General features: G+C 71.0%; 54 protein-coding genes, 1 pseudogene and 2 riboswitches. Of the genes and pseudogenes, 36 read left to right on the top strand and 19 right to left on the bottom strand.

What is annotated here, in order from left to right:
- Positions 1-144 precede the first annotated feature (144 nt).
- The 6 genes from ACGFYN_RS33430 to ACGFYN_RS33405 all read left to right on the top strand — a co-directional run bounded on the left by ACGFYN_RS33430 (position 145) and on the right by ACGFYN_RS33405 (position 7229).
- A complete protein-coding gene (locus ACGFYN_RS33430; protein ID WP_384266476.1) occupies positions 145-765 on the top strand; it encodes a heme-copper oxidase subunit III in 621 nt (206 codons plus the stop codon).
- A gap of 77 nt (positions 766-842) precedes the next feature.
- Positions 843-1652: a c-type cytochrome gene (locus tag ACGFYN_RS33425; RefSeq protein WP_393869664.1), complete on the top strand. Its 810-nt coding sequence runs from the start codon at positions 843-845 to the stop codon at positions 1650-1652.
- Positions 1649-2704, top strand: coding sequence for a Rieske 2Fe-2S domain-containing protein (locus ACGFYN_RS33420; protein WP_393869663.1), 1056 nt, complete (start codon positions 1649-1651; stop codon positions 2702-2704). Before ACGFYN_RS33425 ends, ACGFYN_RS33420 begins: the two co-directional genes overlap by 4 nt.
- Positions 2701-4335 carry a cytochrome bc complex cytochrome b subunit gene (locus ACGFYN_RS33415; protein WP_393869662.1) on the top strand — a complete coding sequence of 545 codons (1635 nt, stop codon included), beginning with the start codon at positions 2701-2703 and terminating at the stop codon, positions 4333-4335. The genes ACGFYN_RS33420 and ACGFYN_RS33415 overlap by 4 nt, the downstream gene beginning before the upstream one ends.
- A 122-nt stretch (positions 4336-4457) precedes the next feature.
- Complete coding sequence (trpD, locus tag ACGFYN_RS33410; RefSeq protein WP_393869661.1) at positions 4458-5522, top strand: anthranilate phosphoribosyltransferase; 1065 nt, start codon at positions 4458-4460, stop codon at positions 5520-5522.
- Positions 5523-5591: 69 nt separating this feature from the next.
- A riboswitch (SAM riboswitch) is annotated at positions 5592-5708 on the top strand.
- A gap of 159 nt (positions 5709-5867) precedes the next feature.
- Entirely contained in the window at positions 5868-7229 is a 1362-nt protein-coding gene (locus tag ACGFYN_RS33405) for an aminotransferase class V-fold PLP-dependent enzyme (RefSeq protein ID WP_393869660.1), read from the top strand.
- A 108-nt stretch (positions 7230-7337) separates the two neighbouring features.
- Here the strand turns inward: ACGFYN_RS33405 and ACGFYN_RS33400 are convergent, their stop codons facing one another.
- Together ACGFYN_RS33400 and ACGFYN_RS33395 are read right to left on the bottom strand one after the other, a co-directional pair.
- Positions 7338-7619 carry an Lrp/AsnC family transcriptional regulator gene (locus ACGFYN_RS33400; protein ID WP_393869659.1) on the bottom strand — a complete coding sequence of 94 codons (282 nt, stop codon included), beginning with the start codon at positions 7617-7619 and terminating at the stop codon, positions 7338-7340.
- Positions 7616-8398 carry a rhomboid family intramembrane serine protease gene (locus ACGFYN_RS33395; RefSeq protein WP_393869658.1) on the bottom strand — a complete coding sequence of 261 codons (783 nt, stop codon included), beginning with the start codon at positions 8396-8398 and terminating at the stop codon, positions 7616-7618. The genes ACGFYN_RS33400 and ACGFYN_RS33395 overlap by 4 nt, the downstream gene beginning before the upstream one ends.
- A gap of 166 nt (positions 8399-8564) precedes the next feature.
- On the opposite strand from ACGFYN_RS33395, the gene ACGFYN_RS33390 reads away from it, so the two are divergent.
- The 5 genes from ACGFYN_RS33390 to ACGFYN_RS33370 all read left to right on the top strand — a co-directional run bounded on the left by ACGFYN_RS33390 (position 8565) and on the right by ACGFYN_RS33370 (position 13918).
- Entirely contained in the window at positions 8565-8804 is a 240-nt protein-coding gene (locus ACGFYN_RS33390) for a hypothetical protein (protein ID WP_393869657.1), read from the top strand.
- Between the two features lie 34 nt (positions 8805-8838).
- Entirely contained in the window at positions 8839-10182 is a 1344-nt protein-coding gene (locus ACGFYN_RS33385; RefSeq protein ID WP_393869656.1) for an NYN domain-containing protein, read from the top strand.
- Positions 10183-10405: 223 nt separating this feature from the next.
- On the top strand, positions 10406-11440 hold the full coding sequence (locus tag ACGFYN_RS33380) for an NlpC/P60 family protein (protein ID WP_393869677.1): 1035 nt from the start codon (positions 10406-10408) through the stop codon (positions 11438-11440).
- A gap of 237 nt (positions 11441-11677) precedes the next feature.
- The gene (locus ACGFYN_RS33375) at positions 11678-12694 is read left to right on the top strand and encodes an NlpC/P60 family protein (RefSeq protein WP_393869655.1); all 1017 of its coding nucleotides are present in this window, start codon (positions 11678-11680) and stop codon (positions 12692-12694) included.
- A 33-nt stretch (positions 12695-12727) separates the two neighbouring features.
- On the top strand, positions 12728-13918 hold the full coding sequence (locus tag ACGFYN_RS33370; protein WP_393869654.1) for a hypothetical protein: 1191 nt from the start codon (positions 12728-12730) through the stop codon (positions 13916-13918).
- Between the two features lie 18 nt (positions 13919-13936).
- Here the strand turns inward: ACGFYN_RS33370 and ACGFYN_RS33365 are convergent, their stop codons facing one another.
- Positions 13937-15166 (bottom strand): glycosyltransferase 87 family protein, encoded by a 1230-nt coding sequence (locus ACGFYN_RS33365; RefSeq protein WP_393869653.1) that lies wholly within the window; start codon positions 15164-15166, stop codon positions 13937-13939.
- 139 nt (positions 15167-15305) lie between these two features.
- On the opposite strand from ACGFYN_RS33365, the gene ACGFYN_RS33360 reads away from it, so the two are divergent.
- Both ACGFYN_RS33360 and ACGFYN_RS33355 read left to right on the top strand, forming a co-directional pair.
- Positions 15306-16448, top strand: a complete 1143-nt coding sequence (locus tag ACGFYN_RS33360) for a glycosyltransferase family 4 protein (RefSeq protein ID WP_393869652.1) — start codon at positions 15306-15308, stop codon at positions 16446-16448.
- A gap of 83 nt (positions 16449-16531) precedes the next feature.
- Entirely contained in the window at positions 16532-18121 is a 1590-nt protein-coding gene (locus tag ACGFYN_RS33355; RefSeq protein ID WP_393869651.1) for a GMC oxidoreductase, read from the top strand.
- Between the two features lie 19 nt (positions 18122-18140).
- Here the strand turns inward: ACGFYN_RS33355 and ACGFYN_RS33350 are convergent, their stop codons facing one another.
- Positions 18141-19937, bottom strand: coding sequence for an AMP-dependent synthetase/ligase (locus tag ACGFYN_RS33350; RefSeq protein ID WP_393869650.1), 1797 nt, complete (start codon positions 19935-19937; stop codon positions 18141-18143).
- A 294-nt stretch (positions 19938-20231) separates the two neighbouring features.
- Between ACGFYN_RS33350 and ACGFYN_RS33345 the strand changes: the two genes are divergently transcribed.
- The 6 genes from ACGFYN_RS33345 to ACGFYN_RS33320 all read left to right on the top strand — a co-directional run bounded on the left by ACGFYN_RS33345 (position 20232) and on the right by ACGFYN_RS33320 (position 25297).
- Positions 20232-21029, top strand: coding sequence for a metallophosphoesterase (locus tag ACGFYN_RS33345; protein ID WP_393869649.1), 798 nt, complete (start codon positions 20232-20234; stop codon positions 21027-21029).
- Positions 21030-21152: 123 nt separating this feature from the next.
- The gene (locus ACGFYN_RS33340) at positions 21153-21596 is read left to right on the top strand and encodes an SRPBCC family protein (RefSeq protein ID WP_393869648.1); all 444 of its coding nucleotides are present in this window, start codon (positions 21153-21155) and stop codon (positions 21594-21596) included.
- 71 nt (positions 21597-21667) lie between these two features.
- Positions 21668-22837, top strand: a complete 1170-nt coding sequence (locus tag ACGFYN_RS33335) for an ArsA family ATPase (RefSeq protein WP_393869647.1) — start codon at positions 21668-21670, stop codon at positions 22835-22837.
- Positions 22838-22894: 57 nt separating this feature from the next.
- The gene (locus ACGFYN_RS33330) at positions 22895-23392 is read left to right on the top strand and encodes a DUF5304 domain-containing protein (RefSeq protein WP_393869646.1); all 498 of its coding nucleotides are present in this window, start codon (positions 22895-22897) and stop codon (positions 23390-23392) included.
- A 119-nt stretch (positions 23393-23511) separates the two neighbouring features.
- Complete coding sequence (locus tag ACGFYN_RS33325) at positions 23512-24465, top strand: ROK family glucokinase (RefSeq protein WP_393869645.1); 954 nt, start codon at positions 23512-23514, stop codon at positions 24463-24465.
- Between the two features lie 76 nt (positions 24466-24541).
- On the top strand, positions 24542-25297 hold the full coding sequence (locus tag ACGFYN_RS33320) for an endonuclease/exonuclease/phosphatase family protein (RefSeq protein WP_393869644.1): 756 nt from the start codon (positions 24542-24544) through the stop codon (positions 25295-25297).
- Positions 25298-25316: 19 nt separating this feature from the next.
- On the opposite strand, the gene ACGFYN_RS33315 is transcribed toward ACGFYN_RS33320, so the two are convergent.
- Positions 25317-25883 (bottom strand): hypothetical protein, encoded by a 567-nt coding sequence (locus ACGFYN_RS33315; protein ID WP_393869643.1) that lies wholly within the window; start codon positions 25881-25883, stop codon positions 25317-25319.
- Positions 25876-26655: an alpha/beta hydrolase gene (locus ACGFYN_RS33310; protein ID WP_393869676.1), complete on the bottom strand. Its 780-nt coding sequence runs from the start codon at positions 26653-26655 to the stop codon at positions 25876-25878. The genes ACGFYN_RS33315 and ACGFYN_RS33310 overlap by 8 nt, the downstream gene beginning before the upstream one ends.
- A 157-nt stretch (positions 26656-26812) precedes the next feature.
- Between ACGFYN_RS33310 and ACGFYN_RS33305 the strand changes: the two genes are divergently transcribed.
- The 5 genes from ACGFYN_RS33305 (at position 26813) to ACGFYN_RS33285 (ending at position 31730) form a co-directional block, all read left to right on the top strand.
- Entirely contained in the window at positions 26813-27604 is a 792-nt protein-coding gene (locus ACGFYN_RS33305; protein ID WP_393869675.1) for a lysophospholipid acyltransferase family protein, read from the top strand.
- 61 nt (positions 27605-27665) lie between these two features.
- Entirely contained in the window at positions 27666-28859 is a 1194-nt protein-coding gene (gene macS / locus ACGFYN_RS33300) for a MacS family sensor histidine kinase (protein WP_393869674.1), read from the top strand.
- A complete protein-coding gene (locus ACGFYN_RS33295; RefSeq protein WP_393869642.1) occupies positions 28856-29533 on the top strand; it encodes a response regulator in 678 nt (225 codons plus the stop codon). The genes macS and ACGFYN_RS33295 overlap by 4 nt, the downstream gene beginning before the upstream one ends.
- A gap of 109 nt (positions 29534-29642) precedes the next feature.
- Positions 29643-30671, top strand: coding sequence for a 6-phosphofructokinase (locus ACGFYN_RS33290; protein WP_393869641.1), 1029 nt, complete (start codon positions 29643-29645; stop codon positions 30669-30671).
- Between the two features lie 63 nt (positions 30672-30734).
- The gene (locus tag ACGFYN_RS33285) at positions 30735-31730 is read left to right on the top strand and encodes a 2-hydroxyacid dehydrogenase (RefSeq protein WP_393869640.1); all 996 of its coding nucleotides are present in this window, start codon (positions 30735-30737) and stop codon (positions 31728-31730) included.
- Here ACGFYN_RS33285 and ACGFYN_RS33280 read toward each other — a convergent pair.
- On the bottom strand, positions 31682-33562 hold the full coding sequence (locus tag ACGFYN_RS33280) for an anthranilate synthase family protein (RefSeq protein WP_393869639.1): 1881 nt from the start codon (positions 33560-33562) through the stop codon (positions 31682-31684). The genes ACGFYN_RS33285 and ACGFYN_RS33280 overlap by 49 nt on opposite strands.
- Positions 33563-33676: 114 nt before the next feature.
- Entirely contained in the window at positions 33677-33733 is a 57-nt protein-coding gene (locus tag ACGFYN_RS33275) for a trp operon leader peptide (RefSeq protein WP_071528813.1), read from the bottom strand.
- Positions 33734-33829: 96 nt separating this feature from the next.
- Here ACGFYN_RS33275 and ACGFYN_RS33270 point away from each other — a divergent pair, with 96 nt between their 5' ends.
- A complete protein-coding gene (locus ACGFYN_RS33270; protein WP_393869638.1) occupies positions 33830-35182 on the top strand; it encodes a class II 3-deoxy-7-phosphoheptulonate synthase in 1353 nt (450 codons plus the stop codon).
- Between the two features lie 145 nt (positions 35183-35327).
- Positions 35328-35591: a bacterioferritin-associated ferredoxin gene (locus ACGFYN_RS33265; RefSeq protein WP_393869637.1), complete on the top strand. Its 264-nt coding sequence runs from the start codon at positions 35328-35330 to the stop codon at positions 35589-35591.
- On the opposite strand, the gene bfr is transcribed toward ACGFYN_RS33265, so the two are convergent.
- Positions 35588-36067, bottom strand: coding sequence for a bacterioferritin (bfr, locus tag ACGFYN_RS33260; protein ID WP_393869636.1), 480 nt, complete (start codon positions 36065-36067; stop codon positions 35588-35590). The genes ACGFYN_RS33265 and bfr overlap by 4 nt on opposite strands.
- 174 nt (positions 36068-36241) lie before the next feature.
- On the opposite strand from bfr, the gene ACGFYN_RS33255 reads away from it, so the two are divergent.
- Positions 36242-36889 carry a sulfite oxidase-like oxidoreductase gene (locus ACGFYN_RS33255; RefSeq protein WP_393869635.1) on the top strand — a complete coding sequence of 216 codons (648 nt, stop codon included), beginning with the start codon at positions 36242-36244 and terminating at the stop codon, positions 36887-36889.
- 16 nt (positions 36890-36905) lie between these two features.
- Here ACGFYN_RS33255 and ACGFYN_RS33250 read toward each other — a convergent pair whose 3' ends face one another.
- The 6 genes and pseudogenes from ACGFYN_RS33250 to thiO form a co-directional block, all read right to left on the bottom strand.
- Positions 36906-37400 (bottom strand): DUF4396 domain-containing protein, encoded by a 495-nt coding sequence (locus tag ACGFYN_RS33250; protein ID WP_393869634.1) that lies wholly within the window; start codon positions 37398-37400, stop codon positions 36906-36908.
- Between the two features lie 19 nt (positions 37401-37419).
- A pseudogene (locus ACGFYN_RS33245) lies at positions 37420-38345 on the bottom strand (deoxyribonuclease IV).
- Positions 38346-38379: 34 nt separating this feature from the next.
- Positions 38380-40299: a Stk1 family PASTA domain-containing Ser/Thr kinase gene (pknB, locus tag ACGFYN_RS33240; protein WP_393869633.1), complete on the bottom strand. Its 1920-nt coding sequence runs from the start codon at positions 40297-40299 to the stop codon at positions 38380-38382.
- Between the two features lie 118 nt (positions 40300-40417).
- Positions 40418-41212: a thiazole synthase gene (locus ACGFYN_RS33235; protein ID WP_393869632.1), complete on the bottom strand. Its 795-nt coding sequence runs from the start codon at positions 41210-41212 to the stop codon at positions 40418-40420.
- A 3-nt stretch (positions 41213-41215) separates the two neighbouring features.
- A complete protein-coding gene (gene thiS, locus ACGFYN_RS33230) occupies positions 41216-41416 on the bottom strand; it encodes a sulfur carrier protein ThiS (protein ID WP_393869631.1) in 201 nt (66 codons plus the stop codon).
- Complete coding sequence (gene thiO / locus ACGFYN_RS33225) at positions 41413-42567, bottom strand: glycine oxidase ThiO (protein ID WP_393869630.1); 1155 nt, start codon at positions 42565-42567, stop codon at positions 41413-41415. Before thiO ends, thiS begins: the two co-directional genes overlap by 4 nt.
- Positions 42565-42676, bottom strand: a riboswitch (TPP riboswitch). It overlaps the preceding gene by 3 nt.
- 53 nt (positions 42677-42729) lie before the next feature.
- On the opposite strand from thiO, the gene ACGFYN_RS33220 reads away from it, so the two are divergent.
- The 6 genes from ACGFYN_RS33220 (at position 42730) to ACGFYN_RS33195 (ending at position 47606) form a co-directional block, all read left to right on the top strand.
- Positions 42730-43071 carry a hypothetical protein gene (locus ACGFYN_RS33220; protein WP_393869629.1) on the top strand — a complete coding sequence of 114 codons (342 nt, stop codon included), beginning with the start codon at positions 42730-42732 and terminating at the stop codon, positions 43069-43071.
- A gap of 45 nt (positions 43072-43116) precedes the next feature.
- Positions 43117-44358, top strand: a complete 1242-nt coding sequence (locus ACGFYN_RS33215) for an NAD(P)/FAD-dependent oxidoreductase (protein WP_393869628.1) — start codon at positions 43117-43119, stop codon at positions 44356-44358.
- 65 nt (positions 44359-44423) lie between these two features.
- Positions 44424-44789: an Rv2175c family DNA-binding protein gene (locus ACGFYN_RS33210; RefSeq protein WP_393869627.1), complete on the top strand. Its 366-nt coding sequence runs from the start codon at positions 44424-44426 to the stop codon at positions 44787-44789.
- Between the two features lie 140 nt (positions 44790-44929).
- Complete coding sequence (thiE, locus tag ACGFYN_RS33205) at positions 44930-45586, top strand: thiamine phosphate synthase (RefSeq protein ID WP_393869626.1); 657 nt, start codon at positions 44930-44932, stop codon at positions 45584-45586.
- Between the two features lie 98 nt (positions 45587-45684).
- Positions 45685-46608, top strand: a complete 924-nt coding sequence (gene metF / locus ACGFYN_RS33200; protein WP_393869625.1) for a methylenetetrahydrofolate reductase [NAD(P)H] — start codon at positions 45685-45687, stop codon at positions 46606-46608.
- Between the two features lie 56 nt (positions 46609-46664).
- On the top strand, positions 46665-47606 hold the full coding sequence (locus ACGFYN_RS33195) for a hypothetical protein (protein WP_393869624.1): 942 nt from the start codon (positions 46665-46667) through the stop codon (positions 47604-47606).
- Positions 47607-47642: 36 nt separating this feature from the next.
- On the opposite strand, the gene ACGFYN_RS33190 is transcribed toward ACGFYN_RS33195, so the two are convergent.
- The 4 genes from ACGFYN_RS33190 to ACGFYN_RS33175 form a co-directional block, all read right to left on the bottom strand.
- On the bottom strand, positions 47643-49124 hold the full coding sequence (locus tag ACGFYN_RS33190; protein WP_393869623.1) for a phytoene desaturase family protein: 1482 nt from the start codon (positions 49122-49124) through the stop codon (positions 47643-47645).
- Between the two features lie 494 nt (positions 49125-49618).
- Positions 49619-50254, bottom strand: a complete 636-nt coding sequence (locus ACGFYN_RS33185; RefSeq protein ID WP_393869622.1) for a TetR/AcrR family transcriptional regulator — start codon at positions 50252-50254, stop codon at positions 49619-49621.
- Positions 50255-50301: 47 nt separating this feature from the next.
- Positions 50302-52386 carry a YhgE/Pip family protein gene (locus ACGFYN_RS33180; protein ID WP_393869621.1) on the bottom strand — a complete coding sequence of 695 codons (2085 nt, stop codon included), beginning with the start codon at positions 52384-52386 and terminating at the stop codon, positions 50302-50304.
- A complete protein-coding gene (locus ACGFYN_RS33175) occupies positions 52358-53080 on the bottom strand; it encodes an ATP-binding cassette domain-containing protein (RefSeq protein ID WP_393869620.1) in 723 nt (240 codons plus the stop codon). The genes ACGFYN_RS33180 and ACGFYN_RS33175 overlap by 29 nt, the downstream gene beginning before the upstream one ends.
- Positions 53081-53241: 161 nt before the next feature.
- On the opposite strand from ACGFYN_RS33175, the gene ACGFYN_RS33170 reads away from it, so the two are divergent.
- The 3 genes from ACGFYN_RS33170 (at position 53242) to ACGFYN_RS33160 (ending at position 55421) form a co-directional block, all read left to right on the top strand.
- Positions 53242-53808: an SAV_6107 family HEPN domain-containing protein gene (locus ACGFYN_RS33170; protein WP_393869619.1), complete on the top strand. Its 567-nt coding sequence runs from the start codon at positions 53242-53244 to the stop codon at positions 53806-53808.
- A 172-nt stretch (positions 53809-53980) separates the two neighbouring features.
- Positions 53981-54751 carry a methyltransferase gene (locus ACGFYN_RS33165; protein ID WP_393869618.1) on the top strand — a complete coding sequence of 257 codons (771 nt, stop codon included), beginning with the start codon at positions 53981-53983 and terminating at the stop codon, positions 54749-54751.
- Positions 54752-55028: 277 nt separating this feature from the next.
- On the top strand, positions 55029-55421 hold the full coding sequence (locus ACGFYN_RS33160; RefSeq protein WP_232648209.1) for a DUF3040 domain-containing protein: 393 nt from the start codon (positions 55029-55031) through the stop codon (positions 55419-55421).
- The last annotated feature ends 152 nt before the right edge of the window (positions 55422-55573 follow it).

Genomic DNA, 55573 nt, shown 5'->3' with positions numbered 1-55573 from the left:
GTTCCTCCGAGACGTCAGCGTCGTACGGAAAGGCCCGTTGCGGCGGATGTTACTCCGTTCAACACCACGTCAACACCGGTATGGACGGCAGCAACACTCCGAACGGCACCCCCCGGAGTGAGGGCGGGATAAGCGACCGACATAATGTCGGACGTGGCGACAGCAACGACAGTAGATACCGGGCACGCGCACCCGTCGGTCAACCGGCCGAACCTCACCAGCGTCGGAACCATCATCTGGCTGAGTTCCGAGCTGATGTTCTTCGCGGCCCTCTTCGCGATGTACTTCACCCTGCGATCGGTGACCGGTCCGGATCACTGGAAGGAGATGGCGAGCCATCTCAACCTTCCGTTCTCCGCGACCAACACCACGATCCTGGTGCTCTCCTCCCTCACCTGCCAGCTCGGCGTCTTCGCCGCCGAGCGCGGGGACGTGAAGAAGCTCCGGGGCTGGTTCATCGTCACCTTCGTGATGGGTGCGATCTTCATCGGCGGTCAGATCTTCGAGTACACGGAGCTGGTGAAGAAGGACGGGCTCTCCCTGTCCTCCGACCCGTACGGCTCGGTGTTCTACCTGACCACCGGGTTCCACGGCATGCACGTGACGGGCGGCCTCATCGCCTTCCTGTTCGTCCTCGGCCGTACCTATGCGGCCAAGAGGTTCACCCACGAACAGGCGACCGCGGCCATCGTCGTGTCCTACTACTGGCACTTCGTCGATGTCGTGTGGATCGGCCTCTTCGCCACGATCTACCTGATCAAGTAGCCGGGCCCGTCCCGCGGCGCCGTAGGGCGCACACCACACAAGCATCGACGCAGAAGATCCTGACACCGGGGTAATCCGTGAAAAAGCTCTCCGCACGACGACGCCATCCGATGGCGGCGCTCGTCGTCCTACTCCTCGCGCTGGCATGCACCGGGGGGCTGTACGCCGCGTTCGCGCCCGCGAGCAAGGCGCAGGCCGACGAAACTGCCCAGTCTCTCGCCATCGACGAGGGCAAGAAGCTCTTCTCCGTCGGCTGCGCTTCCTGCCACGGAACCGGCGGTCAGGGCACCTCCGACGGTCCGAGCCTCGTGGGCGTCGGCAGCGCGGCCGTCGACTTCCAGGTCGGCACCGGCCGTATGCCGGCCCAGCAGCCGGGCGCGCAGGTCCCGAAGAAGAAGGTCGTCTACACGCAGGCCGAGATCGACCAGCTCGCGGCGTACATCGCCTCGCTGGGCGCCGGCCCGACCGTGCCGACCAAGGACCAGTACGGCCCCGAGGGTGCCGACATCGCCAAGGGCGGTGAACTGTTCCGCACCAACTGCGCGCAGTGCCACAACTTCACCGGCAAGGGCGGTGCGCTGACCCACGGCAAGTTCGCACCGGACCTCGAGGGTGTCGACCCGAAGCACATCTACGAGGCCATGCAGACCGGCCCGCAGAACATGCCTTCGTTCCCCGACACCACGCTGACGGAGCAGAACAAGAAGGACATCATCGCGTACCTGAACGCGGTCAACGGTGACGACACCGAGAGCCCCGGCGGCCTTGAGCTGGGCGGACTCGGCCCGGTCTCCGAGGGCCTGTTCGCCTGGATCTTCGGACTCGGCGCGCTGATCGCGGTCGCCGTCTGGGTCGCCGCTCGGACCGCAAAGGCCAAGAAGTCATGAGTAGCCAAGACATTCCAGAAGAGAACCTGCCCGCTGAGCAGGACGAACACGGCGCGGTCAGCGTCGCGGACGAGAAGAACCCGTTCGCCGACCCCGGCCTGCCGCCGCACGAGCACCGTGTCCAGGACATCGACGAGCGGGCCGCCAAGCGGTCCGAGCGCGTGGTGGCCATGCTGTTCACGGTGTCCATGCTCGCCACGGTCGGCTTCATCGCCTCGTACGTGGCGATCCCGCACGACAAGGCGATCTACGTCTTCCCGATCGGCCACATCAACGCGCTGAACTTCGCGCTGGGTCTGACCCTGGGCCTCGCGCTGTTCGCGATCGGCGCGGGCGCGGTCCACTGGGCCCGCACCCTGATGTCCGACGAGGAGATCGCCGACGAGCGGCATCCGATCGAGGCCTCGCCCGAAGTCAGGGCCAAGGTCATGGACGACTTCCGGCAGGGTGCCAAGGAGTCCGCGCTCGGCCGCCGGAAGCTGATCCGCAACACGATGTTCGGCGCGATGGCGCTGTTCCCGCTCTCCGGCGTCATGCTGCTGCGTGACCTCGGCCCGCTGCCCGGGACCAAGCTCCGTCACACGCTGTGGTCCAAGGGCAAGCTGCTCGTCAACATGAACACGAACGAGCCGCTGCGTCCCTCGGACGTCGCCGTCGGCTCGCTCACCTTCGCCAAGCCCGAGGGCCTGGAGGAGAAGGACGAGAACTTCCAGACCGAGATCGCCAAGGCCGCCCTGATGATCGTCCGGATCCAGCCGGACAACATCAAGGACAAGCGCGAGCTCGAGTGGTCGCACGAGGGCATCGTCGCGTACTCGAAGATCTGCACCCACGTCGGTTGCCCGATCTCGCTGTACGAGCAGCAGACGCACCACGTGCTGTGCCCCTGCCACCAGTCCACCTTCGACCTCTCCGACGGTGCCCGAGTGATCTTCGGCCCCGCCGGCCACGCCCTGCCGCAGCTGCGCATCGGCGTGAACGACGAGGGCTACCTCGAGGCGCTCGGCGACTTCGAAGAGCCCGTCGGTCCTGCATTCTGGGAGCGCGGATGAGCACCAACGACACCACCGCGGCACGCCGCGGAAAGGCGCCTGCCGGCGAGCGCGTCGCCGACTGGGCGGACGGCCGCCTCGGGATCTACTCCCTGGCCAAGTCCAACATGCGCAAGATCTTCCCCGACCACTGGTCGTTCATGTTGGGTGAGGTCTGCCTCTACAGCTTCATCATCATCATCCTCACGGGTGTGTACCTGACCCTGTTCTTCCACCCGTCGATGAACGAGGTGGAGTACCACGGCAGCTACATCCCGCTGCAGGGCCAGATGATGTCCGAGGCCTTCAACTCGACCGTGCACATCTCGTTCGACGTGCGTGGTGGTCTGCTGATCCGGCAGATCCACCACTGGGCCGCGCTGATCTTCCTCGCGGGCATGTTCGTGCACATGATGCGCGTGTTCTTCACGGGCGCGTTCCGCAAGCCGCGTGAGGTCAACTGGCTGTTCGGCTTCCTGCTGCTCGTCCTGGGCATGTTCACCGGCTTCACCGGTTACTCGCTCCCGGACGACCTGCTCTCCGGCACCGGTGTCCGCTTCATGGAGGGCGCGATCCTGTCCGTGCCGATCGTCGGCACGTACCTGTCGATGTTCCTCTTCGGCGGCCAGTTCCCGGGCGGCGACTTCGTGGCCCGCTTCTACTCGATCCACATCCTGCTGCTGCCGGGCATCATGCTCGGTCTGCTGGTCGGCCACCTGATCCTGGTCTTCTACCACAAGCACACGCAGTTCGCGGGCTCCGGACGTACGAACAACAACGTCGTGGGCATGCCGCTGCTGCCGGTGTACATGGCCAAGGCCGGAGGCTTCTTCTTCCTGGTCTTCGGTGTCATCGCGGCCATCGCGGCGATCGCCTCGATCAACCCGATCTGGGCCATCGGCCCCTACCGGCCGGACCAGGTGTCGACCGGCGCCCAGCCCGACTGGTACATGGGCTTCTCCGAGGGCCTGATCCGCGTCATGCCGGGCTGGGAGATCAACGCGTGGGGCCACACGCTCGTGCTGGGCGTGTTCATCCCGCTGGTGATCTTCCCGCTGGTCCTGGTCGCGATCGCGGTCTACCCGTTCGTCGAGGCCTGGGTCACCGGCGACCGGCGCGAGCACCACATCCTGGACCGTCCGCGCAACGCCCCGACGCGTACCGCGTTCGGTGCCGCGTGGGTCTCCTGGTACTTCGTGCTGATGATCGGTGGCGGCAACGACCTGTGGGCCACGCACTTCCACCTGTCGATCAACGCGATCACCTGGTTCGTGCGTGTCGGCTTCTTCGTGGTGCCGGTCCTCGTGTTCATCGCCACCAAGCGGGTCTGCCTGGGTCTGCAGCGCCGCGACAAGGACAAGGTGCTGCACGGCCGCGAGTCGGGCATCATCAAGCGCCTGCCGCACGGTGAGTTCATCGAGGTCCACGAGCCGCTCAGCCAGGACGCGCTGCACACGCTCACGGCGCACGAGCAGTACAAGCCGGCCGAGATCGGCGCGACGACCGACGAGAACGGCGTCGAGCGCAAGGTGAAGGGCTCCGAGAAGCTGCGCGCCAAGCTCAGCGAGGCGTACTTCGGTGACGAGTCCCAGATCCCGAAGCCGACCGTCGAGGAGTACAAGGAGATCACGAGCGGCCACGGCCACCACTGATCGCTGAGGCGTCGCCACGCCCCACAAAGGGCCCTGTCCGGTGTTCGGACGGGGCCCTTTGCCATGCCTTCCGGCTGGATAGGGTGGGGTCACACTCTTCTACGACACCCAGGAGCGGCCTTATGAGCGCTGTGACCCCCGCTGGAGGCGACACCGCGGCGGGCCGTTCCTGGCCCGAGGTGCTGAACGCCCTGCTGTACGGCCGCGACCAGAGCGCCGACGCGACGGCCTGGGCGATGGACCGGATCATGCGCGGCGAGGCGACGGACGCGCAGATCGCGGGCTTCGTGGTGGCCCTGCGCGCCAAGGGCGAGACCGTCGAGGAGATCACCGGTCTCGTCCGCGCGATGTACGAGCACGCCAACGTGATCGAGGTGCCCGGGCGGACGGTGGACGTCGTCGGCACCGGCGGTGACGGCGCCAAGACCGTCAACATCTCCACCATGTCGGCGATCGTCGTCGCCGGCGCGGGCGCCACGGTCGTCAAGCACGGCAACCGCGCCGCGTCCTCGGCGTCCGGTGCCTCGGACGTCCTGGAGAAGCTCGGCGTCAATCTGGAGCTGACCCCGCAGCGGGTGGCCGAGGTGGCGCAGGAAGCGGGGATCACCTTCTGCTTCGCCGTCAAGTTCCACCCGGCGCTGCGCCATGCCGGTGCCGCGCGCGGCCAGTTGGCCATCCGCACGGTGTTCAACATCCTCGGTCCGCTGACCAACCCCGCCCGGGTGCGCGCCCAGGCGGTCGGCGTCGCCGACCCGCGGATGGCCCCGGTCGTCGCGGGCGTCTTCGCCGAACGCGGCAACTCCTCCCTGGTCTTCCGCGGCGACGACGGACTGGACGAGCTGACCACCACGGCCACCTCCCGGGTGTGGATCGTCCGGGACGGCAAGGTCGCCGAGGAGACCTTCGACCCCCGTGAGGTCGGCATCGAGCTGGTGCCGGTCGAGGCGCTGCGCGGCGGCGACCCGTCGTACAACGCCGAGGTGGCCCGCAGGCTCCTCGACGGCGAGCAGGGGCCCGTACGGGACGCCGTACTGCTGAACTCGGCGGCCGCGCTCGTCGCCCTCGACCCGGGTCCGGCTTCCCTCGCCGAGCAGATCCGCGCCGGGATGGCCAGGGCGGCGGAATCGATCGACTCCGGCGCGGCCAAGCGCGCACTGGAGCGCTGGGTGGCGGCCAGCAACGCCTAGGGCGATCGCGGTCCCGGCATCCGGACACGAGTTGCGGGACCGCGATCACTTCACGTACGTTCCTTGTCAGGTCATGAGTGACAGTCATGAGGCCCCGGCCGACTGTCCGGCAACCCTCCGTCCGTGGCGGGGTGCCCCGGGTGAGGACCAGGCCGTAGGCAGCGAGGTCTACGGCAAGCGCGGACCCCTCCTGCGCCAGGGGTCCTGGTCGTCGAGGAGCCTTCTGTGAGCAAGCGAATGCGATAGGGCGTCGAGCCCCGCCTCCGCGTACCCCTTTCACCTTCTCCCGTGCTCGAGCCGTACCGCTCGCACGGTGAATCCGCATACCCCTCACAGGAGTTCGCCATGTCCGTCTCCACCGCTGCCCCCGCCCAGTCCGTTTGTGCCCCGCTGCCCGTTCTGGGGCGGGATGTCACCGTTCCGCTGGTCACCGGCGGCGAGGTCAGCTACGCGGCGCTCGACTACGCGGCCAGCGCACCGGCCCTGCAGCGCGTCTGGGACGACGTGGCGGCCTACGCCCCCTACTACGGCAGCGTCCACCGGGGCGCCGGGTACCTGTCCCAGCTGTCGACCGACCTGTTCGAGAACGCCCGCCGCACGGTCGCCGAGTTCCTGGACTGCCGGCCCGACGACCAGCTGGTCTTCACCCGCTCGACCACGGACTCGCTGAACCTGCTCGCCCGGGCGCTTCCCGCCGGCTGCCAGGTCTTCGTCTTCGAGACCGAGCACCACGCCGGCCTGCTGCCCTGGCAGGACGCCAAGGTCACCTACCTCGACGCGCCGCGCACCCCGCGGCAGGCCGTGGCGACCCTGGAGCGCGCCCTCGCCGACCGCGACCCGTACGGCCCGGCACTGGTCTGCGTCACCGGCGCCTCCAACGTCACCGGCGAGCTGTGGCCGGTGCGCGAGCTGGCCGCCGCGGCGCACGCCCACGGCGCGCGGATCGTGCTGGACGCCGCGCAGCTGGCTCCGCACCACCCGGTGTCCGTGCGGGACCTCGACGTCGACTGGGTCGCGTTCTCCGGGCACAAGCTGTACGCGCCGTTCGGCTCCGGCGTGCTGGCCGGCCGCGCCGACTGGCTGCGGGAGGCGGAGCCGTACCTGGCGGGCGGCGGCGCCAGCCGCAAGGTCACGCGGCGCCAGGACGGGGGAGTGGACGTGGAGTGGCACGACAGCGCCGCCCGCCACGAGGCCGGCTCACCGAACGTGATCGGCGCCTACTCCATCGCCTCCGCCTGCAAGGCCCTGACCGAGGCGGGCTTCGAGACCCTGGTCGCGCGCGAGGAGCACCTGATCACGAAGGTCCGCGAGGGCCTGGCCGAGGTGCCGCAGGTCAAGATCCTGTCCCTCTTCGGCGACGACGCCCCCAGGGTCGGCGTGATCTCCTTCGTCGTCGAGGGCTGGAACAGCTCCCACTTCGCCGCCGCCCTCTCCGCCGAGTACGGCATCGGCGTCCGCGACGGCCTCTTCTGCGCCCACCCCCTGGTGCGCACCCTGCTGGGCAGCGCCCCCCAGACCCAGGGCGAATGCGGCGCCCCCGAGGCCGCCCCCGGCGAGAAGTCCCTCAACGCCATCCGGGTCAGCTTCGGCGCCGGCACCCCCGACGAGCACGTGGACCGCTTCGTCACGGCCGTGCGGGAACTGGTCCGCCAGGGCGCGAAGTGGCAGTACCGCACGGAGGACGGCCGCTGCGTGCCGGCGGTCTGAGCGCCGCCGGGGTGTGAGCGAGGCGTTGGCGCCGGGGTGAGCCTTGGCGCCGCGCTCGTACCAGGCCGCCGACCGCACGACGAACACCCAGCCGCCGGACGGCAGGTGTCAGGAGTCCAGGCCGATCGCGAACGCCGCCTCCAGGTCGTGCTGGGAGTAGGTGCGGAACGCCACGTGCGTGTCCGTGGCCTCCACGCCGGGGATCTTGCTGATGCTGCCCGGGATGACGTCGGCCAGGTCCTCGTGCTGCGTGACCCGGACCATGGCGATCAGGTCGTACGTGCCGGTGACCGAGAAGACCTCGCTCACGGACTCCAGCGCAGCGATCGACTCCGCGATCTCGGGGATCCGGTCCACGCTGGTCTTGATGAGGACGATCGCGGTGATCACGGCTGGTTCTCTCCCTCGGGGGCCGGAGCTGGGGCGGACTTCACTTTAGCCGCCCGCCCGTCGCCCACCACCGCCCTTCCAAGGCCGCCCTTCGGGCCCTTCTTCCCGAACCGCGCCCAGGCGTAGCAGAAGCCCAGCCCGAAGCCCACCAGATGGGCCAGGTACGCCACCCCCGGCCCCTGGTCCGCGCGGCCCGCCGCCAGCCACTGCAGGGACGCCCAGAACGGCAGGACGACCCACGCGGGGAAGCGCACGGGGAGGAAGAAGAGAAACGGGAGCAGGCTTGTGACCCTGGCCGTGGGGAACAGGTAGAGAAACGCGCCGAGGACGGCGGAGATCGCCCCGGACGCTCCCACCAGCGACTGCTCGGAGGCGGAATTGGCGGCCGCGTACCCCAGCAGGGCCAGGTAGCCGCAGCCGAGGTAGAAGAGGGCGAACTCCGTGCGGCCCATCCGCTCCTCGGTCATCACGCCGAAGACGTAGAGGAAGAGCATGTTGCCGAGCAGGTGCACCCAGTTGCCGTGGACGAACAGGGCCGTGGCAGGGGTCAGGACCGCCCTGAGGGAGCCCTGGAACAGCTCGGCCGGAATCACACCCCACCGGTGGAAGTACGCGCGCTGGGCGGCGAGCAGCGCCTCCCCGGAGCCGTAGGCCTGATTCAGACCCGAGGCCGGGCCGATCACGAAGACCAGGCAGCACAGGATGAGCAGCGTGTATGTGACGGGCGCCGAGGGATACCGGCTCGTTCTGCTGACGGTCGGGCTCCGGTGGCTGATCATGGACACAGAGCATGACGTAAGGGGGCGCACTCGCACAGAACGCCTCGCCGCCGTGGACGGGCGGGCGGCGGGTTGCCGCCAGGCCGTAGGGTTACGGCCACACGCTCCAGGGAAGCTGGCGCGTCGCGGACAACAGACGGCCCAGAAGGAAAAGGTACAAGTCACGATGACGGTTCCCCTGCCGACCGCCTCGACACGGTGGCGCTGCACGCTCTGCGGCAACCTCACGCGGTTCGACGTGACCCGCTCGTCGAAGGTCGTCGAGTACATCCATCTCGATCTGGCCGGTGAGCCGAAGGTCGAGGAGCGCGAGGTGGTCAGTGAGACCATCGAGTCGGTGCGCTGCCGCTGGTGCAACGCGCTGGATCAGGTGGAACTCGTGGACAGGCCGGGCGCCGACTCCTGAGCGGAGCGGCCCCACAGGTAATGGGGTGTGACGGATGGTGGAGACCGCAGGCGGGGGGCCGGGCGACGGCACCGCCGAGGTGCTTGACCGTCCGCTGCCCGACGGAGTGCGCCGCAAGGTCGTCCAGATCGTCTCGGACGGGTTCGGCGGGCTGACCGTCGTCGAACTGCCCGCACAGCTCAGGCAGTACGCCCGCTTCACCCCCAGCCGCCGGGCCAAGTTCGCCGGCAACGCGATGGCGGCGGCGCTGGAGACCGATCCGCTGTTCCGGCAGCGGATCGGGGAGAAGCTCAGAGAGGCCCAGCCGGAGCTCACCGGCGCTCTCGACTCCGGCTCGCCGCCCCCGGCCGCGGACCCGCTCGACGTGGCGGCCGCGGCCTATGTTCTGCGGCCCACCGGCTGGGTCAAGCTCGTGACGGCGGCCGGCGAGGAGGCCCAGCGGGCCGACGCCGAGCGCGCCGACGAGGAGAGCCGGGCCGAGCTGGAGCGGCTGCGCGAGGAGCTCGAGCAGGCCCGTGAGCAGACCCGGCTCGACACCGAGCGGCTGCGCACCGATCTGGACGCCGTCCGCAAGGAGGCCGACTCGGCGCACCGCAAGCTGCGTGCGGCCCTCAGCGACGTCAAGCGGGGCGAGGCGGCCCTGCGCAAGGTCCAGGGCGAGATGGACGCCGCACGCGCCGAGGCGCAGACGCAGGTGTCCGCCGCGGAGAGCGAGTCCCGGCGCCTGAAGGCGCGGCTCGGCGAGGCGGAGGCCGCCCTGGAGGCCACGCGCAGAGCGGCGCGCGAGGGGCGCAGTGTCGAGGACATGCGCGTGCGGCTGCTTCTGGACACCCTGCTGGACGCGACCCAGGGGCTGCGCCGGGAACTGGCGCTGCCACCCGTCTCCGTACGGCCGGCGGAGACGGTCGACGCGGTCGAACCGGGACGAATGACGCCGAAGGACATCGCCGCGCGGGCGCTGTCCGAGAACGACCCGGCGATCCTGGACCAGTTGCTCGCCCTGCCGCAGGCCCATCTGCTCGTCGACGGCTACAACGTCACCAAGACAGGCTATCCCCAAATGCCCCTGGAGAAGCAGCGGTTGAGGCTGCTGGGCCAGCTCTCGCAGCTCGCCGCGCAGACCGGCGCCGAGGTCACCTGTGTCTTCGACGGGGCCGAACTGGTCGCGCCGGTGCTGCTGGCGCCCCCGCGCGGCGTGCGGGTGCTGTTCTCCAAACCGGGCGTGACGGCCGACGAGTTGATCCGCCAGCTGGTGCGCGCCGAGCCGCCGGGGCGGCCCGTCATCGTCGCCTCCACCGACCGTGAGGTGGCCGACGGGGTGGCCAAGGCGGGTGCCCGGCCGGTCGCCTCCGCCATGCTCCTGAAACGGCTTTCCTGAGGCGCTGTCCCGAAGGTCGAACTTCTAGGTTTAATGCCCGAATTGGCGGGATCGTCACGCAACGTAGTGTCAACCGCACATCACCGCACGTGAGTTGCGTGTAAAGAATGCATGCTGTGACGAGATTTTGCTCCTGAGGATTTGATCTGATCACGATGAGGTCACTAGGGTCTGGCTCCGAACCTCCGAGCGGGTGATCACTCAGAAGAAGGAGTTCACCTTCGTGGCGACCCACCGTCGACCCAAGCAGCCGAGCCGTGCGCGCGTGACCGTGCTCACCACCGCGGCTGCTGCAGCCGTAGCCATCAGCGCCCAGGCCGCCAATGCCGCGCCCAGTGAGAAGCCCTCCAAGGACGAGGTCAAGGCGAAGGTCGACAAGCTGTACGAGGAGGCCGAGCAGGCCACCGAGAAGTACAACGGCGCCAAGGAGAAGCAGGAGAAGCTCCAGAAGGAGATCTCCACCATCCAGGACAACGTCGCCCGCGGCCAGGAGGAGCTCAACGAGCTCCGTGACTCCATAGGCATGGCGGCGGCCGCGCAGTACCGCTCCGGCTCCATCGACTCCTCCCTCCAGCTCTTCCTGTCGTCGAACCCGGACGACTACCTGGACAAGGCGTCCACCGCGGACCAGCTCAGCTCCCAGCAGGTCGAGGCGCTGAAGAAGATCCAGGAGAAGCAGCGCGAACTCGCCCAGGAGCGCTCCGAGGCGTCCGACAAGCTCAAGGACCTCGCCTCCACCCGCACCGAACTGGGCAAGAAGAAGAAGCAGGTCCAGAGCAAGCTCGCCGAGGCGCAGAAGCTGCTCAACACCCTGACGGCCGCCGAGAAGGCGGCGCTCGCCGCCGCGGACCAGCGCGCCAGCCGCTCCTCCGCGGATCGCGTCGACCTCGGCGACACCGGCTCCGCCTCCGGCCGGGCGGCAGCGGCCTTCTCCGCCGCCCAGACCCGGATAGGTTCGCCCTACGTCTACGGCGCCACCGGCCCGTCCTCCTTCGACTGCTCGGGTCTGACCTCCTGGGCCTACGCCCAGGCCGGCGTCTCCATACCGCGCACCTCCCAGGCCCAGGCCAACGCCGGTACGCGCATCTACAGCGAGAGCCAGCTCAAGGTCGGCGACCTCGTGCTCTTCTACGGCGACCTCCACCACATCGGCCTCTACGCCGGCAACGGGCAGGTGCTGCACGCCCCGCACACCGGTGCCAGCGTGCGCTACGAGTCGATCGCCAACATGCCGTTCCAGTTCGGCGTCCGGATCTGACTCCGGGCACCTCGAGTCCGCATCAAGATCAGCGCAACGTGCCGCCCGAACGGGCGAATTGCGTGAACCCGCACTGACCCCGCGCCCCGCCGATGACCTGCGTCAGAGGCGGGGCGTCACGTTGTGTGGCCCACGACGTCTTTGGCCGCCGCCCCGCCGCGGGGCTACTGTCTGCCGCGTTTCCCTGCTCCGGTGGGGAGGCAGTCCATGTCGCCAGCGGAAGGAGCGCGGCTTCCCGTGGGGTCCCATCGCCGCCTTGCACCGACGTCCGGGTTCAACCGGGGCGCCGGCGCCGCCCTGTGTGTACTCTCCGCCGCGGCCTCGGCCCTCGGCGCGCTGCCGGCCGCCGCCGCTCCGCACGACAACACCAAGGCCGAGGTGGACCGCCTCTACACGGAGGCCGAGAAGGCGACCGAGGCCTACAACAAGGCCGACGAGAACGCCGGCACGCTGCGCCGGCAGGTGAGCGACGCGCAGGACCGCATCGCGCGGCAGCAGGAGCGCATCAACACCATGCGGGAGTCGCTCGGTTCGCTGGCCGGCGCCCAGTACCGCTCCGGCGGCATCGACCCCACCCTGGCCCTGCTGTTCTCCGACGACCCGGCCGACTACCTCGACAAGGCAGCCGCCCTGGACCGCATCGGCGCCCACCAGGCCGGCGAACTCAAAGATCTGCAGTCCGCGATGCGCGAGCTCTCCCAGGAGCGCGCCGAGGCGGTCCTGAAGCTGGCCGACCTGGACAAGAGCCGCAAGGCGGTCGCCGCCCACAAGAAGACCGTTGAGAAGAAGCTCGCCAAGGCCCGCACCCTGCTCAACTCCCTTCCGTACGCGGCCCGTGCCGCCTACGACCGCGCCTCCCGGGGCGACCGCGGCGTCATCCCCGACTTCGGCAGCGCCCTGCCCGCCTCGGCCCGCGCGGCCGCCGCGATCGCCGCCGCCCGCTCGGTGCTCGGCATGCCGTACATCTGGGGCGCGTCCGGCCCCTCCGGCTTCGACTGCTCGGGCCTGATGCAGTGGTCGTACGCGCAGGCCGGCATCCAGCTGCCGCGCACCTCGCAGGAGCAGCGGTACGCCGGCCGGCGGATCCCGCTCTCCGAGGCGCGCCCCGGCGACCTGATCGTCTACCGGTCCGACGCCAGCCATGTCGCGATGTACATGGGCAACGGCGAGGTGATCCACGCGCCCCACCCCGGCGCGGCCGTGCGCTACGACCCGGTGAACATGCTTCCCGTGTCCTCGGTCACCAGGGTCTGACCAACCGCCTTGATCGGCCTTACGATCTGAAAGGTGGCTGGTCGTAGGCGGGTGTCGGGATGCGCGGTGGTGGCGCTCGTGCTGCTGCTCGTTTCCCTGGTGGGCTGCGGCGGGCCGTCCGCCGGTGTCGTCGGGCGGGCCGAGCTGCAGCGGGTCCTCGACCACCGGTCCACCGCCGTCCTCGACCGCGACCGTGCGGCCTTCGCGAAGACGGGCGCGCCCGGCTGGTTCGAGAACCTGCGCGGGGTGCCGCTCGCCTCCTGGTCGTACCGGGTGACCGCCCTGCACGGCAGCGGCGCCCAGGCCACCGCCGACGCCGAACTGCGGTACCGCATCGAGGGGTACGACAACGCCCCCGTCACCGTGGGGCGCACCCTGACCCTCTCCAAGAACCAGGGCGGCCACTGGTTCGTGGACAGCGACAGGCCCGCCAGGAAGTCCGCCCAGCAGCTGTGGGACCAGGGCCCGGTGACCGTCGTGCGCGGGAGGCACAGCATCGTCCTCGGCACCGGGCAGTCCAGCGAGGCGCTGCACACCTACGCCGACCTCGCGGACGACGCGGTGCCGAACGTGTCCCGGGTGTGGGGCCTGGACTGGACCGGGCACGTCGTGGTGCTCGTGCCGGCGTCGGTGGAGGGCATGGCCGGGCTGCTCGGCTCGCCCGCCTCCCAGTACCGCGGGATCGCGGCGGTCACCACCGGCGAGGTGGGCGGCCCGCCGCAGGCGCCCGCGGACCGCATCGTCGTCAACCCGGACGCGTACGCCCTGCTCGGCCCCGTGGGCAAGCAGGTCGTGCTGACCCACGAGACCACCCATGTCGCCACCCGCGCCCACACCAACGCCGCCACCCCGCTGTGGCTGTCCGAGGGGTACGCCGACTGGATCGGCTATCTCAGCACCGACCGCACCCCGGCCGAGGCCGCGCCGGAGCTCGCGCGCTCGGTCGACGACGGGCACATGCCGTCCCGGCTGCCGACCGACAAGGACTTCGGGTTCAGCGGCGACGCCACGAAGCTCGCGCAGTCCTACGAGGGCGGCTGGCTGGCCTGCCGGCTGATCGCCGACCGGTGGGGCCAGGAACGCCTCGGGAAGTTCTACCGGGCGGTCGGCGACCACAGGACGCGGACGGGCTCGGTCGAGGACGCGATGAAGAAGGTACTCGGCACGACGCCGGACGACTTCGTCCGGCAGTGGCAGGACTACCTGCGGACCCAACTCGGCTGATCCGGGCGGCCGATGGCCTCAGGAGGACGGCGACGCCTCGCGCGTGCGGGTCGCCTGCACCGGCAGCGGCGGCACCGGCTCGCGCGGCACCGTCGACCGCCACAGCTCCACGGCGGCGAGCAGGGCGGCGACGAGCAGCAGGCCGTTGCGCAGGACGAGGAGTGTGACGCCGAGGGTGTCGCTCATCACGACGTGCTGGAACCAGAGGGGGAACTCCAGGACCGTCGCGAAGGCGGCCGCCAGGACCAGCCAGACCGGCAGCCGCATCCGGCTGCCGCGGAAGCACAGGCAGACGGCCGCCGTCCCGACCAGCCAGACCATGTACTGCGGGCTGATCACCCGGCTCGTGGCCGTGAACATCAGCACCGCCACGAAGGCCGCGTCGGCGAGCGTGTTCGGCAGGAACCGCGTCGCCATCAGCCGCCACAGCAGCAGCCAGCCGAAGGCGATCCCGGTCAGGAACAGGGCGGCCGAGCTGACGAGGGTCACGTAGGGGCCGAGGAACTCCACCGAGCCGTAGTTCAGCGCCACCTGGCCGTTCCAGCCGAAGTGCCGGGCGACGTGGAAGACGAGGGAGCCCAGCGACTCCACCTCGGTGCCGCGGTTGCGCTGGAAGGTCAGGAAGGCGAGCGAACCCGGCATGGTCAGCGCGAACGCCGCCGCGATCGCGAGCGCGGTCGCCGCCGCCCACGCCCAGGCCGCGCGTCTGCGGGCGCCGACCAGCAGCAGCGCCGGCCACACCTTCAGCATCGCTCCGAAGGCCAGCAGGGCGCCCATCAGCCGGGGCCGGCGGGCGCCCGCGAGCAGCCCGGCCACGGCCACCGCGGTGACCATCACGTCGTAGCGCGCGTACACGGTCGGCCCGAGCAGCGGGACGCCCACCACCCAAACCCAGGCGCCGCGCAGCGTCTTGCCGGGGCGCAGGCCCGCGAACAGCAGCAGCAGGAGGACGGCCAGGTCGGCCAGGAAGGCGAGGACGAAGAAGGCCTTCGCGTACGACAGGAAGCCCAGCAGCGCGGGCGAGAGGATCGCCAGGGCGGCCGCTGGCGGGTACTGCCAGGTGACGTCGCTCTGCGGGAAGGTGCCGTGGCGCAGCGTCTCGTACCAGCCCTGGTAGAACACGGACACGTCGGTCGTGACGTCCGGGCCCGGGAAGACGAACACCTTGAAGACGAACAGCAGCAGCAACAGCCTGGTCAGGCCCCAGGTCGCCAGCAGCCCCGCCAGGGACCGCCTCGCCGCCGCCATGTCCACCGAAGCCCCCGTCCGTCCGTCTCCCCCGTGAGGAGTCACTCTTGAGGAGAACATGATGTCCTGCCCGGCTGTGTGCCCGCCATAAACGTGGCCGTGACGAGGTGTGCACGCCGGTTGGATAAGGTCGGCGGCGATGCACAAGACCCTCATCGTGACGAACGACTTCCCGCCCCGCCCGGGCGGCATCCAGGCGTTCCTGCACAACATGGCGCTGCGGCTCGACCCCGAGCGGCTCGTGGTCCACGCCTCCACCTGGAAGCGGAGCCGGGAGGGCGTGGAGGCGACGGCCGCCTTCGACGCCGAGCAGCCCTTCACCGTCGTACGTGCCCGTACGACGATGCTGCTGCCCACTCCGGCGGCCACCCGCACGGCCGTCGGGCTGCTGCGGGAGCACGGGTGCACGTCGGTGTGGTTCGGGGCGGCGGCGCCGCTCGCGCTGATGGCGCCGGCGCTCCGGAAGGCGGGCGCCGAGCGGCTGGTGGCCACCACCCACGGGCACGAGGCCGGCTGGGCGCAGCTGCCCGCCGCGCGCCAACTCCTGCGCCGGATCGGGGAGTCGACGGACACGATCACCTACCTCGGCGAGTACACGCGCTCCAGGATCGCCACCGCGCTGACGCCGCGGGCGGCCGGGCGGATGGTGCAGCTGCCGCCGGGCGTGGACGAGAAGACCTTCCACCCGGAGTCGGGCGGCGACGCGGTCCGGGCGCGGCTGGGGCTGACGGACCGGCCGGTGGTCGTTTGCGTGTCCCGGCTGGTGCCGCGCAAGGGGCAGGACACCCTCATCCGCGCCATGCCCCGCATCCTGGCAGCCGAGCCGGACGCCGTGCTGCTGATCGTCGGCGGCGGCCCGTACGAGAAGGACCTGCGCAGGCTGGCGCAGGAGACCGGGGTCGCCGGCTCCGTGCGCTTCACGGGCGCGGTGCCCTGGTCGGAGCTGCCCGCGCACTACGGCGCCGGTGACGTCTTCGCGATGCCGTGCCGCACCCGCCGGGGCGGGCTCGACGTCGAGGGCCTCGGCATCGTCTACCTGGAGGCCTCGGCGACCGGGCTGCCGGTCGTCGCGGGCGACTCCGGCGGCGCTCCCGACGCCGTGCTCGACGGCGAGACCGGCTGGGTCGTGCGCGGCGGCTCCCCCGAGGAGGCCGCCGACCGGATCACCGTCCTGCTCGGCGACGCGGAACTGCGGCGCCGCATGGGGGAGAGGGGACGGGAGTGGGTCGAGGAGAAGTGGCGCTGGGACCTTTTGGCGGAGAAGTTGAAGACGCTGCTCTAGGCGGAAGCAGATAATCCGCCGATGCTGCGCGCATGACAGCAAAACTGATGCAGCGTCAGCTGACGAGACGTCAAATCCTGGGCATGGTAGCCCTCCAGACGGCCGCCGCGGCCGGTCTCACCCGCATCGGCCTGAAGTCCGCGCAGGCCGCCGAGGAGGCGGCCCCGGTCGACAACGCGCCCGCCATCGTGGTCGGTTCGGGCTACGGCGGCGCCGTAGCCGCCCTCCGGCTCGGCCAGGCCGGCATCCGCACCCTCGTCCTGGAGATGGGCCGGCTGTGGAACACGTCCGGCTCCGACGGCAAGATCTTCTGCTCCACTGCCGCGCCGGACCAGCGCTCCATGTGGTTCCGCACCCGCACCGAGGCCCCGCTGGCCACGTTCCTGTGGTTGGACGTCGTCAACAAGGACATCACCGCCTACCCGGGCGTCCTGGACCGCGTGCACTTCGACAACATGTCGGTGTACCTGGGGCGAGGCGTCGGCGGCGGCTCCCTGGTCAACGGCGGGATGGCGGTCACGCCGCTCCAGTCGTACTTCACCGAGCAGTTCCCCACCGTGGACGCGGGCGAGATGTACGACACGTACTTCCCGCGCGCCCGTTCCATGCTCGGCGTCAACACCGTCGACCCCGCGTGGTTCGAGTCGACCGAGTGGTACCGGTTCACCCGCACCTCCCGGAAGGCCGCCGCGAACGCCGGCCTGAAGACCACCTTCGTGCCCAACGTCTACGACTTCGGCTACATGCAGCGCGAGGCGGCCGGCACGGCCACCAGGTCCGCGCTCGGAAAAGAGGTCATCTACGGCAACAACTACGGCAAGCGGAGCCTGGACAAGACGTATCTGGCCTCGGCGCTCGGGACCGGCAACGTCACCATCAACACCCTGGAGAGGGTGAAGGCCATCAGCCGGGCGGGCGACGGGAGTTGGCTGCTCACCGTCGACCGGATCGACACCAGCGGCGCGGTCGTCGAGACCAAGCAGTACAACTGCGCGTACCTCTTCCTGGGCGGCGGCAGCGTCGGCACCACCGAACTGCTGGTCCGGGCCCGCGACACCGGCGCCCTGCCGGCGCTCAACTCCAGCGTCGGCGCCGGCTGGGGCACCAACGGCAACACCATGCTCGGACGCGCCAACCACATCTGGGACATCGTCGGCGCCAACCAGTCGACCATGCCCGTCATGGGCATCGACGACTGGGCCAACACCGCCAACCCCGTGTTCGCCGAGATCGCCCCGCTGCCCATCGGGTTCGAGACCTGGGTCAGTCTCTACCTGGCGATCACCAAGAACCCGGAACGGGCGGCGTTCACCTACGACGCCGCGAGCGACACGGTCAAGCTCGGCTGGAGCGCCGCGCAGAGCGCGGTCTCGGTGGCGATGGCCAAGAAGCTCTTCGACCGCGTCAACGCGGCCAACGCCACGATCTACCGCTACGACCTGTTCGGGTCGTCCAGCAAGGTCTTCGCCGACGACTTCTGCTACCACCCGCTGGGCGGCTGCGTGCTGGGCCGGGCGACCGACGACTACGGCCGGGTGAAGGGCTATCCCAGGCTCTATGTCACCGACGGCTCGCTGGTGCCGGGCAACATCGGCGTGAACCCGTTCGTGACGATCACCGCGCTCGCCGAACGGACGATGGCGCGGGTCCTCGCCGAGGACACCGCGCCATGACGCACCGGGAGAAGGCGTACTACTTCGCGTAGATCGCCTCGATCTCGCCCGCGTAGTCCTTCGCCACCACGTTGCGCTTGAGCTTCAGCGAGGGCGTCAGGTGGCCCGACTCCTCCGTGAACTGGGAGGGCAGAATGCGGAACTTCCGCACCGATTCCGCCTTCGACACCGCGGCGTTGCCGTCGTCGATCGCCGTCTGGATCGCGGCCAGCAGGTCGGGGTCCTCACGCAGCGACGCCGCGGTGGACCCCGCCGGTTTGCCGAACTCCTCGGCCCAGCGGCCCAGGAACTCGTCGTCGATGGTGACCAGCGCGCCCACGAACGGCCGCCCGTCGCCCACCACCATGCACTCCGCGACCAGCGCGTGCGCCCGGATGCGGTCCTCGATCACGGCCGGGGCGACGTTCTTGCCGCCCGCGGTGACGATGATCTCCTTCTTGCGACCGGTGATCCTCAGGTAGCCGTCCTCGTCGAGGGTGCCGATGTCACCGGTGTGGAACCAGCCGTCGGTCAGCGCCTCGGCCGTCGCGGTCTCGTTGTTCCAGTAGCCCTTGAACAGGTGCTCGCCGTGCAGCAGCACCTCGCCGTCGTCCGCGATGCGGATCACCGAGCCCGGCAGCGGCTGGCCGACCGTGCCGATCTTGGTCCGGTCCCAGGGGTTGAAGGCGGTGGCCGCGCAGGACTCGGTCAGGCCGTAGCCCTCCAGGACCGTGAAGCCGATGCCGCGGAAGAAGTGACCGAGGCGCTCGCCCAGCGGGGCGCCGCCGGAGATGGCGTACTCGCCCCGGCCGCCGAGCACCGCGCGCAGCTTGCTGTAGACGAGCTTGTCGAACGTCTTGTGCTTGATCTTCAGGCCGAGCGAGGGGCCCGAGGGGGTGTCCAGCGCCTTGCTGTACGCGATGGCGGTGTCCGCGGCCTTGTCGAAGATCTTGCCCTTGCCGTCCGCCTGCGCCTTGGCGCGCGCCGAGTTGTAGACCTTCTCGAACACCCGGGGGACACCGAGGATCAGGGTCGGGCGGAAGGAGGCCAGCTCGTCGGTGAGCTGCTTGATGTCCGGGACGGTGCCCAGCTTGATCGGCGCCATCAGCGGGGCGATCTGCACCATGCGGCCGAAGACGTGCGCGAGCGGGAGGAACAGCAGGACCGAGCACTCACCGGTACGGAACAGCGGGCGCAGCCGCTCCACGATGTTGCCGCACTCGGCGAAGAAGCTGCGGTGGGTGAGCACACAGCCCTTGGGGCGGCCGGTGGTGCCCGAGGTGTAGATGATGGTCGCCGGGTCGTCCGCCCGCGCCAGCGAGCTGCGGTCCTCGACCATCCCGTCGGTGACGCCCTTGCCGAGGTTGCCCAGCTCCTCGAGCGCGCCGGCCTCGATCTGCCAGATGTGCTTGAGGGCGGGCAGCCGGTCGCGCACCGACTCGACGGCGGCCAGGTGGTTGTCCAGCTCCACGACGACCGCCGTGGCGCCCGAGTCGGAGAGGATCCACTGCACCTGCTCCGCCGAGCTGGTCTCGTAGACCGGCACGGTGATCGCGCCCACGCACCAGATCGCGAAGTCCAGCAGCGTCCACTCGTAACGCGTGCGGGACATCAGGGCGACGCGGTCGCCGGGCTGGATGCCGGAGGCGATGAGCCCCTTGGCGGCGGCGTGCACCTCGGTCAGGAAGGCCGCGGCCGTCACGTCCTGCCAGGCGCCGCCCACCTTGCGGGCGATGACGGCGACATCGGGATGCTGCGCGGCGTTTCTCCGGACGATGTCGGTCAGATTGCCGTCCGCAGGGACCTCGTACAAAGCCGGAAGGCTGAACTCGCGCAAGACTGCTGCTCCTCATAGGGCGCCGGCGCCACGACGTTGTGTGATGCGACGGGGGTCCACGGCTCGGGCAGGTACTCAGGTGTTCAGAGGTTGAAATCCTGAGCACGACTGGACGGCCCGGACGTTACCCGCCGGTATGGCTTCTTCGACAGGGGGTTCCGGCGAGATGTTCGCTGCGTCACACAGGCTGGTGTTCCTTCGCGTACGGTAGTCCACCCGCTAACTGACTGGCCAGTAACCGTGAGGTCACCCGGCACTGTTCACGTAGACCGCACACGCTTACCCTTGATCGCCATGGCATCCACACCGGCCGGCAACCGCAAAACCCGTGTTCATGTGGTCAGCGACGTGCACGGCAACGTCCGTGACCTGGCCACCGCCGGCGAGGGCGCCGATGCCCTGATCTGCCTGGGTGACCTCGTGCTCTTCCTCGACTACGCCGACCACTCGCGCGGGATCTTCCCCGATCTGTTCGGCCGGGAGAACGCCGACCGCCTCGTCGAGCTGCGCACCGCCCGCCGGTTCGAGGAGGCGCGGGACCTCGGGGCTCTGCTGTGGCGGGGCGTCGGCGCCGACCGGGCCGCCGTGATCGAGCACGCGGTGCGCAAGCAATACGCCGAGATTTTCGCCGCGTTCCCCACTCCGACGTATGCCACCTACGGCAATGTCGACCTGCCGCCCCTGTGGCGCGAGTACGCCGGTCCGGGCACGCAGGTGCTCGACGGCGAGCGCGTGGAGATCGGCGGCCTGACCTTCGGCTTCGTGGGCGGCGGCCTCAAGTCCCCCATGCGCACTCCGTACGAGATGGGTGACGAGGAGTACGCGGCCAAGCTCGACGCCGTCGGCGAGGTGGACGTGCTGTGCACGCACATCCCGCCGGAGGTGCCGGAACTCGTCTACGACACCGTCGCGCGCCGCTTCGAGCGCGGCAGCCGGGCGCTGCTGGAGGCGATCCGCCGCACTCGCCCCCGTTACGCCCTCTTCGGCCACGTCCACCAGCCGCTGACCCGGCGGATGCGGATCGGAACGACGGAGTGCGTGAACGTCGGGCACTTCGCCGGGACCGGGAAGCCATGGGCGCTCGAATGGTGAGTGAACGATGCAGCCGGAACGCAGGTGGGGGTGAACTCCGGTACTCACGTGCGCGGTAGCCTTCACGCTGCACACACGTGCGCACGACCTCTCTACCGGCCCGCATCTGGAGGAGCCACAGCGATGGCGGAACACACCAGCTCGAGCATCACGATCGAGGCGGCACCGGCCGATGTCATGGGGGTGATCGCCGACTTCGCCCGGTACCCGGACTGGACCGGCGAGGTGAAGGAGGCGGAGGTCCTCGCGTCGGACGCGCAGGGCCGCGCCGAGCAGGTCCGCCTCGTCATGGACGCCGGCGCGATCAAGGACGACCAGGTGCTGGCGTACACCTGGACCGGTGCGCACGAGGTCTCCTGGACGCTGGTCAAGTCCCAGATGCTCCGCTCGCTCGACGGCTCCTACATCCTGAAGCCGGCGGGGGTGGGCGGCACCGAGGTCACGTACCGGCTCACGGTGGACGTCAAGATCCCGATGCTCGGGATGATCAAGCGCAAGGCCGAGAAGGTCATCATCGACCGGGCTCTGGCCGGACTGAAGAAGCGGGTCGAGTCCGGGGAGAAGTAGGGCCGCAGAGCCGCTGTGCCGGGCGCCGCTCGAACGCGCCTGCGGGGCGGCCTCGGTTACCGTTCAGCCTCATGCGCACCATCCTGATCACCGGCCCCGGCGGCAGCGGTCGTACCACGGTCGCCGCCGCCACCGCCCGAGCCGCGGCCCGCGAGGGAACCCGCACCCTCGTCCTGAGCGCCGACCGCAGCGACACCCTCGGCGCGGCCCTCGGCGTGACGACGGGCCCGGAGCCCACGCGGATCACCCCGGAGCTCACCGCCTGGCGCCCCGACGCCGCCGCCGGTTTCCGCGACGACCTCACCGCGTTCCAGGAACGGGCGGCCGGCGTCCTCGACCTGCTCGGCGCCGCCCGGCTGGACGCCGAGGAGGTCACGCCCCTTCCCGGCGCCGAGGAGCTCAGCTTCCTGCGGGCCCTGCGCGACGCCGCGCTCTCGGAGCGCTTCGACCTGCTCGTCGTCGATCTCCCGCCGGTGGCCGACGCGCTCGCCCTGCTCTCCCTGCCCGAGGAACTCCGCCGCTATCTGCGCCGTCTGCTCCCGCCCGAGCGCCAGGCGGCCCGCGCCCTGCGCCCGGTCCTCGGCAGGCTGGCCGGCGTGCCCATGCCCTCGGAGTGGCTGTACGAGACCGCCGGCCGCTGGGACACCGAACTGGCCGCCGTCGAGGCCGTGCTCGCCGACCGGAACACCACCGTCCGGCTGGTCGCGGAACCCGGTCCGGCCGGCGCCGAAGCCGTCCGGAGCGCCGGGCTCGGCCTCGCCCTGCGCGGCCTGCGCCCCGACGCCCTGGTCGCCAACCGGGTGCTGCCGGAGCGTGCCGCCGAGGGCTGGCTGGCCGGACCCGTCGCCCAGCAGCGCAAGGCCCTGGAGGAGTGGCGGGAGTCGTACGACGTCACCACCGTCCACCACCTCGGCCACGACCCGCGCGGCACCGAGGACCTGGCCGCCCTCCCGGTCCCCGGCGTCAAGGACACGGGCTCCACGGTCGAGTGGCCCGTCGACGACACGCTCGCCGACGACGGCGTGCTCGTCTGGCGGCTCCCGCTGCCCGGCGCCATACGCGACGATCTCGACCTCATCCGGCGGGGCGACGAACTCGTCGTCGCGGCGGGCCGGTTCCGCCGGATCGTGGCGCTGCCGTCCGCCCTGCGCCGCTGCACCGTCGAGGGGGCCGCGCTGCGCGAGGGCGAACTGTGCATCCGGTTCGCGCCGGACCCCGGTCTGTGGCCCGGGACCCGGTGAAGCACATACGCCCGTTCGGGTAACGTCGTAGAGACGAACCGTAGTCAGGAGGTCGTCATGAGCGAAGAGCTCCCCCCGTCAGACGCCGAGGAGCACGAGGCGATCGACGAGGTCCGGGCGACCGACGCCGACGCCTGGTCGACGGCGTGCGCCGAGGACCTCGCGGCGGAGAAGGCCCGCCGCCGTGTCGAGTACGGCGCGCCCCCGGGCTCGGCCGCCGAGGAACTGCGCAAACTCGTCGACGCCGTCTCGGACAAGCTGTCGTCGATCCAGTCCCCGCTGCTCGGCTCCGTCGCCGGACCCGCCGCGCAGCAGGTGGTGCGGCAGGTCGTCGAGCAGGCGAAGGCCGCCGTGGAACCCGTCATCGAGCGCAATCCGGACGTCTTCGACCACCTCGCCGCCGCGGGCAACGAACTGCTGGCCGCCTACCGCTCCGCGGTCCAGGCCCAGGAGCAGCGCTGGACGACCCGTGCTGCGGATGTGCGCAAGGACCTCGACGAGCGCCGCGACGGCGGCGAGGGAACCGGCCCCGGGCAGCGCATCGACCTGGACTGATTCCCCCCTCGAAACGCACCGCCGGGCCGCTGCCTGCCCGGCGGGTGGACGACGCGGATGTGACGGCAGGGCCTCGGGTACGGTTGCCGTAGCGGGGCTCGACCGAAACTGAGGGATTCATGGGACTCACCATCGGCGTCGATATCGGCGGTACCAAGATCGCGGCAGGCGTGGTCGACGAGGAGGGCAACATCCTCTCGACCTACAAGGTGCCCACCCCGGGCACGCCTGACGGGATCGTGGACGCCATCGCCTCCGCCGTGGAGGGCGCGCGCGCCGGGCACGAGATCGTGGGCGTGGGCATCGGCGCTGCCGGATACGTGAACCGGCAGCGCTCGACCGTGTACTTCGCGCCGAACATCGACTGGCGCCAGGAGCCGCTGAAGCAGAAGGTCGAGGCCCGCGTGGGCCTGCCCGTCGTCGTGGAGAACGACGCCAACGCCGCCGCGTGGGGCGAGTACAAGTTCGGCGCCGGCAAGGGCCACCGCAACGTCATCTGCATCACCCTCGGCACCGGCCTGGGCGGCGGCATCATCATCGGCAACAAGCTGCGCCGCGGCCACTTCGGCGTCGCCGCCGAATTCGGCCACATCCGGATGGTGCCGGACGGCCTGCTGTGCGGCTGCGGCTCGCAGGGCTGCTGGGAGCAGTACGCCTCGGGTCGCGCCCTGGTCAGATACGCCAAGCAGCGCGCCAACGCGACCCCCGAGAACGCCGAGATCCTGCTCGGCCTGGGTGACGGCACCCCCGACGGCATCGAGGGCAAGCACATCTCCATGGCCGCCCGGCAGGGCGACCTGGTCGCCGTCGACTCCTACCGCGAGCTGGCCCGCTGGGCCGGCGCGGGCCTCGCCGATCTGGCCTCGCTCTTCGACCCCTCCGCCTTCATCGTCGGCGGCGGCCTCTCCGACGAGGGCGAACTGGTCCTGGACCCGATCCGCAAGTCCTACAAGCGCTGGCTGGTCGGCGGCAACTGGCGCCCGGTGGCGGACGTCATCGCGGCCCGGCTGGGCAACGACGCGGGCCTGGTGGGCGCGGCCGACCTGGCCCGCGAGCCCGACCCGATCATGTAGTTCCGAGGACGCCAGTACGTGATGAGCCCGCCGTGCCCCGCTCCGGGGCGGCGGGCCTCGTCGTATGTTGATCGTCATGGCGACTTCGATCCCGCTGCCCAACTCCCGCACGGAACCCGACGGTTCTGCCGTCATCCGCGTGCTCAGCTACAACATCCGCTCCATGCGCGACGACACCGAGGCCCTCGCCCGGGTCATCGGCGCCTGCGCCCCCGACCTCGTACTGGTCCAGGAAGCTCCCCGCTTCTTCCGCTGGCGCAAGAAACTGGCCCGGCTGGCGGCCGCCTCCGGTCAGGTGATCCTCACCGGCGGGGCGACGGCCGCCGGCCCCGCGATCCTGTGCACGCTGCGCGCGACCGTCGAACGCACCGAGGACGTGCTCCTGCCGCTCACGCCCGGGCAGCACCGCCGCGGTTTCGCCACCGCCGTCGTCCGGTTCGGCGGCGCCCGGCTCGGCGTGCTGAGCTGCCACCTCTCCCTGCAGAAGGACGAGCGCCAGGAGCAGGGCGGCATGCTGCTCGACCGTCTCGCCGGCCTCGGCGTGGACCATGCGGTGGCGGGCGGCGACCTGAACGAGCGCCCCGGCGGCCCCACCTTCCAGCGTCTCGCCGACGACCTCCAGGACTGCCGGGCCGTCACGCCCTGGGGCGGCGAGAACACCTTCAACCCGGTCACCCCCTTCCAGCGCATCGACGCGATCTTCGCGACGAAGGGCGTCGAGGTGCTGGGCTGCGGGGTGCCGCTGGGGCAGCCGGGGGTGACGGAGACAGACCTGAGGGCGGCCACGGACCACCTTCCGGTGCTGGCCGCCCTCAGAGTTCCCGGCAGTTAGCCGATGGCATGCGCGGTGGTCAGACGACGGCTCCGCGTCCCGGGTCGTCGTCCTCCTCGTCGTCCGTCTTCATCCGCACCACCAGGGTGGCGAAGCCGCCCACGAAGCCGCCGATGCTGAGCGTGGCGAGCCACCAGGTCATCTCCCAGCCGAGCACCACCGCCAGCAGGAGCAGGATCGGGCCGCCGATCACGCCCAGCCAGGCGAACTTCGCGGTCGTGTCGGCGGCGGGCAGCGCCGGCGGCTCCGGCGGGACGAAGTGGCCCTCGTCGTCCTCGTCGAAGTCGTCCTCGGACGGTTCGGCGGCCTTGAAGTCACGGGGGCCCACGCCGGGCGCGAAGGAGACCGAGCCACCGAGGGGCTTCGCGGGCTTCTCGTGCTTCGGGCTCTCGTCCTCCGGCTGGTCGTTGGTCTCCGGTTCGAGCAGCCCTAGATCCTCGATCGGCTTGAAGGGCTTGGAGCCCGGCGGATCCTTCGGCTCCTCGCCGTAGCCCGCGACGATGGCGGCCCAGGCCGCCGCCTCGTCGAAGGGGACACCCTGCTCGTCCGGCTCGCGGCCCTCGCGGTCCGAGTCGTGCTCAGCCACCTACGGCCGTCCCTTCCTTGCCGACACCGGGTGCGAGCCGGCCGATGAACGCGACGCTCTCGTCGAAAAGCCGGTCCGCGTCATGGTCCAACGTCGCGACGTGGTAGCTCTGTTCCAGCACGACCTCGGTCACGTCCCGCGAGGAGACCCGGCTGAGGATCCGCGCCGAGTCGGCGGGCGGCACCACGTGGTCCTGCGGACTGCGCAGCACCAGCAGCGGCTGGGTGACCTGCGGCAGTTCGCGGTCGACGAGCCGGAAGAAGTTCCGCAGGGAGTGGGCCGCGTGCAGCGGCACCCGGTCGTAGCCCAGTTCGGCGCTGCCCTCCTTGGCGATGTCGCTCGCGATGCCGGGCGTCGTCCGTACGAGATGACGTGCCACCGGAAGGGTGTAAGGGGAAAGCCCGTGCATGCGGTTCGCCGGGTTGACGACCATCACCCCGCGGACCGTCTCCCCGTGCTTCGCCGCCAGGCGCAGCGCCAGGGTGCCGCCCATGGACAGGCCCGCCACGAACACCTCGCCGCAGCGCTCGCGCAGGGCCCGCAGCTCGCGGTCCACCTCGGCGTACCAGTCCTGCCAGCCGGTGAGCTGCATGTCCTCCCAGCGGGTGCCGTGCCCGGGCAGCAGGGGCAGCGACACCGTGAAGCCGCGCTCGGCGAGGTGCCGTGCCCAGGGGCGCAGCGACTGGGGGGAACCGGTGAAGCCGTGGCAGAGGAGGACGCCGACCTCCCCGCCCTCATGGCGGTAGGGCTCGGCTCCAGGAAGGACCGGCACCATCGGTCTCCTGTTCATGAGAGTCACGTGAAGTCCAGGTGTGCTTCACCGTACGCGACGGCACTGACACCGACCAGGGCCGTCGGCGCCTTTGGGGGCAGGCCGGGTTAAGGTCTGATCGAAGGAATCAGGAGGCACTCGGTTGTTGTACGGCACGATGAAGGTCGCCATCGGGGGACCGCTGAAGGTCGCGTTCAGGCCCTGGGTGGAAGGCCTCGAGCACATCCCGGCCGAGGGCGCCGCCATTCTGGCGAGCAATCACCTCTCGTTCTCCGACTCGTTCTTCCTGCCCACGATGCTCGACCGCAAGGTCACCTTCATCGCCAAGGCGGAGTACTTCACCACGCCTGGCGTCAAGGGCCGGCTGACGGCCGCCTTCTTCAAGAGCGTCGGCCAGCTCCCGGTGGACCGCTCCGGGGCGCGCGGCGCGGGCGAGGCGGCGATCAAGAGCGGCCTGGAGGTGCTGGAGCGCGGCGAGCTGTTCGGGATCTACCCCGAGGGCACCCGCTCGCCCGACGGTCGCCTGTACCGGGGCAAGCCCGGCGGCCTGGCGCGCGTGGCGCTGGCCTCCGGCGCGCCCGTCATCCCGGTCGCGATGATCGACACGGAGAAGATCCAGCCGCCCGGCCAGGTGATGCCCAAGCTGATGCGTCCCGGCATCCGCATCGGCAAGCCCCTCGACTTCAGCCGCTACCAGGGCATGGAGCACGACCGCTTCGTGCTCCGCGCGGTCACCGACGAGGTCATGTACGAGATCATGAAGCTCTCCGGCCAGGAGTACGTCGACATGTACGCGACCGCGGCCAAGCGGCAGATCGCGGACGCGGCGAAGGCCGACAAGGAAGCGGAGAAGGCGGCCAAGGCCGCACTCGCGCAGGAGCACAAGCAGGAACAGAAGCAGGAACAGAAGCAGGAGCAGCAGACGGATAAGGAGAAGTCCGGGTCCTAGGGGCCGGGGACAGGGCAGTCTGGGGCCGGAGGTGGGGGAGTTGCCCAAGCGCGAGAAGGTCATGAGGATGTCGGTCGAGCAGCCGCTGTGGCGTGCGCTCGCCGCATACCGGGTGCTGACGATGCTGTACGCGGTCGGGCTGTTCGCCACCGCCTACGACGAGTACGACCACGCGGGCATCGCGATCGTCTACTTCGTCGTCCTGTTCGTCTGGACCCTGGCCACCCTGCCCTTCGTCCAGAACGCGGCCGCCTGCACCAGGCGCTTCCTCGCCGTCGACCTCGCCATCGCACTCACCGGCATCCTGCTCACCCCACTCGCCGTCAACGACCAGCACATCCAGAGCGGCGGCCCCACCCTGCCGTCGATATGGACCGCCGGGTCGGTCCTGGCGTACGCGATCAAGGGCGGCTGGCGCTGGGCGGCCTTCGCCTCCACGCCGGTCGCCGTCGCCAACCTCATCGAGCGCGGCGCCCCGGCCCGCGACACCGTCCACAACGTGATCCTCGTCTGGGTCGCCTCCATCGCCATCGGCTACGTCGTCGAGGTCGCCCGCGCCTCCGAGCGCACCCTCGCCCGGGCCCTGGAGATCGAGGCCGCGACGCGGGAGCGGGAGCGGCTGGCCCGCGACATCCACGACGGCGTCCTCCAGGTGCTGGCCATGGTGCAGCGCCGGGGCGTGGTCATCGGCGGTGAGGCGGCCGAGCTGGGCCGGATGGCGGGCGAGCAGGAGGTCGCGCTGCGCATGCTGGTCTCCGGCGGGCTGATCCCGCTCTCGCGTGCGTCGGAGAGCGCGGCCGAGGGCGCGATCGTACGGACCGTGGAGGAACCGTCGTACGACGAGGACGCCCCGGTGGATCTGCGCGCGCTGCTCGCCCCGTACGCCGCCGCGAAGGTCAGCTTCGCCGAACCCGGCGCCCCCGTGCTGCTGCCCGCGCCCGCCGCGAAGGAGCTGGCCGCCGCCGTCGGCGCCGCCCTGGACAACGTCCACAAGCACGCCGGTGAGCACGCGCGCGCGTGGATCCTCGTCGAGGACGAGCCCGGCGAGGTCGTGGTGACCGTACGGGACGACGGGCCCGGCATCCCCGAGGGGCGGCTCGCCCAGGCCGAGGGCGAGGGGCGCCTCGGGGTCGCGCTGTCGATCCGGGGCCGGCTGCGCGAACTCGGCGGCAGCGCCGAGCTGATCTCGGTGCCGGGCCAGGGCACGGAAGTCGAGCTGAACGTACCCAAGGACGCGAAGGCGGGGCATCGATGAGTGAGCAGCAGGGCCCGATCAAGGTCATGGTGGTCGACGACCACCCCATGTGGCGCGACGCCGTCGCCCGCGACCTGACCGAGTCCGGCTTCGACGTGGTGGCCACCGCGGGCGACGGCGACCAGGCCGTGCGCCGCGCCAAGGCCGTCGCCCCCGACGTGCTCGTCCTCGACCTCAACCTGCCCGCCAAGCCCGGCGTCCAGGTCTGCAAGGAACTCGTCGGCCACAACCCGGCCCTGCGCGTCCTGGTGCTGTCGGCGAGCGGCGAGCACGCCGACGTACTGGAAGCGGTGAAGTCGGGAGCCACCGGCTATCTGCTGAAGTCGGCGTCCACCGACGAACTGCTGGACGCGGTGCGCCGCACGGCCGTCGGCGACCCGGTGTTCACGCCCGGCCTCGCCGGCCTGGTCCTCGGCGAGTACCGCCGCCTCGCCTCCGATCCCGCGCCGTCCTCGGACCCCGACGAGCCCAAGGTCCCCCAGCTCACCGACCGTGAGACCGAGGTGCTGCGGCTGGTCGCCAAGGGCCTGAGCTACAAGCAGATCGCCGAACGCCTCGTCATCTCGCACCGCACGGTGCAGAACCACGTCCAGAACACCCTGGGCAAGCTCCAGCTGCACAACAGGGTCGAGCTGGTGCGGTACGCGATAGAGCGCGGACTTGACGACGAGTAAACCGAGCGCCTGACAGTTCACCGGAATTGCCCTTCCCGCCCATCCCTCTGTGACGCGGCTCACCATTAGCGTGACTATCACCAGGCAACCGCGGCGAAGGGACTTTTCCATGCGGGTCGGAGTACTGACCGGAGGCGGCGACTGCCCCGGGCTCAACGCCGTCATCCGGGGCATCGTCCGCAAGGGCGTGCAGGAGTACGGCTACGACTTCGTCGGCTTCCGGGACGGCTGGCGAGGTCCGCTCGAGGGCGACACCGTACGCCTCGACATCCCGGCCGTGCGCGGCATCCTGCCCCGCGGCGGCACCATCCTCGGCTCCTCGCGCACCAATCCGCTGAAGCAGGAGAACGGCATCCGCCGGATCAAGGAGAACCTCGCCAAGCTGGAGGTCGAGGCGCTCATCGCCATCGGCGGCGAGGACACCCTGGGCGTGGCGGCACGCCTGACCGACGAGTACGGCATCCCCGTCGTCGGCGTACCGAAGACCATCGACAACGACCTGTCCGCCACCGACTACACCTTCGGCTTCGACACCGCGGTCGGCATCGCCACGGAGGCCATCGACCGCCTGCACACCACCGCCGAGTCGCACATGCGCGTCCTCGTCTGCGAGGTGATGGGCCGTCACGCCGGCTGGATCGCCCTGCACTCCGGCCTCGCGGGCGGTGCCAACGTCATCCTCATCCCCGAGCAGCGCTTCGACGTCGACCAGGTGTGTGCCTGGATCACCTCCCGCTTCAAGGCGTCGTACGCCCCGATCGTGGTCGTCGCCGAGGGCGCCATGCCCAAGGACGGCGAGATGGTCCTCAAGGACCAGTCGCTGGACTCCTTCGGCCACGTCCGGCTGTCCGGTGTCGGCGAGTGGCTGGCCAAGGAGATCGAGAAGCGCACGGGCAAGGAGGCCCGTACGACGGTGCTGGGGCACATCCAGCGCGGCGGCACCCCCAGCGCCTTCGACCGCTGGCTCGCCACCCGCTTCGGCCTGCACGCCATCGACGCCGTCCGCGACGGCGACTTCGGCAAGATGGTCGCCCTGCGCGGCACCGACATCGTCCGCGTGCCGATCGGGGACGCGACGGCCAGGCTGAAGACCGTGGACCCGGAGCTGTACGAGGAGGTCGGGGTCTTCTTCGGCTGACCGGGCACGGCGGGGTCGTGGGCCGTAGCATGCGGCCCACCACCCATCACAACGGGAGCGGTCGTGGAGATCCTCGCCTTCGGCGTGCAGGCGGACGAGAAGCCGCTGATCGAGCGGGCCTTCGAGGGCCACCACGAAGTCCACTGCCTCGAGGTCTTCCTCAACGAGGACACCGCGCCCATCGCGGCCGGCCACGAGATCATCTCCACGAGCGTCAACGCCGATCTCGGCGCCCGGGTCCTGGAGATCCTCGCGGCCGGCGGCACCCGGATGGTCGCCCAGCGCTCCACCGGCTTCAACAACATCGACCTCGACGTCGCCGGGCGCCTCGGCATGACCGTCGCCCGGGTCTCGTACTACTCGCCGTACTCGGTCGCCGAGTTCGCCTGGACCCTCGCCATGGCGGTCAACCGGCGTATCGTCCGCGCCTCCACACGCACGCGTGACTTCGACTTCCGGCTCGACGGCCTGATGGGCCGCGACATGCACGGCCGCACCGCGGGCGTCCTCGGCACCGGCAAGATCGGCGAGGCGTTCACCCGGATCGCCCGCGGCTTAGGCATGCGGCTGCTCGGCTGGGACGTCGCCGAGAACCCCGCCTGCAGGGAACTCGGCATGACCTACGTCCCCAAGGAGCGGCTTCTCGCCGAGTCCGACCTCGTCACCCTGCACGTCCCGCTGATGCCGGAGACCCAGCACCTCATCGACGCCGCCGCGCTGAAGGCGATGAAGGACGACGCGATCCTGGTCAACTCCAGCCGCGGCGGCCTGATCGACACCGCGGCCCTCGTCGCCGAACTGCGCGAGGGCCGCTTCACGGGCGTCGGCCTCGACGTCTACGAGGCGGAGGCCGGACTGTTCTACGTCGACAGGTCGCTGGAGGCGATCGAGGACGACACCCTGGCCCGCCTGGTCACCTTCCCGAACGTCCTGGTCAGCTCCCACCAGGCGTACTACACCGAGGACGCGGTCGGCCAGATCGTCGAGGCCACGGTGCACAACGTCCTCGACTACAGGGCCGGCCGCCGCTCCGAGAACGTGCTCGTGCCACGCAGCTGACCGACCAACTCCCGCACCACACAAGCCCCGTCGAGCGTCAGGATCGACTCCGGGTGGAACTGCACGCCGGCGAAGCCCGGGCCGCGCAGCGCGTGCACCTCGTGCGACGGGCTCCGGCTGACGTCGACGCCGTGCGCGGCCAGCTCCGCACGGGCCTCGTCGTCGCAGCGCGCCACGAAGCTGTTGTAGAAGCCCACGGTCTCGGTCCGCCCGAACAGGTCGATCACCGTCTGCGCGCCCTGGTACGGCACCTCCTTGCGTACGATCTCCAGGCCCAGCTCGGCCGCGATCAGCTCGTGCCCCAGGCAGACGCCGAGCACGCCGTGCCGGTGGTTGCGAATCACCTCGGCGGTCAGCTCCCGCAGGACGCGCATCTTGGGGTCGTCCAGGTCGCGCGGGTCGCCGGGACCTGGGCCCAGGACGACCGGCCCCTCGTGCGCGGACACGGCGTCCCGCAGCCCGGGTTCGTCGTAGGGCCGGACGGTCACGTCCAGCCCGCTCGACCGCAGCACGTGCGCGAGCATCGCCGTGAAGGTGTCCTCCCCGTCGACGACCAGGGCGTGCCCGTCGAGCTCGGCGGACCGCTCCTGCATCCGCAGCCAGAAGGGGGCGAGCGAGGCACGGCGCCCGTCGAGCGCGGCACGCACGCGTGGGTCGTCGGCGAGCCGTACGCGCGCGTGCTCCGCGCGCGGCCGCCCCGGACGCACGCCCAGGGCCGCCAGCACACCCGCCGCCTTCGCGTGCGTCTCCGCGACCTCGCTCGCCGGGTCCGAGCCGCGCACGAGGGTGGCGCCGACCGGGACGCGGAGGCGTCCGTCGCCGGAGATGTCGGCGGTGCGGATCAGGATGGGGGAGTCGAGCGTCTGGGCGCCGCCGGAGTCCCGGCCGAGCAGGGCCAGCGCACCCGCGTAGTACCCGCGCCCCCCGGCCTCGTGCCGCTCGATGACCCGGCAGGCGTTCCGCACGGGTGACCCGGTGACGGTCGCCGCGAACATGGTCTCCTTCAGGACCTCGCGCACGTCCAGCGACGACCTGCCGCGCAACTCGTACTCGGTGTGCGCGAGATGGGCCATCTCCTTCAGCCGCGGCCCGACCACCACCCCGCCCATGTCGCCGACGGTGCACATCATCTTGAGTTCCTCGTCGACGACCATCGACAGCTCCTCGATCTCCTTGCCGTCGGAGAGGAAGCCGAGCAGGTGCTCCGGAGTCGGGCCCTCGGCGGGATAGCGGTACGTCCCGCTGATCGGGTTCATGACGACCGTGCCGCCGGCCATCCGCACATGCACCTCGGGACTGGCCCCGACCAAGGTGCGCTCCCCGGTGTGCACGACGAACGTCCAGTACGCGCCCCGCTCCCCTTCGAGCAGCCGCCGGAAGAGCGCGAGGGCGTCCGCACGGGCGAACCCCGGGATCTCCCCCTCGTACGTCCGCCGGATCACGAAGTTGGCGCCCTCGCCCCGCCCGATCTCCTCGCGCAGCACCCGCCCGACGATCTCGCCGTACTCCTCGTCGTCGACGTCGAAACCGCCGCCCACCACCCGCACGTCCTGCGCCGGGAGCTGCGCGAGCACGTCGGCGAGCGGGATCTCGTACGACTCCTCGGGGCTGAGGAACATCAGCGGGGTGCCGTCGTCGCGGACGTCGAAGCCGCGCTCGCGGATCTGGCGGAAGGGGACCAGGGCGAGGCCCTCGTCCGGGAGGTCGGCGAGGCGGCCGTACGTGCCGACCGGGCCGAGGAGCAGCTCGACGGTGTCCTCGTCGCGGCCCGGGGCACGGCGCCGCAGCAGGGCGAAAGGCCGGGGGTCGTGCAGCAGGTCCAGCAGGTTCATGGCTCCGGGTTCCTTCTCGATCGTCGTCGATCGTGCTCGACGGAGAGGAACGGCCCCGGAAACGCCGAAGGCCGCCCCTCGGGCGGCCTTCGCGAAGTCTTGCGTACGCGCTATTCAGTGGGCCGCCGGATGAGCGGTCCACCACCAGTTCTGGGTCGAATGCGCGAACATGCGAGGCACCCTACCGCATGTCCGAGTGCCGTATCCCGTGTCTCAATTGCTGGGCATGGGGCGGGACGCCCGACACGACCCCGTAATGTTGAGGTCGTGACCGTGAACGCTAAGACCAGCACGAGTGCTGGCAACACCTGGCGAAACCTGCCCGCGGCGCAGCAGCCCGAGTACCCCGACACCGAGGCTCTGCGCGCAGTGATCGCGGACCTCGAGTCGTATCCGCCGCTCGTCTTCGCGGGCGAGTGCGACCAGCTGCGCGCCCGGATGGCGGCCGTCGCCAAGGGCGAGGCGTTCCTCCTCCAGGGCGGCGACTGCGCCGAGGCGTTCGACGCGGTGTCCGCCGACCACATTCGCAACAAGCTCAAGACGCTGCTCCAGATGGGCGCCGTGCTGACGTACGCCGCCTCGGTGCCGGTCGTGAAGGTCGGCCGCATCGCCGGCCAGTACTCCAAGCCGCGCTCCAAGGGCACCGAGACCCGCGACGGCGTGACGCTGCCGACCTACCGCGGCGACTCGGTCAACGGCTTCGACTTCAACGAGACCGCCCGCGTCCCGGACCCCGAGCGCCTGAAGCGGATGTACAACGCGTCCGCCTCCACGCTGAACCTGGTGCGCGCCTTCACCACCGGCGGCTACGCCGACCTGCGCCAGGTGCACGCCTGGAACCAGGACTTCGTGAAGTCGTCCCCGTCCGGCCAGCGCTACGAGCAGCTGGCCCGCGAGATCGACAACGCGCTTCACTTCATGCACGCCTGCGGGGCCGACCCGGAGGAGTTCAAGACGGTCGAGTTCTACTCCTCGCACGAGGCGCTGCTGCTGGACTACGAGTCGGCGCTGACCCGTGTCGACTCCCGCACCGGGCAGCTCTACGACGTCTCCGGGCACATGGTGTGGATCGGTGAGCGCACCCGGCAGCTGGACGGCGCGCACATCGAGTTCGCCTCGAAGATCCGCAACCCGATCGGCATCAAGCTCGGCCCGACGACGACGGCAGAGGAGGCGCTGCAGTACATCGAGCGCCTGGACGCCGAGCGCGAGCCGGGCCGGCTGACCTTCATCGTCCGTATGGGCGCCGACAAGGTCCGCGACAAGCTGCCCGAGCTGATCGAGAAGGTCACCGCCTCCGGTGCCACCGTGGCCTGGGTGACCGACCCGATGCACGGCAACACCTTCGAGGCGGCCTCCGGCCACAAGACCCGCCGCTTCGACGACGTGCTCGACGAGGTCAAGGGCTTCTTCGAGGTCCACAAGGGCCTGGGCACCCACCCGGGCGGCATCCACGTCGAGCTCACCGGTGACGACGTCACCGAGTGCGTGGGCGGCGGCGACGAGATCTTCGTCGACGACCTGCACCAGCGCTACGAGACGGCCTGCGACCCGCGTCTGAACCGCAGCCAGTCCCTCGACCTGGCGTTCCTCGTCGCGGAGATGTACAGGGACCAGTGACGGCTTCGCCTGTTACCAGGGCATGAAGTGGGGCGCGGATCACATACGATCCGCGCCCCGCTCCACTTTTGCGCTTCCTGTCCGCCGGGTAAGGTTAGGTTAGCCTCACCGATCATCGGGGAGAGCGATCCGACCCCGCCCGGAGGTGAGCCGCGTGTACGTCTGCAGTTGTTTCGGGATCACCGAGCAGCAGGTCAAGCAGCACGCGGAGGACGGTGCCTGCACCCCCCGCCAGATAGCCTCCGCCTGCAAGGCGGGCACGGACTGCGGTTCCTGCGTCCGTCGCATCCAGTCGGTTCTCGGTCGCGGCGCAACCCCGCGCCCCGAGCTCGTGGAGCGGGGCGAGCCGGCCCTCACCGACCGCGCCCGCACCGAGCCTGCCTACGCCGAACTGGACGAGGCGGCCTAGCTCTCCGGCTGCTCGACCAGCTGCGCGATGTAGAGCGCATCACCGAGCTTCTCGAGAAGCTCCAGCTGGGTGTCCAGGTAGTCGATGTGGTGCTCCTCGTCCTCGAGGATCGACTCGAAGATGTTGGCGGACGTGATGTCGCCCTTCTCGCGCATCACCTTGATGCCCCGCTTGAGGCGGTCGATGGCCTCGACCTCGACCTGCCGGTCCGCCTCGAACATCTCCTTGACGGTCTGTCCCACGCGTACGTGGAAGAGCCGCTGGTAGTTCGGCAGCCCTTCGAGAAAGAGGATGCGGTCGGTGAGCACCTCCGCATGCTTCATCTCGTCGAAGGACTCGTGACGCGTGTACTTCGCGAGCTTCGTCCAACCGAAGTTCTCCTGCATCTTCGCGTGCAGGAAGTACTGGTTGATCGCGGTCAGCTCACCGGTGAGCTGCTCGTTGAGGAATTCGATGACCTCGGGGTCGCCCTGCATCGCAGAGGCTCCTTCCGCGCGGGGGGAACTGGCAGGTTGGGCCGCATGATTGCACCGGCATCCAAGATCGTCCAGTAAGTCTTCACTTAGTAAGTAAGTGCATGCTTAATCGCAATTGCCCTTGTTTGGAGAGGCCGGTCAGGTGCACCGTTCCCGGTCTGTCAGGATGGAGACATGGGTCAGCCGGAGGAGCGTGAATCGGGAGAACACGATTCGGGAGGAGCGGTACAGCCCGAGCTCCCGCCGGGACAGCGGCTGCAACGGGGCTGGCCGGTCACCCACTACGGACCCGTTCCCAAGTTCCGCTCCGAGCGCTGGGAGTTCCGGGTCTTCGGCGCGACCGCGGACGGCGAGAAGCGCTGCTGGACCCATGAGGAGTTCGCGGCCCTTCCGTACACCACCGTCATGGCCGATCTTCACTGCGTGACGAAGTTCAGCATGCTCGGCGCCGAATGGGGCGGCATCCCGGCCCGGACGATCCTGCGGATCGCGCCGCCCGCCCCCGCGGTCACTCATGTGATGGTGTGGGCCGAGTACGGCTTCAGCTCCAACCTGCGCCTCGCGGACTTCGCCTCCGAGCGGACCATCCTCGCCACCCACAAGGACGGCGAGCTGCTGACGGCGGAACACGGCTTCCCGCTGCGCCTCGTCGTCCCCCATCTGTACGCCTGGAAGGGCCCCAAGTGGGTCCGCGGCGTGGAGTACATGACCGCCGACCGCCGCGGCTTCTGGGAGGAGCGCGGCTACCACAACGTCGGCGACCCCTGGAAGGAACAGCGCTACTCCTACCAGGAGGAGCCCGGGGACGGCCCCGAGCTCTGACTCCCGGCGGACGCCGTCAGTGGTGGTACGCGTGCACCACCGCGTGGCCCTTGCCGCGGCCGATCATCCACTTGTTGACAGGCGTCGTCACGACGAAGGCGAGCGCGAGCGAGATCGCCAGCGAGGCCCAGAACAGCAGGTCGCCGAGGGTGGCGTCCATGGCGTCGGGCCACAGCACGATCACGCCGTTGTCGATCAGCTCCATCACGGCGATGGACAGGGTGTCCGCGGCCAGCGCCACCCGGAAGGCCGTACGGAAGCCGACGCCGGCCCTCAGCACGCCGCGCAGCGTGAGCGAGTAGCCGAAGAAGAACGCCAGGACGATCGCCAGGACCGTCGTGGAGAGGTTGCCCCAGCCCAGCGCGGTGCCGATCACCATGCCCAGCACCTCGCCGATGGCGCAGCCGGTGAGGCAGTGCAGGGTCGCCTGGGCGGCCATGCTCCAGGAGGCCCCGGCCGGGTGATGGTGCGCGTGCGGCTGCGCCGGTGAGTGTGCGTGTGTCTCGTGCATGACTGCCCCCAATGTCAGGTCACGGTTCCTGCACCGAGCTGGAACCGTATACCCCATGGGGGTATTCCTTGGCGGACCGTGAATCGCGAAGTTTTTTCAGCGCTCCACGTCCGCAGCGTGTCCCTCCTTGCCGCCGGGCGTCTCGATGATCAGCGGTACGCCCTCGGTCGCGGGGTGGGTCATCAGCGCCCGGAACGGCTCCTCGCCGATGTGACCTGCGCCGATGTTCTCGTGCCGGTCCTTGTGCGCGCCGACGACGTCCTTGGAGTCGTTGGCGTGGATCAGCTTCAGCCGGCCCGCGCCGACCGTGTCCACCAGCAGGTCCAGCGTCTGGTGCATGCCGACCGGCCCGGTCACGTCGTGCCCGGCCGCGAAGATGTGGCAGGTGTCCAGGCAGACGCCCAGCTTGGGGTGGGCGTCCAGCGCCTCGAAGTACGGTCCGAAGTCCCAGGTCCGCGAGCACAGCGAGGCGCCCTGCCCGGCCGTCGACTCCAGCAGCAGGAACGGGTCGTCGTCATGGGTGAGCTCGTCCAGCAGCGGCAGCAGATGCTCCCGCACCTGCTTCAGGGCCACGGAGCGGTCCCGGCCGCCGGTGGCGCTGCCCGTGTGCACGACCACGCCGAGCGCCCCGATCTCCCGCCCGCGCCGCAGCGAGTGCCGCATCGACTCCACGGACTTCTCGACGGTCGCCTCGGTGTGCGAACCGAAGTTGATCAGATACGGGGCATGCACGTACGCCGGGATCGACTCGGCCTCGCACACCGCGCGGAACTCCTCGTCCTGCCGCGGACTGCCGGCGGGCGTGGCCCAGCCGCGCGGGTTGGCGACGAAGACCTGCACCGTCTCGGCCTTGAGGTCATGGGCGTAGGACAGGCCGACGGAGCTCAGGCCGCCGGCCACGGGAACGTGGCCGCCGACGGGGTTGCGGGGCTGCAGACTCTTCACCCGCCAAGGGTGTCACGCGGTACGAAGTGCTCCGTCACCGGATCTTGATGGTGATCGTCGACCCCTTGGGCGCCTTGTCCCCGCCCTTCACGGACTGGTCCTTGACGGTGTCGCCGAACAGGCCCAGCAGCCCGCGGTCCTCGCTGACCTTGAAGCCGGCGCCCTCGAGCGTCTGCTTCGCGTCGTCGACGCTGTCACCCTTGACGTCCGGGACCTCGACCATCACCGGGCCCTTGGAGAGGGTCAGCGTGACCGTGTCGCCCTCGGCGGCCTGGCCGTCGCCCGCGGGCGTCTGCGTGGCGACCTGGCCCTTGTCGAACTCGGAGTTGACCCGCTCCGGGGCGATCTTCACCGCCAGGCCCGCATCCTCCAGGTCGCCCTTCGCGTCCTCCAGGTCCTCCCCGGTGACGTCCGGGACGTCGACGGGGCTGCCCTTGCTCACGACCAGCGCGATCGCCGAGCCCGCGTGCCGGGTCGTGCCCGCCTCGGGGTCGGTGGAGATCACGGAGCCCTTGTCGACGTCGTCGCTGAACTCGCGGGTGACCATGCCGGGCTCCAGGGCGGCCTTCTTCAGCTGGGCCCTGGCCTGGCCCAGCGGCCGGCCCTCCAGGTCCGGCACCCGCACGGTCTCCGGGCCGTCGGAGATGGTGAGCGTCACGGCGGCGTTGTCACGGATACGGCTGCCCGGTACCGGGTCCGAGCTGATGACCGTGCCCCGCTTGACCGTGTCGCTGTAGGCGTGCTGGACCTTGCCGAGGTCGAGCCCGGCGTCCCCGAGCTGCTTCCGCGCCTCGGTCTGGGTCTTCGCCAGCACCGGCGGGACCTTGGTGAACTGGCCGGAGTTGATGTACCAGACGCCGGCGCCGACCCCGAGGACCAGCAGCACGGCGAGGACGATCGCGACCGGACCGCGCCGGGCGCCCGCGCCGCGCCGCCGCGGCGGCAGGGGTGGCGGACTCTCCAGCCGGCTGGTGCGCAGGACGTCGTCCTCGTGCACCGGCAGGGGATGCTGCATCGCCAGGGCGCGCGGGATCACGCTCGTACGGTCCTGGGAGATGTCCATGTGGCCCGCGGCGAGGGCCTGCGGCGGCATCGCGTCGAGCTGGTCCGCGTCGAGCGCGGCGCGCACGTCACGCGTGTGTGCGAGCAGCGCCACCGCGTCCTGCGGACGCCGGTCCGGGGTGCGGGCGGTGGCCACCGCGACCAGCTCGTCCAGCTCGTACGCCAGCCCCGGCACGGCGGCCGAGGGCGGCGGGACGTCCTCGTGGATGTGCTTGTAGAGGACGGTCGCCGGCGAGTCCCCGCCGTGCGGCCGGTCGCCGGTCAGCATCTCGTACAGGACGACACCGCACGCGTACACGTCGACCCGGGGGTCGGCGATGCCGTGCTCGATCTGCTCCGGTGCGAGGTAGGAGACCGTGCCGAGGACGGTCCCCGTCGTGCTGGTGACCGTGTTCACCGCGCGGACCAGCCCGAAGTCGGCGACCTTCACCCGGCCGTCGTCCCCTATCAGCACGTTCTCCGGCTTCATGTCCCGGTGCACGAAACCGGCCCGGTGCGCGGCACCGAGGGCGGCGAGGACCGGCTCCAGGATGTCCAGGGCGGCGCGCGGCTGCAGCGCCCCGCGCTCGCGCAGCACGTCGCGCAGGGTGCACCCGGCGACGTACTCCATGGCGAGATAGACGTACGACCCGTCGGTGCCCTGGTCGAAGACCTGCACCACGTTCGGGTGGGCCAGCCGGGCGACCGACTTCGCCTCCCGGATGAAGCGCTCGACGAAGGTGCCGTCGGCGGCGAGCGTCGGGTGCATCACCTTCAGCGCGAGCACGCGGTCCAGGCGGGTGTCCAGGGCCCGGTAGACCGTGGCCATGCCGCCGACCGCGATCCGCGCGTCCACGCGATAGCGCCCGTCGAGCACCTGCCCGACCAGAGGGTCCTGAAGGGTCGTATCCACGCAGGTGAGTGTACGAGCCGTGACCGACAGGACCGTCCCTTCCTGCCGGATCGGGGCGTGACTGCAGCCGACCTGTGACGGACCTCGCACCGGTTCTCGAGGGCCGTCGAACGCGCGTTCAGAACGCGGGACGCTCGGGATCCAGGTGCGCGCGCCCCTCCCGCGGCGAGGACGCCTCGGCGAAATGACGGCGCGGAATGCGGCCCGCCCGGTGCGCGAGCCTGCCCGCCTCCACGGCGTGTTTCATGGCCTCCGCCATCAGCTGCGGCTCCCGCGCCCGCGTCACCGCGGAGGCGAGCATCACACCCGCGCACCCCAGCTCCATCGCGAGCGCCGCGTCCGAGGCCGTACCGGCGCCCGCGTCCAGGATCACCGGCACGCGCGCGTGCTCGGTGATGAGCTGGAAGTTGTGCGGGTTGCGGATGCCGAGACCGGAGCCGATGGGCGAGCCGAGCGGCATGATCGCCGCGCAGCCGGTGTCCTCCAGCTTCCGGGCGAGGACGGGGTCGTCGTTGGTGTACGGCAGCACCGTGAAGCCGTCGTCGACCAGGGTCTCGGCGGCGTCGAGCAGCTCGATCGGGTCGGGCAGAAGGGTGCGCTCGTCGGCGATCACCTCAAGTTTGATCAGTTCGGTGCCGAGTGCCTCGCGCGCCAGGCGAGCGGTCAGCACCGCCTCCCCGGCGGTGAAGCAGCCCGCCGTGTTCGGCAGCACCTGGATGCCGAGCCGGTCCAGGACGGACAGCACCGAGCCGTGCACCGAGGGGTCCACGCGCCGCATCGCGACCGTCGTCAGCTCTGTGCCGGACGCCACCAGCGCCCGCTCCAGCACGTCGAGGCTGGGGGCACCGCCGGTGCCCATGATCAGGCGGGACGTGAAGGCCGTACCGCCGATGACGAAGGGATCGTCGGCCATGGGTCAGCCTCCTTGGACGGCGGTGAGGACCTCGACGCGGTCCCCCTCGGAGAGGGAGGTCGACGGCCACTGGGCGCGCGGGACGACGGTTTCGTTGAGGGCGGCGGCGACTCCGGAGGGGGCCGGGGCCAGCGTCCGCACGACGGTGTCGAGAGCGGTGCCGGAGGCGAACTGCCGGGGCTCTCCGTTGACGGAGATGTTCATGCGGGCTGCTCCACGCGCGCGAAGCGCCTCGGGGTGAACGGGCGGGCCTCGTCCGGGAGTTCGCCGGTGGCCAGGACATGCGCCATGGCGTCGCCGGTGACCGGCGTGAGCAGCACGCCGTTGCGGTGGTGCCCGGTGGCCAGCAGCAGCCCGGGCAGCTGTGTCGGGCCGAGCAGGGGCGCGTTGTCGGGGGAGCCCGGGCGCAGTCCCGCGCGCGTCTCCGTCAGCGGCAGCTCGGTGATGCCGGGGACCAGCTCGTGCGCGTCGCGCAGCAGCTCGTACACCCCGCCCGCGGTGACCGTCGTGTCCCAGCCGAGCTCCTCGGTGGTCGCGCCGATCACCAGCTCGCCGTTCTCACGCGGCACCAGGTAGACCTGGCTGCCGCGCACCACGGCGCGCACGGTACGGCTCAGGAAGGGCGCGAACCGCTGCGGCACGGTCAGCCGCAGCACCTGCCCCTTCACCGGCCGCACGGGCGGCAGCACGTCGTCCGGGACACCCGGGAGCCGCCCGCTGAGGCTGCCCGCGGCGAGCACCACCTGGCCCGCGCCCAGCTCGGTGCCGTCGGCCGTGGTGACACCGGAGGCCCGGTCCCCCGCGACGTGGAAGCGCTCCGCCCACTGGCGGTGGAAGACCACGCCCGCCCGCTCGCACGCGGCGACCAGCGCGCGTGCCAGCCGCCGCGGGTCGATCTGGTGGTCGCCGTCGACCCGCAGCCCGCCGCGCACGCCGGGTGCGAGCATCGGCTCCAGGCGCCGGCAGTCGCGGCCCGACAGCCACTCCGAGTCCAGGCCCGACTCCCGTTGCAGGGCGTGCAGTTCGCGCAGGTGGGCGCGGTCGTCGGCGTCCAGCGCGACGGCGAGCGTGCCGCACCGGCGGTAGCCGAGGTCGTGGCCGGTGAGGTCGGTGAGCTCGGCCGCGAACTCCGGATAGCGGCGGGCCGAGGCCAGGTTCAGGCCGAGCAGGGTCTGCTCGCCGTAGTGCAGCTCCGTGACCGCGGCGAGCATCCCGGCGGCCACCTGCGCGGCCCCGCCACCCGGTTCGGGGTCCACGACGGCCGTGGCGAACCCGCGCTGCGCGGCGCGCCAGGCCGTGACCAGGCCGATGATTCCGCCCCCGATGACGAGGACGTCTGACGTACGTGACGGCATGGGCGTCCAGCCCCTCCCTTCGCCGGCATGACCCGGATCAGGTTCGTACGGTCGGAGGCCGCCAGCCTCCCTCTCAGCCCGGTGCGTCCGGGCTCCCGCGAGTGCTTGTACGTTGGCCACCCTAGCCCGACCCCCCGCGCCTCTGTAAGGGAGCCTCCTGCCATGCCCCGCTCGCTGGACGGCCTCGTCCTCGCCCCCGTCGCCGACCAGGCCCCAGGTCAGGTGGGTACTCGGACGCGGTTCACGTACCACGAGAAGGACGGCGGGATCTGGGCCGAGTACGCGGGTGGCGACGTCGTACGCGGTCATCTGGTGGGTACCCGGGCCGGTGACCGGCTGGACTTCCGGTACGTCCAGCTCAAGCGGGACGGCACGACGTCCTCGGGGCACTGCGTGTCCACGGTGGTGGAGCTGCCGGACGGGCGCGTGCGGCTGGAGGAGAGCTGGGAGTGGGAGTCGCAGACAGGCAGCGGCACCAGCGTTGTGGAGCAGGTCACTGAGTGAGCACGACTGCTGACTGACAATTTGTCAGTTGGCTAGGGTGATCAGGTGAGCGAGCAGACGCAGGAGACGGGCGGGCCGCCCCCGCGGCGCGTGGTCGTGGTGGGCGCGGGCATGGCCGGTGTGCAGTGCGCGGTGGCCCTGCGCGAACAGGGCTTCACCGGCCGCGTGACGCTGATCGGCGCCGAGCCCCACCAGCCCTACGACCGGCCCCCGCTGTCCAAGGCCGTCCTGCTCGGCAAGTCCGAGGGCTCCGCCTTCGACGTCGACTTCGAGGCGCTCGGCATCGAACTCCGGCTCGGGTGCGAGGTGCTGGGCCTGCGCCCCGGCGAGCACGAACTGGACACCGAGGCCGGGCCCGTCCCCTACGACGTCCTGGTGCTCGCCACCGGTGCCGAACCGATCCGCCTGCCGGGCGCCGAGGGCGTCCCCGGCGTGCATCTGCTGCGCACCCTGGACGACGCCGAGCGGCTGCGGCCCGTGCTCGCCCGGCAGCACGACATCGTGGTGGTCGGCGCGGGCTGGATCGGCGCCGAGTTCGCCACGGCCGCGCGCGAGGCGGGCTGCGCCGTGACGGTCGTCGAGGCGGCCGACCGGCCGCTCGCGGGCGCGCTGCCGGCCGAGGTGGCCGCGCCGATGGCCGCCTGGTACGCCGACGCCGGCGTCGAACTGCGCACGCACGCGCGCGTGGAGCGCGTCGAGCCGGGCGCGGTCGTCCTCGACGACGGATCACGGCTGCCCGCGGGCGCCGTAGTGGTCGGCATCGGCGCACGCCCCGCCACGGCCTGGCTGACCGGCTCCGGCATAGAGCTCGGAACGCACCACGAGGTCGTCGCCGACGCCCATCTGCGCACCTCGGCGCCGGACGTCTACGCCGTCGGCGACTGCGCCTCCTTCCCCTCGGGGCGGTACGGCGAGCGCCTGCTGGTCCACCACTGGGACAACGCCCTCCAGGGGCCGCGCACGGTGGCCGAGAACATCGTCGGCGGGGCCACCGGTGCGCCACCGGCCGTCTACGACCCCGTTCCGTACTTCTGGTCGGAGCAGTTCGGCCGTTTCGTCCAGTACGCCGGCCACCACGCCTGTGCCGACACGACCCTGTGGCGCGGCGACCCGTCCGGGCCCGCGTGGTCCGTCTGCTGGCTGCGCGAGGGCCGCCTGGTCGGCCTGCTCGCGGTCGGCCGGCCCAGGGACCTGGCGCAGGGCAGGCGGCTGATCGAGGCCGGCACCCCGATGGACGCCGAGCGCATCGGGGATCCGGCAAGGCCCCTGAAGGCCGCCACGACGTGACGCGGAACCCCAGGTCGGGCCAGTCCGGCTTCCGACTGTCAGTGCGGGATGGCAGGCTTGATTCCGTGACCGAGATTGACGCAAACATCGATGCTCTCGTCCCCGCCTGGCTCACCCTCCCCGACATCGCAGAGATGCTCGATGTCGAGGTGACGCGAGTGCGGCAGCTGGTCAAGGAGGGCCAGCTCATCGCCGTACGCCGTGGTGAGAACCGAGCACTGCACGTCCCCGCCGCCTTCATCGACGGGGACAAGGTCGTCAAGGGCCTGGCCGGCACCCTGACGCTCCTGCGCGACGACGGCTTCACCGACGAGGAGATGCTCGAGTGGCTCTTCACTCCCGACGAGAGCCTGCCGGGCACCCCCGCCCAGGCCCTCAGTGAGAATCGAGGCACGGAGGTGAAGCGCCGCGCCCAGGCGCTCGCCGTCTGAGCCGAACTCGCTGATCCGAACACCGTCCGGCGTACGGGCCGGGGCCCGCGTGAGCCACGACCGTGGTTCACTGCGGCCCGCGGACCGAAGCTTCGCGCGGGCCCGCGGCCCGTACGCCACCGACAACGGGGGACACCCACATGCCCGGCACCGCAGCCACCGCACGCGCCCGCCTCGCCGACGCCCGCGTCTACCTCTGCACGGACGCGCGCAGGCGCCAGGGGGATCTGCCGGAGTTCCTGGACGCCGTCCTGGCGGGCGGCGTCGACATCGTGCAGCTGCGCGACAAGGGCATGGAGGCGGGCGAGGAGCTGGAGCACCTCGCGGTCTTCGCGGACGCCTGCGCCCGCCACGGCAGGCTGCTCGCGGTCAACGACCGCGCGGACGTCGCGCACGCAGCCGGCGCCGATGTCCTCCACCTCGGCCAGGGCGACCTCCCGGTCCCCGCGGCCCGCGCGATCCTCGGCGACGACGTCCTGGTCGGCCGTTCGACACACGCGGAGTCCGAGGCCGCCGCGGCCGCCGTCCAGGAGGGCGTCGACTACTTCTGCACCGGACCCTGCTGGCCGACCCCGACCAAGCCGGGCCGCCACGCCCCAGGACTCGACCTGGTCCGGTACACCGCCTCCCTCGGCACCGACCGCCCCTGGTTCGCCATCGGCGGCATCGACCTCACCAACCTCGACCAGGTGCTCGACGCCGGAGCCCGCCGGGTCGTGGTCGTCCGCGCGATCACCGAAGCGGAGGACCCGGGCGCCGCGGCGGCGGAGTTCGCCAAGAGGCTGCGGCAGGCGTGATCGCGCCGGCTGTCCGAGGCGTGGACAGCAGGTCGACAATTCGGGTAAAAATCCCGCGTTCGGTTGGGGGACCGCCGCCCCCTGGTTAACCTGCGAGTATGGCCCTCGGAACCGCATCCACAAGGACTGATCGCGCACGCACCGTGCGGGACATGCTCGCCACGGGCAAGACGACGTACTCCTTCGAGTTCTCGGCGCCCAAGACGCCCGAGGGTGAGCGGAACCTGTGGAGCGCGCTGCGCAGGGTCGAGGCCGTGGCTCCCGACTTCGTCTCCGTGACCTACGGCGCCGGCGGCTCGACCCGCGCCGGCACGGTCAAGGAGACCGAGCAGATCGTCGCCGACACCACGCTGACCCCGGTCGCCCACCTCACCGCGGTCAACCACTCCATCGCCGAGCTGCGCAACATCATCGGCCAGTACGCCGACGCCGGGATCCGCAACATGCTCGCCGTGCGCGGCGACCCGCCCGGCGACCCCATGGGGGACTGGGTGCAGCACCCGAAGGGCCTCGTCTACGCCGCGGACCTCGTCCAGCTCATCAAGGAGTCCGGCGACTTCTGCGTGGGCGTCGCGGCCTTCCCGGAGATGCATCCGCGCTCCGACGACTGGGACACCGACGTCACCCACTTCGTGAACAAGTGCCGGGCCGGCGCCGACTACGCCATCACGCAGATGTTCTTCCAGCCGGAGTCCTATCTGCGGCTGCGCGACCGTGTCACCGCGGCCGGCTGCGAGACCCCCGTCATCCCCGAAGTGATGCCGGTGACCAGTGTGAGGATGCTGGAACGGCTGCCACAGCTCAGCAACGCCCACATCCCGTCCGTCCTGAAAGAGCGGATCCTCACAGCAAAAGACGATCCGGCCGCTGTACGCTCCATTGGCATTGAATACGCCACGGAGTTCTGCGCACGGCTGCTGGCCGAGGGAGTGCCAGGACTGCACTTCATCACGCTCAACAACTCCACGGCGACGCTGGAAATCTACGAGAACCTGGGCCTGCACCACCCACCGCAGGCCTAGACCGGCCGCACCGGAGTACGACACACTGCGTAGCGGCGACTGGGAGAGGGGCGTACATGGGCTGGACGGTCCTCTACATCGCGTTCGGAATCGTCGCGCTGTGGCTGCTCGGCGAGGTGCTGCTGCAGTACAAGGCACGGCTGCGCTGGCGGCTGCTCGCGTTCGCGGGCTTCCTGGGTGTCGTCATCGGGGTGCTGATCCCCTCGGTGATCGTCATCGGTCTGGGCGCGGCCGCGTTCGCCGTCGGCCAGACCTACGTCACCCTCTCCTTCCGCCGCGGCTTCTCCGCGGGCTGGGCGGTCAAGCGCCCCGAGGGTGAGGACGGCAGCAAGCGGCGGCGCGGCAGGGCGGAGCACCAGGACCCGACTCTGGAGGTCTCCGACCTCGAGCCGGGCGACGGCGGATACGAGGAGCGGGACGCGTACACCCGCGAGAACGTCGCCTTCAACGACGACTACGACCGCGACGACGTCTTCACGCCCGCCCATCAGGCCCAGCCCACGGCCGCCGAGAGCACCGCGGTGTACGAGCCGCAGCCCATGCCCGACGACACCGGTTCGTACGGCATATACGACAACGCCGCGTACGCCGGCGCGGGCCAGGCCCAGGACCAGTACGCGGCGACCGCCCAGGGCGCCGACCAGGCCTACGCCTACGACTACTCGGGCTACGACCAGCAGCAGCAGTACGGCTACGACACCGGCGCTCAGCAGCAGTACGCCGCCTACTCCGACCCGTACATCGGCACGCAGACCTACGGCGGCTACGACGCCACCTACGGGCAGCAGTACGGCCAGCAGGGCTACGGCCAGGACCAGCAGCAGTACGGCACCGGCGGATACGGCGGCGAGACCCCGTCCGGCGGGGTGTGGGTCCCGCAGCAGCGCACCGACGAGACCTACGGCGGCGAGCTCCCGCCGGAGCAGCCCTACCCCTACCAGGGCGACGGCCAGGGCCAGCCGCAGGGGAACGGGTTCGACGAGCAGTACCGCTTCTGAGCGCCCGTCGCCTCCGCATCCCTCAGCGGACGGCGCTCACTGAGAACCCCTGAACTCCGGTCCCTCCACGATGAGTCCGGCCACCAGCGCGCCGGACATGCCCGCGTGGGGGAGGCCGCCGCCGGGGTGCGACCAGCCGCCGACCCGGTAGAGCCCCGGCAGGCGGGTGGTGTTGGCCGGGTGCAGGAAGCGCCCGTGTCCGGCGGCCAGCGATGGCGCGGACACTCCGCCGAGGCCGGCGCCCGCCTCCACCTCGCGCCAGAGGATCCGCTCCCGCAGCCCCGGTATCGCGGTCTCCGCCGCGGCTACGAGTGCGTCGGCGAGGGCCTCGTGCCGTGCGGGCAGGTGCCGGCCGTCGCCGGACGGGACCACCGCGGACAGGACCACCGACTCGTGCTCCCCGTCCGGCCGCAGCGCCGGGTCGTCCGGCCGCAGCACGGTCACCGTGGGCCGGACGGGCTCGGGCGAGGGAGACTCGAGAGAGTCCAACTCGGCCGTGCGGTCCGGGGCGTGGACGACCGTGCGATGCACCGCAGCGGCCTCCCGCGGGCCGCGCAGCGCCAGCAGCACGGTGAACCGTCCGGGGCGGGGACCGGTGTCGGGCCGTACGTCACCTTCGTCGTCGAGCCGGTGCTGCGTCAGCTCCCGCAGCTGTACGGGATGCACATCGGCGACCACGTGGTCGGCCTCCGCCACAGAACCGTCCGCCAACTCCACACCCGCCGCCCGGCCGTCCTTCTCCAGCACGCCCGTCACCTCTGCGCCGAAGCGGAACTCGACCCTGCGGGCCAGGCACCGCTCGTACACCGCGCGCGCCAACTCCCTTGTGCCGCCGCGGACATACCAGGTTCCGAAGGCGTGCTCCATGTACGCCAGCACGGCGGCGCTCGCCGGAGCGGTGCGCGGATCCAGGCCGTACGCGAGGGCGTGGCTCTCCAGGAGCGCGGCGAGCCGGGGGTCGCGCAGCTCCCAGGCGCCGATCTCGGCGAGCGTGGCCGCCCGGCGGGTGCGCAGCAGCCGCTTGTGCGGGACCGACGGGTACGGCTCGCGGTCCGCCAGCACCGGCCAGTCGGGCCACAGCGGCTCCTCCAGCAGCGGGCGGCGGGTGCGGTCCCAGGCCTCGCGGGCCCGCACCAGGAAGTCGCCCCAGCGGCCGCCGGCGCCGGACCCGAGCGCCTGGTCCAGCGCGGCGACGACGCCCGCGCGCGAGGCGTTGGGCAGTGCCGCCTCGGTGCCGTCCGCGAACACGTGCCGTGAGGACGGGTCGACCTGGACCAGCTCGACGCACGCCTCCAGCGGCTCCTTGCCGGTCTTGACGAACAGATCGCGCCAGACGGCGGGCAGGGTCAGCAGTCCGGGACCGGCGTCGAAGCCGAAGCCGTCCCGCTCGAAGCGGCGCACCTCCCCGCCGTACGTCTCCGCACGCTCGTACACCGTCACCCGGTGGCCCGCGACGGCCAGCCGGGCGGCGGCCGCCATCGCGCCCGTCCCGGCGCCGATCACCGCAATCCGTCCCATGCCTGCGACTTTATCGACCGCCACCGACAGTCACTGAGGGCGCGGTCCGCCTCAGCAGAACCGCCGGGAGAGTACGGACGCGGGCGCGCTGGTAACCAGTCGGCAACGGAGCGTCCTGGGGGTGAGTGCGCAGTGCTGAGTATCCGTACCTAGTGACGGAGATGAGTAGCCGCGCGGATGGGCTGCGACCTGCGCGAACGAGACAGTGGTGACACGGAAAAGGGGCTTGGCTCCGGCACCGGCGACACGGGGCGCCGGAACGGAGCCGCCCTCGATCCGCTCCTTCCGCCGGCCGCGCGTCGGCGGGAGCGAGGCACGGGGGAACCCGGGGGAACGACCGAAATCGGGGGCCCAGCGGGGGGAAGTGAAAACGGGGGAGCACGAGAAGGCGCCGGTTCGAGGTGGCCCGCGGGGGACGCGGCCACAACGGACCGGCGCTTTCGTGTCCGTACGTGCGTCGGCCTACTGGCGTGATCGGCGGCGCGGTGGCGTGCTCACCGGCGGCCGGGCCCGCTCACGCGCCCCTGGAGCAGCCGGGACAGCGCCGCGTGCACGTCGTCCAGGGAGCGCTCCGGCTGGAAGGACTGCCAGTCCAGTGCGGCCACCAGCACCATGCCGACCAGTGCCGACGCGGTCAGCGGCACGTCGATCTCGTCGCTGAACTCGCCGTTCGCCACGCCCTCGCGCAGTACGTCCTCGACGACCGAGACCGCCTGCTGCCTGACCACCATCAGCGTGGACTGCCAGGCCCGGTTGGTGCGCCACATCTCCGCCACGTAGAGCTGCGTGAAGGCGGGGTAGCGGTCGATGAAGACGAGACCGGCGCGGATCATCGCGTCCAGGGCGTCCACCTTGCTCCCGCCGTCCCTGGCCGTCTTCTCGGCCGCCTCCCGTAGGGACGCGGCGAGGAGTCCGACGCCGTGCCGCAGCAGCTCCTCGAAGAGGACGGACTTGCTCGCGAAGTTGTAGTAGACCGTGCCCTTCGCCACCCCGGCCCGCTCCGCGATCTCGTCCACCGTGGTGGCGGAGAAGCCCTGCTCGGCGATGAGCGTGACGGCCGCCTCGTAGAGCTTCTGCCGGGTGGCCTCGCGGCGCGTGCTGCCGCCCGAGGCGGTGCTGCTGCTTTCCATGGCCCTGATTCTCACAGGAGCCGTGGCCCCGGACGGCACCGCGGCGCTCACAGGGTCAGCTCCGGGTGCAGCCGGTCCAGCGTCCACACCTGCCGGCGGCGGGCCGACAGCGCGGTGAGCGCCAGGGCGCCCACGGTGAACGCGGTGAGCACCACGCACGCGTGCCACACCGGTCCCAGGCCGCCGCCCGTGATGAGCCGCCTGAGGGACTCCACGACGTAGCTCATCGGCAGGAAGGGGTGCAGCGCGTTGAAGAAGCCCGGGCTCGTCTGTACGGGGTACGTGCCGCCCGCGGACGTCAGCTGGAGCATCAGCAGGGCGAGGACGAGGATCCGGCCCGCCGCCCCGAAGCGTGCGTTCAGCCACTGCACGATCGCCCCGAAGCACGCCGTCACCAGGAACAGGAAGCCGATCGTGCCGGCCGCCCGCACCATCTGCAGGCCGATCGCCCAGTGCAGCACGGCCATCAGGGCCACCGTCTGCAGCACGCCGATCGCCACTACCGGGAGCCAGCCCGCGAGCGCGATCCGCCAGGCCGGGGCGCCCGTGGCGAGCGCGCGCCGGTTCATCGGCGCGATCAGCATGTACGCCACCATCGCGCCCACCCACAGGGACAGCGGGATGAAGTAAGGGGCGAACCCGGTGCCGTAGTTGGGCGCCTTGTGCAGGTCCTTGGAGACGAGGTGGACCGGGTCGGCCATGACCCCGGTGCGCCGGTCGCGGTCCTTCTTGTCGTAGTCCGGGATCTTCCCGGCGCCGTCGTGCAGCCCGCCCGCGAGCTTGCCGGAGCCGTCGGCGAGCTTGAACATGCCGCCGTTGAGGTCCTCGGCGCCGGTCTTCAGCTTGCCGACCCCCTCGTCCAGGTCGGCCGCGCCGCCGGAGGCCGTGCCGAGCCCCTTGTGCAGCTTCTTGGCGCCCGCGGCCACCTTCCCGGCGCCGTCGTTCAGCTTGTTGACCTTGGCGACGGCGTCGTCCAGGTCCTCGGAGAGGTGCGGCGCGCGCTTCGCGAGCGCCTGCGCCTGCTGCTGGAGGGTGGCCAGGTTCCGGTCGAGCTTCTTCAGGTCGCCGTCCTGGTCGCCGATCAGCGTGTTGAGGTCGTCGGCGATCGTCTCCACGTCGTCGGCCGCCTCCTTCGCCTTCTTCAGGTCGGAGCAGGCCGCGTCCGGCAGCACGGGCTGCTCGCAGCGCACCCGGTAGACGTCGTCCAGCGTGTCGGCGGCCGCGTGCGCGCCCTTGGCGGCGACCGGGGCCGTCCTGACCAGGGTGGCGAGGTTGTGGCGGATCGTCTTGGAGGAGTCGGCGACCAGTTGGGCGGTGTCCCCGATGGTCTTCTCGTTGTCCTTGAGGAACGGGCCGGCCTTCTTGTCGACCGCGTTGACCTTGTCGGCGAGGGTCTGCGTGCCCGCCGCGACCTGCTGGGAGCCGTCCTCCAGAGCGCCCGCGCCCGTGTTGAGCTTCTTCAGGCCCTTGGAGAGCTTGCCACTGCCGCTCTTGGCGTCGTCGAGCCCGTCGGCGAGGTCCTTGGAGCCCTTCTCCGCCTTGCCGATCCCGCCGTTGAGCTTGTCGGCCCCGTCGGCGGCCTTCACCGTCGCGCCGTGGATGTCGGAGAACGAGATGAAGATCTTGTCCAGGAAGGACCGCGACGCCTTGGTGGACGCGGCCTGGCGCACCTCGCTGAACACCGTCCGCGAGATCTGCCCGACGATGTAGTTGTTGGCGTCGTTCGTGCGCACCTGGAGCGCGCCCGTCTCGGGGGAGTCGCCCGCGCTGGACGCGATCCGGTCGCTGAAGTCGGCCGGCATGGTCAGCGACAGGTAGTACGTGCCGTCCTCCACGCCCGCGCGTGCCTCGTCGGCGCTCACCTCGTGCCAGTCGAAGACGTCGCTGTCGCGCAGCCCCTTGGTCAGGTCGTCGCCCGCGGCGATCCTCTTCCCGTCGGCCGTCGCCCCCTTGTCGTCGTTGACGAGCGCCACGGGGATGCGGTCCAGGCGGCCGTACGGGTCCCAGAACGACCACAGGTACAGCGCGCCGTACAGCAGCGGCAGCACCAGGAGCGCCACCAGGGCGGCCCGGGGCAGCCTGCCCCTGCCGAACCGCCTCAGCTCAAGCGCGGCCAGTTTCGGCGATCGCATCGGCCTTCTCCTTTCCCGTGGTGACGACGACCGCGTTCTCGGGGGCCTCGCTGCACACCGCCACGACCGTCGTGCCGGACTCGGCGATCGACCTCAACAGCGCCCAGACCTCGTCCCGTTCGGTGTCCGAGAGCTTCAGGTCGGTGTCGTCGACGCCGAGCATCCGGGGCCGGCCGAGCAGGGCGAGCGCGATGGACAGCCGCAGCGCCTCCATTCGTTCGAGATCGCGTACGGCCGTGCGCGTGCCCTTGGGCAGGGCGTCCCGGTCCAGGCCCGCGGTGGCCAGCGCGGTGTCGATCCGCAGCTTCGCCTCGGCCGCGCGCTCGCCGCGCGGCCGCAGCAGCGCGCGCAGCGAGTCGCCGAACCGCCTCTGCAGCAACGCCCGTTCGTGCAGATGCTCGGCCACAGTCAGGGCCGGCTCGAGCTCGGCCACCCCGGCGACGTGCGCGAGCCCGCCCACCCGCCGTACGGCCGCCATCTGCTTGGGCAGCCTGCACTCGCCGACCTCGGCCTCGCCCGCGGTGGGCTTCATCCGCCCCGTGAGCACGAGCAACAGGCATGTACGGCCGGAACCGGACGGCCCTTCGATCGCGATGAGCGAGCCGGGCTCCGCTTCGAACGTGACGTCGCGGAAAGCCCAGCCGCGCGGGCCCTTGAGGCCCAGCCCGCGGGCGGTGACTCCGACACCGGACATGATCCCCCCACCCCCTGAATTTGAACTGACTGGTCAGTGCAAAAACTATCCCGAACCTTCGATCGAAGCAAAGTCGCAGGTCAGAACGGATTGTCAGTGGCATAGCGCACGATGGACACATACGGCCACTAAGCCGTCACGCAGACGACAGGAGGTTCGTCATGGCCAGCTACCACGCAGCAGCCGCCCGCCGGCGCCGCGCCACCGGCCCTGCCCCCTCACTGACCGGCCCGGCGAGCGACGTGCACCCCGTGCTCCGCCGGACCACGGCCCCGCCCGCCGCCCTCGACCTCCTCGCCCAGGCCCGCGCCGGGCTGGACGAGGCAGCCGTCCTCGAGACACCCAACGAGCGCTATGCCACGGCCCACCTCGCAGCCCTGCGCACGGCCGCCGCGGTGCTCGCGGCACGAGGGCGCCCGGAGCCGTCGTCCCGACGGCGTGCCCGCATCCGGAGCGCTTGGGAAGTGCTCCCCGAGATAGCGCCCGAACTGACCGAGTGGAGCGTGCTGTTCGCGTCCGGGGCCCGGCGCCGTGCCCGCGCCGAGGCCGGCATCCAGGGCGCGGCCAGCCGCCGGGACGCCGACGACCTGATACGCGACGTGGCGATGTTCCTGCGCCTCGTCGAGCGGATGCTCGTCCTCCAGCCCGTCCTCCCGCAGCCGCGCCAGGACGCCGACCACCCGCAGACCGAGGCGGAGAGCGACCGTGACTTACCGGACACGGGCTGAACGCGTCCGCCGTACGAGACGATCGGCGGGGCACGCCACCGCAGTGACCAGGCGGGGCACCGGAGGCAATAGGGTGGAAGGCGCCTGAAGCCTTCCCTCCCGCGCAGGGACGGGAGGCAGCCCGTTCGCTCCGCCGTGCAAGGGGCGGTGCCGCGCCGAGGAGTCAACTGCCGTGTCGGACCCGATGCGACCCCGAGCCTCTCTCCGTACCGCCGTGGTCTGGGAGGTCCTCCAGGAGGCCCTCGAACGCCGGGTGAAGTCCACGGGCCGGGAGTCTCTGGACGTCCTCGACACCGGGGGCGGCAGCGGCAACTTCGCGGTGCCCGTCGCCCGCCTCGGCCACCGGGTCACCGTCGTCGACCCCAGCCCGAACGCACTGTTCGCCCTGGAGCGCCGCGCAGCCGAGGCCGACGTCGCCGACCGGGTGAAGGGTGTCCAGGGCGACGCCCACGGCCTCTTCGACGTGGTCGAGCGCGGCGGCTACGACGCGGTGCTGTGCCACGGCGTCCTGGAGTACGTCGACGACCCGGCTGACGGCGTGCGCAACACCGTGGCCGCGCTGCGGTCCGAGGGCGTCCTCAGCCTGCTCGCCGCGGGCCTCGGCGGCGCCGTGCTCGCGCGCGCCCTGGCCGGTCACTTCAAGGAGGCCCGGCAGGCCCTCGAGAACCCGGACGGCCGCTGGGGCGAGGGCGACCCCGTGCCGCGCCGCTTCACCGCCGAGCAGCTCTGCGCGCTGGTCGAGGGAGCGGGCCTCAGGGTCGGCGCCGTGCACGGCGTGCGGGTCTTCGCCGACCTCGTCCCGGGCGTCCTGGTCGACACCGAACCCGGCGCCCTGGAGGCGCTGCTGAAGCTGGAGGAGGCGGCGGCCCAGTCCCCCGCCTTCCACTCCGTCGCCACCCAGCTCCACGTGCTCGGCGAGACGCAGGGGGCCTCCGGGGCCTGAACCGCCTCGTGCGGTGCGCCGCTGATCAGGGACTAGGCCGCACATGGAGTACGCCACAGGCCCCCCGATCGGGCGCGTAGCGCCGTATGATCGAGGGAGACCGCCCGGCATGACGGGTCGGCCGTTGGGGAATGCAGGATTCAACGAGCCGGGGCGTTCATGGCGGGCACCGGTTGGTCAATTGGCGCAGAGGGGCGGGTTTCACGGGGGCGATTCCCTGCCTATCCTGAAGGGACCCCCCGGGTCGCCCCGGCGACTGCACGATGAGGAGGACTCCGTGCCGCTCTCGGAGCACGAGCAGCGCATGCTCGAGCAAATGGAGCGAGCGCTGTATGCCGAAGATCCCAAGTTCGCGACAGCGCTTGAGGGAAGCGGGCTGCGTACGTACACCCGGCGACGGGTCTACCAGGCGGTCGCGGGCTTCCTCGTGGGTATCGCGCTCCTCATGGCTGGAATGGTCGCCAAGCAGGTGTGGCTCAGCGTGGTGGGCTTCCTGGTCATGCTGGGGTGCGCCGTGCTCGCCGTGACCGGTTGGCGCAAAGCTCCCAAGCCGGGTGAACAACCCGCCGCCGGTGCCCCGCACGCGCGTCGTCAGGGACGGCAGAAGCGTTCGATGATGGACCGTATCGAGCAGCGCTGGCAGCGCCGGCGCGACGAACAGGGCCACTGACACCTCGTCCACACAGGTGAGGGGGGGGGGGGCCCCCCCCCGGGGGGCCCCCCCCCCCCCCGCCCCCGCCCCCGCCCCGCCCCCCCGGCGCCCCCCCCCCGCCCCCCCCCCCCCCCCGCCCCCGCGCCGGCCCCCCCCCCCCCCCCCCCCCC

Source organism: Streptomyces sp. NPDC048419 (assembly GCF_043200415.1).
In the GTDB taxonomy this organism is placed as follows: Bacteria; Actinomycetota; Actinomycetes; order Streptomycetales; family Streptomycetaceae; genus Streptomyces.
Note: the sequence above shows the minus strand (reverse complement) of the source record. Positions and strands in the feature narration are given on the sequence as shown.

Bases quoted from the DNA above. Each gene is read 5' to 3' on its own strand.
- ACGFYN_RS33430 (WP_384266476.1), top strand. From the start codon at position 145: ATGTCGGACGTGGCGACAGCAACGACAGTAGATACCGGGCACGCGCAC.
- ACGFYN_RS33420 (WP_393869663.1), top strand. From the start codon at position 1,649: ATGAGTAGCCAAGACATTCCAGAAGAGAACCTGCCCGCTGAGCAGGAC.
- ACGFYN_RS33415 (WP_393869662.1), top strand. From the start codon at position 2,701: ATGAGCACCAACGACACCACCGCGGCACGCCGCGGAAAGGCGCCTGCC.
- trpD (WP_393869661.1), top strand. From the start codon at position 4,458: ATGAGCGCTGTGACCCCCGCTGGAGGCGACACCGCGGCGGGCCGTTCC.
- ACGFYN_RS33405 (WP_393869660.1), top strand. From the start codon at position 5,868: ATGTCCGTCTCCACCGCTGCCCCCGCCCAGTCCGTTTGTGCCCCGCTG.
- ACGFYN_RS33395 (WP_393869658.1), bottom strand. From the start codon at position 8,398: ATGATCAGCCACCGGAGCCCGACCGTCAGCAGAACGAGCCGGTATCCC.
- ACGFYN_RS33390 (WP_393869657.1), top strand. From the start codon at position 8,565: ATGACGGTTCCCCTGCCGACCGCCTCGACACGGTGGCGCTGCACGCTC.
- ACGFYN_RS33385 (WP_393869656.1), top strand. From the start codon at position 8,839: ATGGTGGAGACCGCAGGCGGGGGGCCGGGCGACGGCACCGCCGAGGTG.
- ACGFYN_RS33365 (WP_393869653.1), bottom strand. From the start codon at position 15,166: ATGGCGGCGGCGAGGCGGTCCCTGGCGGGGCTGCTGGCGACCTGGGGC.
- ACGFYN_RS33360 (WP_393869652.1), top strand. From the start codon at position 15,306: ATGCACAAGACCCTCATCGTGACGAACGACTTCCCGCCCCGCCCGGGC.
- ACGFYN_RS33355 (WP_393869651.1), top strand. From the start codon at position 16,532: ATGGTAGCCCTCCAGACGGCCGCCGCGGCCGGTCTCACCCGCATCGGC.
- ACGFYN_RS33345 (WP_393869649.1), top strand. From the start codon at position 20,232: ATGGCATCCACACCGGCCGGCAACCGCAAAACCCGTGTTCATGTGGTC.
- ACGFYN_RS33340 (WP_393869648.1), top strand. From the start codon at position 21,153: ATGGCGGAACACACCAGCTCGAGCATCACGATCGAGGCGGCACCGGCC.
- ACGFYN_RS33335 (WP_393869647.1), top strand. From the start codon at position 21,668: ATGCGCACCATCCTGATCACCGGCCCCGGCGGCAGCGGTCGTACCACG.
- ACGFYN_RS33330 (WP_393869646.1), top strand. From the start codon at position 22,895: ATGAGCGAAGAGCTCCCCCCGTCAGACGCCGAGGAGCACGAGGCGATC.
- ACGFYN_RS33325 (WP_393869645.1), top strand. From the start codon at position 23,512: ATGGGACTCACCATCGGCGTCGATATCGGCGGTACCAAGATCGCGGCA.
- ACGFYN_RS33320 (WP_393869644.1), top strand. From the start codon at position 24,542: ATGGCGACTTCGATCCCGCTGCCCAACTCCCGCACGGAACCCGACGGT.
- ACGFYN_RS33305 (WP_393869675.1), top strand. From the start codon at position 26,813: ATGAAGGTCGCCATCGGGGGACCGCTGAAGGTCGCGTTCAGGCCCTGG.
- macS (WP_393869674.1), top strand. From the start codon at position 27,666: ATGAGGATGTCGGTCGAGCAGCCGCTGTGGCGTGCGCTCGCCGCATAC.
- ACGFYN_RS33295 (WP_393869642.1), top strand. From the start codon at position 28,856: ATGAGTGAGCAGCAGGGCCCGATCAAGGTCATGGTGGTCGACGACCAC.
- ACGFYN_RS33290 (WP_393869641.1), top strand. From the start codon at position 29,643: ATGCGGGTCGGAGTACTGACCGGAGGCGGCGACTGCCCCGGGCTCAAC.
- ACGFYN_RS33280 (WP_393869639.1), bottom strand. From the start codon at position 33,562: ATGAACCTGCTGGACCTGCTGCACGACCCCCGGCCTTTCGCCCTGCTG.
- bfr (WP_393869636.1), bottom strand. From the start codon at position 36,067: ATGCAGGGCGACCCCGAGGTCATCGAATTCCTCAACGAGCAGCTCACC.
- ACGFYN_RS33255 (WP_393869635.1), top strand. From the start codon at position 36,242: ATGGGTCAGCCGGAGGAGCGTGAATCGGGAGAACACGATTCGGGAGGA.
- ACGFYN_RS33250 (WP_393869634.1), bottom strand. From the start codon at position 37,400: ATGCACGAGACACACGCACACTCACCGGCGCAGCCGCACGCGCACCAT.
- ACGFYN_RS33235 (WP_393869632.1), bottom strand. From the start codon at position 41,212: ATGGCCGACGATCCCTTCGTCATCGGCGGTACGGCCTTCACGTCCCGC.
- thiS (WP_393869631.1), bottom strand. From the start codon at position 41,416: ATGAACATCTCCGTCAACGGAGAGCCCCGGCAGTTCGCCTCCGGCACC.
- thiO (WP_393869630.1), bottom strand. From the start codon at position 42,567: ATGCCGTCACGTACGTCAGACGTCCTCGTCATCGGGGGCGGAATCATC.
- ACGFYN_RS33220 (WP_393869629.1), top strand. From the start codon at position 42,730: ATGCCCCGCTCGCTGGACGGCCTCGTCCTCGCCCCCGTCGCCGACCAG.
- thiE (WP_393869626.1), top strand. From the start codon at position 44,930: ATGCCCGGCACCGCAGCCACCGCACGCGCCCGCCTCGCCGACGCCCGC.
- metF (WP_393869625.1), top strand. From the start codon at position 45,685: ATGGCCCTCGGAACCGCATCCACAAGGACTGATCGCGCACGCACCGTG.
- ACGFYN_RS33195 (WP_393869624.1), top strand. From the start codon at position 46,665: ATGGGCTGGACGGTCCTCTACATCGCGTTCGGAATCGTCGCGCTGTGG.
- ACGFYN_RS33190 (WP_393869623.1), bottom strand. From the start codon at position 49,124: ATGGGACGGATTGCGGTGATCGGCGCCGGGACGGGCGCGATGGCGGCC.
- ACGFYN_RS33185 (WP_393869622.1), bottom strand. From the start codon at position 50,254: ATGGAAAGCAGCAGCACCGCCTCGGGCGGCAGCACGCGCCGCGAGGCC.
- ACGFYN_RS33180 (WP_393869621.1), bottom strand. From the start codon at position 52,386: ATGCGATCGCCGAAACTGGCCGCGCTTGAGCTGAGGCGGTTCGGCAGG.
- ACGFYN_RS33175 (WP_393869620.1), bottom strand. From the start codon at position 53,080: ATGTCCGGTGTCGGAGTCACCGCCCGCGGGCTGGGCCTCAAGGGCCCG.
- ACGFYN_RS33170 (WP_393869619.1), top strand. From the start codon at position 53,242: ATGGCCAGCTACCACGCAGCAGCCGCCCGCCGGCGCCGCGCCACCGGC.